General features: G+C 68.1%; 51 protein-coding genes (2 of these 51 only partly in view). 23 read left to right on the forward strand and 28 right to left on the reverse strand.

Going from position 1 to position 56,042, the window contains the following annotated elements; genetic code table 11:
* Positions 1-654, forward strand: partial view of a patatin-like phospholipase family protein gene (locus FBY21_RS11010; protein WP_074968724.1) — the 3' portion only. Its footprint begins 372 nt before the window's first position; 654 of the gene's 1,026 nt are visible here — the last part of the coding sequence; the start codon falls outside the window, past its left edge; the stop codon is at positions 652-654.
* Between the two features lie 207 nt (positions 655-861).
* Here the strand turns inward: FBY21_RS11010 and FBY21_RS11015 are convergent, their stop codons facing one another.
* The 10 genes from FBY21_RS11015 to FBY21_RS11060 all read right to left on the reverse strand — a co-directional run bounded on the left by FBY21_RS11015 (position 862) and on the right by FBY21_RS11060 (position 11,735).
* Positions 862-1,329: a hypothetical protein gene (locus tag FBY21_RS11015; RefSeq protein ID WP_142010975.1), complete on the reverse strand. Its 468-nt coding sequence runs from the start codon at positions 1,327-1,329 to the stop codon at positions 862-864.
* Between the two features lie 25 nt (positions 1,330-1,354).
* Positions 1,355-1,693, reverse strand: a complete 339-nt coding sequence (locus FBY21_RS30280) for a DUF4279 domain-containing protein (protein ID WP_366519977.1) — start codon at positions 1,691-1,693, stop codon at positions 1,355-1,357.
* Between the two features lie 118 nt (positions 1,694-1,811).
* Positions 1,812-2,495 (reverse strand): phytanoyl-CoA dioxygenase family protein, encoded by a 684-nt coding sequence (locus FBY21_RS11025; protein WP_142010988.1) that lies wholly within the window; start codon positions 2,493-2,495, stop codon positions 1,812-1,814.
* 94 nt (positions 2,496-2,589) lie between these two features.
* Positions 2,590-3,498, reverse strand: a complete 909-nt coding sequence (gene glsB / locus FBY21_RS11030; protein ID WP_142010990.1) for a glutaminase B — start codon at positions 3,496-3,498, stop codon at positions 2,590-2,592.
* A gap of 117 nt (positions 3,499-3,615) precedes the next feature.
* Positions 3,616-4,305, reverse strand: a complete 690-nt coding sequence (locus tag FBY21_RS11035; protein WP_142010994.1) for a response regulator — start codon at positions 4,303-4,305, stop codon at positions 3,616-3,618.
* Between the two features lie 268 nt (positions 4,306-4,573).
* Positions 4,574-7,237, reverse strand: coding sequence for a sensor histidine kinase (locus tag FBY21_RS11040; protein WP_142010997.1), 2,664 nt, complete (start codon positions 7,235-7,237; stop codon positions 4,574-4,576).
* Complete coding sequence (gene kdpC / locus FBY21_RS11045) at positions 7,234-7,785, reverse strand: potassium-transporting ATPase subunit KdpC (protein WP_044409304.1); 552 nt, start codon at positions 7,783-7,785, stop codon at positions 7,234-7,236. Before kdpC ends, FBY21_RS11040 begins: the two co-directional genes overlap by 4 nt.
* Positions 7,786-7,869: 84 nt before the next feature.
* The gene (kdpB, locus tag FBY21_RS11050; RefSeq protein ID WP_142011000.1) at positions 7,870-9,924 is read right to left on the reverse strand and encodes a potassium-transporting ATPase subunit KdpB; all 2,055 of its coding nucleotides are present in this window, start codon (positions 9,922-9,924) and stop codon (positions 7,870-7,872) included.
* A 12-nt stretch (positions 9,925-9,936) separates the two neighbouring features.
* Positions 9,937-11,637, reverse strand: a complete 1,701-nt coding sequence (gene kdpA, locus FBY21_RS11055; RefSeq protein WP_142011002.1) for a potassium-transporting ATPase subunit KdpA — start codon at positions 11,635-11,637, stop codon at positions 9,937-9,939.
* 8 nt (positions 11,638-11,645) lie between these two features.
* Positions 11,646-11,735: a K(+)-transporting ATPase subunit F gene (locus tag FBY21_RS11060; protein WP_069566518.1), complete on the reverse strand. Its 90-nt coding sequence runs from the start codon at positions 11,733-11,735 to the stop codon at positions 11,646-11,648.
* A gap of 519 nt (positions 11,736-12,254) precedes the next feature.
* Between FBY21_RS11060 and FBY21_RS11065 the strand changes: the two genes are divergently transcribed.
* Positions 12,255-15,461 carry a PKD domain-containing protein gene (locus tag FBY21_RS11065; protein WP_160158597.1) on the forward strand — a complete coding sequence of 1,069 codons (3,207 nt, stop codon included), beginning with the start codon at positions 12,255-12,257 and terminating at the stop codon, positions 15,459-15,461.
* A 65-nt stretch (positions 15,462-15,526) separates the two neighbouring features.
* Here the strand turns inward: FBY21_RS11065 and cysK are convergent, their stop codons facing one another.
* Positions 15,527-16,501: a cysteine synthase A gene (cysK, locus tag FBY21_RS11070; RefSeq protein WP_044409315.1), complete on the reverse strand. Its 975-nt coding sequence runs from the start codon at positions 16,499-16,501 to the stop codon at positions 15,527-15,529.
* A 133-nt stretch (positions 16,502-16,634) separates the two neighbouring features.
* Between cysK and FBY21_RS11075 the strand changes: the two genes are divergently transcribed.
* The 5 genes from FBY21_RS11075 to FBY21_RS11095 all read left to right on the forward strand — a co-directional run bounded on the left by FBY21_RS11075 (position 16,635) and on the right by FBY21_RS11095 (position 20,788).
* Positions 16,635-17,762, forward strand: a complete 1,128-nt coding sequence (locus FBY21_RS11075) for a DUF748 domain-containing protein (protein WP_142011005.1) — start codon at positions 16,635-16,637, stop codon at positions 17,760-17,762.
* A gap of 142 nt (positions 17,763-17,904) precedes the next feature.
* On the forward strand, positions 17,905-18,750 hold the full coding sequence (locus FBY21_RS11080; protein WP_044409321.1) for an AAA family ATPase: 846 nt from the start codon (positions 17,905-17,907) through the stop codon (positions 18,748-18,750).
* Between the two features lie 7 nt (positions 18,751-18,757).
* Positions 18,758-19,192, forward strand: a complete 435-nt coding sequence (locus FBY21_RS11085) for a hypothetical protein (protein ID WP_142011008.1) — start codon at positions 18,758-18,760, stop codon at positions 19,190-19,192.
* Positions 19,185-19,580, forward strand: coding sequence for a GFA family protein (locus FBY21_RS11090; RefSeq protein ID WP_074968701.1), 396 nt, complete (start codon positions 19,185-19,187; stop codon positions 19,578-19,580). The genes FBY21_RS11085 and FBY21_RS11090 overlap by 8 nt, the downstream gene beginning before the upstream one ends.
* A 29-nt stretch (positions 19,581-19,609) precedes the next feature.
* Entirely contained in the window at positions 19,610-20,788 is a 1,179-nt protein-coding gene (locus tag FBY21_RS11095) for a vWA domain-containing protein (RefSeq protein ID WP_044409328.1), read from the forward strand.
* Positions 20,789-20,946: 158 nt separating this feature from the next.
* Here FBY21_RS11095 and FBY21_RS11100 read toward each other — a convergent pair whose 3' ends face one another.
* Positions 20,947-21,819: a hypothetical protein gene (locus FBY21_RS11100; protein ID WP_142011011.1), complete on the reverse strand. Its 873-nt coding sequence runs from the start codon at positions 21,817-21,819 to the stop codon at positions 20,947-20,949.
* A 29-nt stretch (positions 21,820-21,848) separates the two neighbouring features.
* Positions 21,849-22,133, reverse strand: coding sequence for a hypothetical protein (locus FBY21_RS11105; protein ID WP_142011013.1), 285 nt, complete (start codon positions 22,131-22,133; stop codon positions 21,849-21,851).
* Between the two features lie 770 nt (positions 22,134-22,903).
* Here FBY21_RS11105 and FBY21_RS11110 point away from each other — a divergent pair.
* On the forward strand, positions 22,904-23,413 hold the full coding sequence (locus FBY21_RS11110) for a Bro-N domain-containing protein (protein WP_107331189.1): 510 nt from the start codon (positions 22,904-22,906) through the stop codon (positions 23,411-23,413).
* A gap of 117 nt (positions 23,414-23,530) precedes the next feature.
* Complete coding sequence (locus FBY21_RS11115) at positions 23,531-24,136, forward strand: hypothetical protein (RefSeq protein ID WP_142011015.1); 606 nt, start codon at positions 23,531-23,533, stop codon at positions 24,134-24,136.
* Positions 24,137-24,247: 111 nt separating this feature from the next.
* Here FBY21_RS11115 and FBY21_RS11120 read toward each other — a convergent pair whose 3' ends face one another.
* Together FBY21_RS11120 and FBY21_RS11125 are read right to left on the reverse strand one after the other, a co-directional pair.
* Entirely contained in the window at positions 24,248-24,799 is a 552-nt protein-coding gene (locus FBY21_RS11120) for a hypothetical protein (RefSeq protein WP_142011018.1), read from the reverse strand.
* A 247-nt stretch (positions 24,800-25,046) separates the two neighbouring features.
* Entirely contained in the window at positions 25,047-25,661 is a 615-nt protein-coding gene (locus FBY21_RS11125) for a LysE family translocator (protein ID WP_142011020.1), read from the reverse strand.
* Between the two features lie 66 nt (positions 25,662-25,727).
* Here FBY21_RS11125 and FBY21_RS11130 point away from each other — a divergent pair, with 66 nt between their 5' ends.
* The 3 genes from FBY21_RS11130 (at position 25,728) to FBY21_RS11140 (ending at position 27,874) form a co-directional block, all read left to right on the forward strand.
* Positions 25,728-26,639 carry a LysR family transcriptional regulator gene (locus tag FBY21_RS11130; RefSeq protein ID WP_142011023.1) on the forward strand — a complete coding sequence of 304 codons (912 nt, stop codon included), beginning with the start codon at positions 25,728-25,730 and terminating at the stop codon, positions 26,637-26,639.
* A 205-nt stretch (positions 26,640-26,844) separates the two neighbouring features.
* The gene (locus tag FBY21_RS11135) at positions 26,845-27,012 is read left to right on the forward strand and encodes a DUF2897 family protein (RefSeq protein ID WP_069561667.1); all 168 of its coding nucleotides are present in this window, start codon (positions 26,845-26,847) and stop codon (positions 27,010-27,012) included.
* A gap of 103 nt (positions 27,013-27,115) precedes the next feature.
* A complete protein-coding gene (locus FBY21_RS11140; RefSeq protein WP_044404886.1) occupies positions 27,116-27,874 on the forward strand; it encodes a CPBP family intramembrane glutamic endopeptidase in 759 nt (252 codons plus the stop codon).
* Here the strand turns inward: FBY21_RS11140 and FBY21_RS11145 are convergent.
* Genes FBY21_RS11145 through FBY21_RS11155 form a run of 3 tightly spaced genes read right to left on the reverse strand, consistent with a single transcriptional unit; the run spans position 27,825 to position 30,176 of the window.
* The gene (locus tag FBY21_RS11145) at positions 27,825-28,676 is read right to left on the reverse strand and encodes a substrate-binding periplasmic protein (protein ID WP_142011026.1); all 852 of its coding nucleotides are present in this window, start codon (positions 28,674-28,676) and stop codon (positions 27,825-27,827) included. The genes FBY21_RS11140 and FBY21_RS11145 overlap by 50 nt on opposite strands.
* Before the next feature lie 22 nt (positions 28,677-28,698).
* Entirely contained in the window at positions 28,699-29,496 is a 798-nt protein-coding gene (locus FBY21_RS11150) for a substrate-binding periplasmic protein (protein ID WP_142011028.1), read from the reverse strand.
* A gap of 56 nt (positions 29,497-29,552) precedes the next feature.
* Entirely contained in the window at positions 29,553-30,176 is a 624-nt protein-coding gene (locus FBY21_RS11155; RefSeq protein ID WP_044405217.1) for a TetR/AcrR family transcriptional regulator, read from the reverse strand.
* A gap of 207 nt (positions 30,177-30,383) precedes the next feature.
* On the opposite strand from FBY21_RS11155, the gene FBY21_RS11160 reads away from it, so the two are divergent.
* The 10 genes from FBY21_RS11160 (at position 30,384) to FBY21_RS11205 (ending at position 45,672) form a co-directional block, all read left to right on the forward strand.
* The gene (locus FBY21_RS11160) at positions 30,384-32,171 is read left to right on the forward strand and encodes an acyclic terpene utilization AtuA family protein (protein WP_142011031.1); all 1,788 of its coding nucleotides are present in this window, start codon (positions 30,384-30,386) and stop codon (positions 32,169-32,171) included.
* 22 nt (positions 32,172-32,193) lie between these two features.
* On the forward strand, positions 32,194-33,063 hold the full coding sequence (locus FBY21_RS11165) for an SDR family oxidoreductase (RefSeq protein WP_142011034.1): 870 nt from the start codon (positions 32,194-32,196) through the stop codon (positions 33,061-33,063).
* A 3-nt stretch (positions 33,064-33,066) separates the two neighbouring features.
* The gene (gene atuC / locus FBY21_RS11170; protein WP_142011036.1) at positions 33,067-34,683 is read left to right on the forward strand and encodes a geranyl-CoA carboxylase subunit beta; all 1,617 of its coding nucleotides are present in this window, start codon (positions 33,067-33,069) and stop codon (positions 34,681-34,683) included.
* 58 nt (positions 34,684-34,741) lie between these two features.
* Positions 34,742-35,902, forward strand: a complete 1,161-nt coding sequence (gene atuD / locus FBY21_RS11175) for a citronellyl-CoA dehydrogenase (protein WP_044404901.1) — start codon at positions 34,742-34,744, stop codon at positions 35,900-35,902.
* Between the two features lie 13 nt (positions 35,903-35,915).
* Complete coding sequence (gene atuE / locus FBY21_RS11180; RefSeq protein ID WP_142011038.1) at positions 35,916-36,710, forward strand: isohexenylglutaconyl-CoA hydratase; 795 nt, start codon at positions 35,916-35,918, stop codon at positions 36,708-36,710.
* A gap of 299 nt (positions 36,711-37,009) precedes the next feature.
* The gene (locus FBY21_RS11185; protein ID WP_142011040.1) at positions 37,010-38,995 is read left to right on the forward strand and encodes an acetyl/propionyl/methylcrotonyl-CoA carboxylase subunit alpha; all 1,986 of its coding nucleotides are present in this window, start codon (positions 37,010-37,012) and stop codon (positions 38,993-38,995) included.
* 73 nt (positions 38,996-39,068) lie between these two features.
* The gene (locus tag FBY21_RS11190) at positions 39,069-39,893 is read left to right on the forward strand and encodes an SDR family oxidoreductase (RefSeq protein WP_142011043.1); all 825 of its coding nucleotides are present in this window, start codon (positions 39,069-39,071) and stop codon (positions 39,891-39,893) included.
* Positions 39,894-40,007: 114 nt separating this feature from the next.
* Positions 40,008-41,675: an autotransporter domain-containing protein gene (locus tag FBY21_RS11195; protein WP_142011045.1), complete on the forward strand. Its 1,668-nt coding sequence runs from the start codon at positions 40,008-40,010 to the stop codon at positions 41,673-41,675.
* A gap of 999 nt (positions 41,676-42,674) precedes the next feature.
* Positions 42,675-43,658 (forward strand): autotransporter outer membrane beta-barrel domain-containing protein, encoded by a 984-nt coding sequence (locus FBY21_RS29420; protein WP_253543882.1) that lies wholly within the window; start codon positions 42,675-42,677, stop codon positions 43,656-43,658.
* Positions 43,659-43,842: 184 nt separating this feature from the next.
* Complete coding sequence (locus tag FBY21_RS11205) at positions 43,843-45,672, forward strand: long-chain-acyl-CoA synthetase (protein WP_142011050.1); 1,830 nt, start codon at positions 43,843-43,845, stop codon at positions 45,670-45,672.
* 62 nt (positions 45,673-45,734) lie between these two features.
* On the opposite strand, the gene FBY21_RS11210 is transcribed toward FBY21_RS11205, so the two are convergent.
* From FBY21_RS11210 to FBY21_RS11235, 6 genes are all read right to left on the reverse strand, one after another.
* The gene (locus FBY21_RS11210; RefSeq protein WP_142011053.1) at positions 45,735-46,262 is read right to left on the reverse strand and encodes a hypothetical protein; all 528 of its coding nucleotides are present in this window, start codon (positions 46,260-46,262) and stop codon (positions 45,735-45,737) included.
* A gap of 67 nt (positions 46,263-46,329) precedes the next feature.
* Positions 46,330-46,680 carry a hypothetical protein gene (locus FBY21_RS11215; RefSeq protein ID WP_142011055.1) on the reverse strand — a complete coding sequence of 117 codons (351 nt, stop codon included), beginning with the start codon at positions 46,678-46,680 and terminating at the stop codon, positions 46,330-46,332.
* Positions 46,677-49,121: a hypothetical protein gene (locus FBY21_RS11220; protein WP_142011058.1), complete on the reverse strand. Its 2,445-nt coding sequence runs from the start codon at positions 49,119-49,121 to the stop codon at positions 46,677-46,679. The genes FBY21_RS11215 and FBY21_RS11220 overlap by 4 nt, the downstream gene beginning before the upstream one ends.
* 78 nt (positions 49,122-49,199) lie before the next feature.
* The gene (locus FBY21_RS11225) at positions 49,200-49,940 is read right to left on the reverse strand and encodes a hypothetical protein (protein WP_142011060.1); all 741 of its coding nucleotides are present in this window, start codon (positions 49,938-49,940) and stop codon (positions 49,200-49,202) included.
* Positions 49,937-50,527 (reverse strand): RNA polymerase sigma factor, encoded by a 591-nt coding sequence (locus FBY21_RS11230; RefSeq protein WP_069564895.1) that lies wholly within the window; start codon positions 50,525-50,527, stop codon positions 49,937-49,939. Before FBY21_RS11230 ends, FBY21_RS11225 begins: the two co-directional genes overlap by 4 nt.
* Before the next feature lies 1 nt (position 50,528).
* Positions 50,529-52,220: a vWA domain-containing protein gene (locus FBY21_RS11235; RefSeq protein ID WP_142011063.1), complete on the reverse strand. Its 1,692-nt coding sequence runs from the start codon at positions 52,218-52,220 to the stop codon at positions 50,529-50,531.
* A gap of 301 nt (positions 52,221-52,521) precedes the next feature.
* Between FBY21_RS11235 and FBY21_RS11240 the strand changes: the two genes are divergently transcribed.
* A complete protein-coding gene (locus FBY21_RS11240) occupies positions 52,522-53,583 on the forward strand; it encodes an SMP-30/gluconolactonase/LRE family protein (protein ID WP_142011065.1) in 1,062 nt (353 codons plus the stop codon).
* Between the two features lie 81 nt (positions 53,584-53,664).
* Here the strand turns inward: FBY21_RS11240 and murB are convergent, their stop codons facing one another.
* The 4 genes in view from murB to FBY21_RS11260 are tightly spaced (each overlapping or abutting the next) and all read right to left on the reverse strand, a layout consistent with a single transcriptional unit that may run on beyond the window.
* The gene (murB, locus tag FBY21_RS11245) at positions 53,665-54,684 is read right to left on the reverse strand and encodes a UDP-N-acetylmuramate dehydrogenase (RefSeq protein WP_142011067.1); all 1,020 of its coding nucleotides are present in this window, start codon (positions 54,682-54,684) and stop codon (positions 53,665-53,667) included.
* The gene (locus FBY21_RS11250; RefSeq protein ID WP_142011070.1) at positions 54,681-55,142 is read right to left on the reverse strand and encodes a low molecular weight protein-tyrosine-phosphatase; all 462 of its coding nucleotides are present in this window, start codon (positions 55,140-55,142) and stop codon (positions 54,681-54,683) included. The genes murB and FBY21_RS11250 overlap by 4 nt, the downstream gene beginning before the upstream one ends.
* On the reverse strand, positions 55,142-55,906 hold the full coding sequence (gene kdsB / locus FBY21_RS11255) for a 3-deoxy-manno-octulosonate cytidylyltransferase (protein ID WP_142011072.1): 765 nt from the start codon (positions 55,904-55,906) through the stop codon (positions 55,142-55,144). The genes FBY21_RS11250 and kdsB overlap by 1 nt, the downstream gene beginning before the upstream one ends.
* Positions 55,906-56,042 carry the 3' portion of a Trm112 family protein gene (locus tag FBY21_RS11260; RefSeq protein ID WP_069561688.1) on the reverse strand. 49 nt of this gene lie beyond the right edge of the window, so the window shows 137 of its 186 coding nt (coding positions 50-186); its start codon lies beyond the right edge, outside the window; its stop codon occupies positions 55,906-55,908. The genes kdsB and FBY21_RS11260 overlap by 1 nt, the downstream gene beginning before the upstream one ends.

The following is a 56,042-nucleotide window of genomic DNA, read 5'->3' on the forward strand; positions in this document are numbered from 1 at the left end:
GGCTGCCTGCACCAGGCCATGCGCGCCTCGGCGGCCATCCCCAGCCTCTTCACCCCGGTGATGCAGGGCTCGCGGATGCTGGTGGACGGCGGCCTGCTCAACCCGCTGCCGATTGTCCCGGTGGTCTCCAGCCATTGCGACCTGATCATCGCGGTCAACCTCAACGCCACCAACCAGAAGCAGTACCAGCTCCCGGTAATCGAGCGCTCCCCCGCCCTCAAAGGGCGCCTGGACCAGCTCATCAGCTCCCTGGGCGATCGCCTGCCTTTCCGCCGTCGCAGCGACGAGGAGGAACCCGACGCCATCGCCACCCTCCCCGCCCTGCCCGACCCGTGGACCGACGACAGCGCCCGCCCCCAGGCCCAGCAACCCGCGGCCGCCCCGGAACGCGAAGGCGCCCCTCGCTCGGCCAGCGGCTCCCAGGTGGTCGCCAGCGTCGGCCCCGCCTCCCTGCTGGAGCTGGTCAACCAGAGCTTCGAGGTCATGCAGACCTCCCTCGCCCAATACAAGATCGCCGGCTACCCGCCGGACATCCTCATCAACGTGCCCAAGCGCGTCTGCCGCTTCTTCGAGTTCTACAAAGCGCCGGAGCTGATCCAGCTGGGCCGGCAGATCGCGCGGGATACGCTGGAGCGGTATGAGGAGTTGCACTGAGGGAGCCAGTTCCGGGATAGAAGGTATCCGTATTGGTCTGTTGGGCCACCGGAGGGATCGGAAGCAAGGAAATCTGGAACTCAGCAGGCGCGAATCGATCGTCAGGAGCGCGCGCGCACTTCCTGGCAAGCACTGCGCTGCCCATGGATATAACCAGCGATGGCAGCAATGACAGTGAGCAGAAAAACGCTAGCGGCCATATCCATCTCAGACAATGGGCTTATAAGCGTCCGAATTGTCGGGATCATTGGCAACTCGGGCCATCAGCCCCTCGTGAAGCTCGACGAAGTATTCGTCGTCAGCATAGTTCCCAAGGTCTTCCCCAAGCATTTCAACCCAATACCTTGCGCGCTCACGGTCACTAAAGGTGTCGAGGTACAGCTCCGCCAACGAAGCACTGATGAACACCTTGTTCTTGAAATCGGACATCTCACCGGCAGAGGCATACGCCTCTTTCAGCAAGGACAGGCTAAACGCGACATCAACCGAGAAATCTGCTCGCGTGCTCAGGATCGAAGGAAGCCGGCCATAGCGACGCTCAAGCTCATCCAAAGCACGCATCAACCGCCGCCTGCTCCAAGCTTCCTGGGGGCTGTCAGCCTGATTGACCACCTCAGCAGCAAGCTCCAAGACTTCCGCCCAGTCGTGCGCATCAATTCCATCGCTTGTCGCCATGCGAACCTCCTCTGTCCAGCCGACGCTACTGCTGAAGATGATCAATATCGATCTCAGCACCCACGAAACCGGCGAACTCGGCCATCAAGGGCGGTATGGTCAAAGGCGGAATCCGCTCCCCGTCGAATATGACGAGGGTTATCCTCGCCCGCCCAGTATCCGCAATCGCCCTGATCTCATACCTCACCCGATTCAAGGCCGCCGCCAGGCTGTCCCAATGGTCTGCAACTTCACTCGATGAGGACCTGGACCTGACGGACCAAATACTCTGTCGAGGAAGACCAAGCCGTGGGTTTCGTTCACCAGCAAGAAACGCCGTATCGGGAACCATGCCGAGGATGCTGGAAATTTCCTTTGGAGGCACCGAAGTGCCCAGAAGTTGAAAATCGATCTGCAACAAAATCCCTGCCCCTCCACCGCTCTCTCGACCCAGGCCTCATCCTGACCGCTGGACCTCAACAGAAACGACGAGGCGTAGCAAGCTAGGACTGATAGCCCAACACCCCCTCGCCCACCTCGAAGTACTCCACAGGCTCCATCCGCACATAGCGCAGCGCGGCGGTGGCCTGGTGCTGGGCGTAGAGGGGCGCGGCGAAGTAGGCGACCAGCAGGGTGCGGCGTCGGCTGCCGAGGCGGTTGAGGCTGCCGGCGTGGATCAGGTCGGCGTCGAAGACGAGGATGTCGCCCGCCGAGCCGCTCAGTTGAATCGCATGGGACTCGTCGTCGAAGTCGACGGGAGGCGCTGCCAGGTCGAGGCGGTGGCTGCCGGGGATGAGGCGGGTGGCGCCGTTGTCGGGGCCGTAGTCGTCGAGGAAGACCAGGGCGTTGACGGTGTCGCCGGGGCGCTCGGCGGAGAAGTCCCGGTGCAGCCGCTGCCTGCCGCCGTTGGACAGGGGCTCGCGCCCTTCCACCTGGGCGAGGAAGAAACGCTCGCCGATCAACGCGCCCACCACGGCGAGCAGCGCCGGCAGGCGGCACACCGCGCGGACGCCGGGGTCGAGGTCCAGCAGTGCGTGCTGCCAATCCTGGCCGCGCGGCACCGGCCATTCGGCGGAGGGTTTCACCCCGGCGTCGAAGGCGCTGCGCAGGCCCTCCAGCCAATCGGCCGGCACCGCCCCGCGCAGCAGCGCGAAGCCATCCCGGTGAAGCTGTTCGCGTTCGTTCATGGCGTGCTCGATGTCCCTATCGGTGGCCGTGGGTGGGGGTGATCCGGTGCGGCGGATGATCAACCGATCGGCGCCCCACCGGCATTGATCATCGTCAGAAGATCGACCAGCCGATCCGCGCGGAGAGTTCCTCCAGCGCCGCCATGCCGGCCACCGAGTTGCCGGATGCATTCAGCTCCGGCGACCAGACGCACACGGTGAACTGCCCAGGCACCACGGCGACGATGCCGCCGCCGACGCCGCTCTTGCCCGGCAGGCCGACGCGGTAGGCGAAGTTGCCGGCCTCGTCGTAGAGCCCGCTGGTGGCCATCAGCGCGTTCACCTGGCGGGTCTGCCGGGCACTCAGCACGGTTTCGCCGCTGTGCACGTTGACGCCCTCGTTGGCCAGGAAGCTGAAGGCCCGCGCCAGGTCGGCGCAGCTCATGCACAGCGCGCAGTGGTGGAAGTAGCTGCGCAGCACTTCCTCCACGTCGTTGTGGAAGTTGCCGAAGGACTTCATCAGGTAGGCCGCTGCGGCATTGCGCGAGCGGTATTCGTACTCCGAGCGCGCCACCACCGCGTCCGATACCACCTCCGGGTTGCCCGAGAGGCGCCGCACGAAGTCGCGCATGGACAGGCTCGGCGCGGCGAAGCGCGACTGGTTGATGTCGCAGATCACCAGCGCCCCGGCGTTGATGAAGGGGTTGCGCGGCACGCCACGCTCGAACTCCAGCTGCACCAGCGAGTTGAACGGCTGGCCCGACGGCTCGTGGCCCAGGCGCTCCCAGATGGCCTCGCCGGAGTGCTGGAAGGCCTGCACCAGGCTGAACACCTTGGAAATGCTCTGGATGGAGAACGGCAGGTGGCCGTCACCGGCGGTGTACAGCTGGCCGTCGTTGCCGTACACGGCGATGCCCAGCTGGTTGGCGGAAACCCGCGCCAGGGCCGGGATGTAGTCGGCGACCTTGCCGGTGCCGATGAGGGGGCGTACGTGATCGAGGATGTCGTCGAGCAGGGCTTGCATCGTGAGAGGGTCCGAACGGGTAACCAAGCGGGTCAGGAATAAGCGCTAGACGACGGATTCACCGCGCACAACACAGGCACCGTCGCAAATACCGCGACAGGATCGCAGGCGCCGCCCCTAACCCTCCAGCAGACGGTAGCCGACGCCGGCCTCGGTGACGATGAAACGCGGTGCGGCCGGGTCGTCGCCGAGCTTTTGCCGCAGGTGGCCCACCACCACCCGCAGGTAGTGGGTGTCCTCGACATGGGTGGGGCCCCAGATGTCCTTGAGCAGTTGCTGCTGGGTCACCACCCGCCCGAGGTGCCGCGCCAGCTGGGCGAGCACGGCGTACTCCTTGCGGGTCAGGGCCACCTCCTGGCCGTCCAGGGTGACGCGGCGGTAGGCGAAATCCAGGTGCAGCGGGCCGCTGCTCACGCTGGCCTCCTGGGGCTCGCCGCCGCCCTGGCGCAGCAGCACCCGCACCCGGGCGAGGAACTCCTGGATGCCGAAGGGCTTGGTCACGTAGTCGTTGGCGCCGTTGTCCAGCGCCAGCACCTTCTCGCCCTCGCTGGCCCGCACCGAGAGCACCAGCACTGGCACGTGGGACCACTGGCGCAGCTCGGCCAGCACGGCCTGGCCGTCCATGTCCGGCAGGCCGAGGTCCAGCACCACCAGGTCGGGCCGGCCGAGGGCCACCTGGGACAGGCCCTCGGTGCCGTTGGCGGCTTCGAGCACCTTGTGCCCCTGGGACGCCAGGCTGATGCGCAGGAACTTGCGGATCTGTGCTTCGTCGTCGATGACCAGCACGGTCGATTGGTTGGTGCTCATACAATCCTTCATCGAAAACCGTTGGCTACCGGTAGCAGCCCAGAGCAGCAACGCCGCGCCGGGTTACTCGCGGCGGTCCTGCGGCCCGCATGGCGAATGAATTCGCCCCTACAGGTCGCCTCCAAAAACGTAGGCGAGGCAGCCAGCACAAGGCAAAAACAGGCGAAAAAGCGCAGTTTACGCGGGGTAAATGAGCATTTTGATCGGACTCGCGCGCGAGCCTGTTTTTAACGCCGCGATGGCAACGCAGGTAGTTTTTAGAGGTGCCCTACAGCGGGTCATCGCCCGCCTCCTCCTCCAGCACCGGCTGCGGGTGCAACGGCAGGTGCAGGGTCAGCGTAGTCCCCCGACCCTCCAGCCCCTCACCGACGCTGACGCGGCCGCCGTGGGCGCCGACCATGCCCTGGCAGATGGCCAGGCCCAGACCGGTGCCCTGCCCGCCCCGGTCGCCCCGGGCGGCGGTGTAGAACATGTCGAAGATTCGCTCGCGCTCGGCCACCGGGATGCCGGGGCCTTCGTCGCTGACCGCCAGGCGCAGTTCGTCGTCGCCCGCCTCCACCGCCACCCGCAGGCAGCCGCCGGTGGGCGAGAAGCGCGCGGCGTTCTCCAGCACGTTGACCAGCGCCTGCTCGATGAGTGCCGCGTGCACGTAGAGCAGCGGCAGCGCCTCGGGCACCTGCGTCTCCACCTTCAGCGGCGCCAGCACCGGGCGCAGGCGTTGCAGGGCGCTGGCGACGATGTCCACCGGCGCCACCCAGTCGCGGGCGAGCTTGAGACCGCCGTGGCCCAGGCGGGTCATGTCCAGCAGGTTCTGGATGTAGCGGTCCAGGCGCTCGGCCTCGTCGCGGGTGCCCTCCAGCAGCTCGCGGCGGTCCGCCAGGGGGATCGCCTCGCCCAGGGCCAGCAGGCTGTCGATGGAGCCGCGCATGGCCGTCAGCGGCGTGCGCAGGTCGTGGGAGACGGACGCCAGCAGCGCGCTGCGCAGCTGCTCGGTCTCGCCGTGCAGGCGTGCGGCCTCCAGGTCCTCCGCCAACTGGGCGCGGGCCAGGGCCTGGGCCAGCGGCTGGCCGAGGGCGGCCAGCAGGCGGCGGCGCTCGGCGGACAGCGGCTGGCCATCACGCGGGGCCACGCCGAGCAGGGCCAGCGGGCCGTCCTCGCCGCTCAGCGGCAGCCACCACCAGCGCCCGCCCGGCAGCGTGCCGGTGCCCAGGCCGGCGCTCTGTTCGTGCTGCCAGGACCAGTCGGCGGCGGCCCGCTCCTGGTCCGCCAGCAGGCGCTGCACGCCGGCTTCGATCTTCCACAACCCGTCACGGCCACGGCCCAGCAGGCACACCTCCAGGTCGTTCCAGGCCTCGAACTGCTGGGTGGCCGCCTTCATCACCGCCTGGCGGTCGGTGGCGGCGGTGAGCTTGCGCGAGAGGTCCAGCAGCGCCGTGGTTTCCGCCTGGGTGCTGCGCAGGGCTTGCACCTGGCGGCGCTGGCGCGAGGCGAGGTTGCCGGTGAGCCCGGCCATGAGCAGGAAGAACAGCAGGGTCAGCACGTCTTCCTGGCGGGCGATGGTCAGGGAGAACACCGGCGGGATGAACAGGAAGTCATAGGCCAGGAACGACAACCCGGCGCACACCAGCGCCGGGGCCAGGCTGCTGCGCACCGCCACCAGCAGCACGGCAGCGAGGAACACCAGGGAGATGTTCGGCAGCGCCAGCACCAGGTGCGCCCCCCAGGCGATGCCGCTGGCGGCCAGCACCGCGCCCAGCGCCAGGCCGTAGTCGCCCGTCGGCACGGGATCGCGCCCATTGGGTGCGGGGCGGGCGTCCGGGTCGGTGTCGAGCACGCTGATCTCCAGCCCCTGGCCATGGCGCAACAGGCGTTCCGCCACGCCCCGGCCCAGCCAGCGACGGCGCAGGCGTTGGCGGCTGCGCCCCACCAGCAGCAGGCTGGCGCGGCGCTCGCGGGCGTGGGCTAGCAGGGTCGAGGCCACGGCCTCGGCACGCAGGGTCACCACCTCCCCGCCCAGGCGCTCGGCCAGTTGCTGGGCGGCTTGCAGGCGGGCGCGGCTGTCTTCGTTGCGGGTGCGGCCGGTGTCCACGTGCACCAGGCTCCAGGGCAGGTGGCGGCGCTCGGCCACCCGGCAGGCATGGCGCACCAGGCGCTCGGCCTGGTCGTCGCCGTCCACGCCCACCAGCAGGCGGCCGCGCACCGGCGGTGCCTCCTGGCCCTGCAGGCGGTAGCGCCGCGCCAGGTCGGCATCCACCCGCGCGGCGGCGGTCTGCATGGCCAGCTCGCGCAGGGCGGTGAGGTTGGTCTGGGAGAAGAAGGCGTCGATGGCCGCGCGGGCCTGTTCCGGCACGTAGACCTTGCCTTCGCGCAGGCGCTCCAGCAGCTCGCGGGGCGGCAGGTCGATGAGGAGGATCTCGTCCGCCTCCTGCAGCACCCAGTCCGGCACCGTCTCGCGCACCTGCACGCCGGTGATGTCGAACACCTGGTCGTTGAGGGCCTCCAGGTGCTGCACGTTGACCGTGGTGTACACGTCGATGCCGGCGGCCAGCAGCTCCTGCACGTCCTGCCAGCGCTTGGCGTGGCGGCTGCCGGGGGCGTTGCTGTGAGCCAGCTCGTCCACCAGGGCCAGGCGTGGCGGGTGGGCCAGCAGGCCGTCCAGGTCCATCTCGGTCAGCGGCACGCCCCGGTACTCCAGGCGCCGCTGGGGTTGTTGCGGCAGGCCGGCGAGCATCGCCTCGGTCTCGCTGCGGCCGTGGGTCTCCACCACGCCCACGCGCAGGTCGACGCCCTGGCGCCGTTGCGCCTGGGCGGCCTGGAGCATGGCGTAGGTCTTGCCCACGCCGGGCGCGGCACCGAGGAAGACTTTCAGGCGGCCACGCCCTTCGTGGGGCAGTTCGGCCAACAGCGCATCCGCGCGGCCGGCATCACTCATTCGGGCATCTCGTTCAGTCTCAGGTTGAGGGCCAGGACGTTGACCACCGGCTCACCGATGGCCGGCCGTTCGGTGTAGCGCTCCACCAGGCGCTCCAGTTGCTCGGGCGGCAGGTGGCGGGCGGCGGCGATGCGCGGAATCTGGTAGCGCGCGGCAGCCGGCGGCAGGTGCGGATCGAGGCCGCTGCCGGAGGTGGTCACCAGGGCCATCGGCACCGGGCCCTGGGCGTCGGCCAGCAGGCGGTTGGCGTCCTTGTTGATGCGCTCGGCCAGGGCCGGGTTGCTCGGCGCCAGGTTGCTGGCCGCGCTGGATACGGTGGCGTAGTCACCGGCCGAGGGGCGCGGCTGGAACCACTGCGGGCCGTCCACGGGCTGGGCCAGCAGGCGGCTGCCACGCACCTCGCCCTGGGCATCGCGCACCAGGCTGCCGTTGGCCTGCTCGGGGAAGGCCACCTGAGCAATGCCGGTCACGGTGAGGGGGTAGGCGACGCCGGTAATCAGGGTCATCAGGGCCAGGAGGCTCAGGGCGGGTCGAAGTTGCGAAAGCATATTCAGTTCCTCGATGGAAAGCGAAGACGGATGGGGGCGGGTCTGCCCAGCCCCCGATCTTCCCCGGGTGTCCGGGGAATGGCGTCACACCAGGCCGATGACGGTGAGCAGCACGTCGATCACCTTGATGCCGACGAAGGGCGCCACCAGCCCGCCCAGGCCGTAGATCAGCAGGTTGCGGCGCAGCAGGCTGGCGGCGTCTGCGGCCTGGATGCGCACCCCGCGCAGGGCCAGGGGGATCAGCGCGATGATGATCAGCGCGTTGAATACGATGGCCGAGAGGATGGCGCTCTGCGGGCTGTGCAGCTGCATCAGGTTGAGCACGCCCAGCTGCGGGTAGATGCCGGCGAACAGCGCGGGGAGGATGGCGAAGTACTTGGCCACGTCGTTGGCCACCGAGAAGGTGGTCAGCGCGCCCCGGGTCACCAGCAACTCCTTGCCCACCTGCACCACATCCAGCAGCTTGGTCGGGTCGGAGTCCAGGTCCACCAGGTTGGCGGCCTCGCGGGCGGCCTGGGTGCCGTCGTTCATCGCCAGGCCCACGTCGGCCTGGGCCAGCGCCGGGGCGTCGTTGGCGCCGTCGCCGCACATGGCCACCAGCTTGCCTTCGCCCTGCTCGAAGCGGATGCGCGCCAGCTTCTTCTCCGGCGTTGCCTCGGCGATCACGTCGTCCACCCCGGCTTCGGCGGCAATGGCGGCGGCGGTCAGCGGGTTGTCACCGGTCACCATCACGGTGCGGATGCCCATGCGGCGCAGCTCGGCGAAGCGGTCGCGGATGCCGGGCTTGACCACGTCCTTGAGGTGGATGGCACCCAGCAGGCGGCCATCGGCGGCCACCAGCAGCGGCGTACCGCCGCCCTGGGCGATGCGCTCGACCTCGCGGGCGAGCACCTCGGGCATGCCGTCGCGCTCTATGCCGACCCAGGCCAGCACCGCGTCCACGGCGCCCTTGCGGTAGCGGTGGCCGTTCCAGTCGGCACCGGAGAGGCGCGTCTCGGCGCTGAAGGCGATGGCGGTGACGGCCTCGCGGGCCGGCTCCTCCAGGGTGTTGAGCGCGCGCAGGTACTCGACGATGGACTTGCCTTCAGGCGTGTCGTCGGCCAGGGAGGCCAGCAGCGCCGCGTCGGCCAGCTCCTTGCCGCTGATGCCGGGGGCCTTGACCATCGCGCTGCAGCGGCGGTTGCCGAAGGTGATGGTGCCGGTCTTGTCCAGCAGCAGCACGTGCACGTCCCCTGCCGCTTCCACGGCACGGCCGGACTTGGCGATGACGTTGAGGCGCACCAGGCGGTCCATGCCGGCGATGCCGATGGCCGAGAGCAGGCCGCCGATGGTGGTGGGGATGAGCGTCACCAGCAGCGCCACCAGGTACACCAGCGGCAGGTCACCACCGGCGAAGCGGGCGAAGGGCTGCAGGGTGGCCACCACCAGCAGGAAGATCAGCGTCAGGCCGATGAGCAGGATGTCCAGCGCCACTTCGTTCGGCGTCTTCTGCCGGCGCGCACCTTCCACCAGGGCGATCATGCGGTCCAGGGTCGACTCGCCGGGGTTGGCGGTGATCTTCACCAGCAGCCAGTCCGACACCACGCGGGTGTTGCCGGTGACGGCCGAGCGGTCGCCGCCGGACTCGCGGATCACCGGTGCGGATTCGCCGGTGATGGCGGCCTCGTTGACCGCCGCGATGCCCTGGATCACCTCGCCGTCACCGGGGATCAGCTCACCGGCCTCGACGCGGACGATGTCGCCCCGGCGCAGGCTGCTGGCCGGCACCGTCTCGAAGGCACCGGAGGCCGTGCGGCGACGGGCGCCAAGGCCCTGGCTGCCGGCCTTGAGGCTGTCGGCGCGAGCCTTGCCACGGCCTTCGGCCAGGGCCTCGGCGAAGTTGGCGAAGAGCACGGTGAACCACAGCCACAGCGCGAGCTGCAGCGCCAGGCCGAGGGACACCGCCGGGTTGGGGATGAAGCAGAGCACGGTGGTCAGCACCGCCGTCAGCTCCACCACCAGCATCACCGGCGAGCGCTTGAGCTGGCGCGGGTCGAGCTTGACGAAGGCCTGCACCAGCGCCGGCTTCCACAGCGCGGCGACGGTGGTGGCGGAGGGTTGCTTGGCGCCGACCTTGGGCGCCTTCAGAGGGGCGTTCATCATGGTTCTCCGTTAGAAGCCCTGGAGCTGCGCGAGGTGTTCGGCGATGGGCCCGAGGGCCAATGCCGGGAGGAAGGTCAGGCCGCCCACCAGCAGGATGGTCAGGGTCAGCAAAGTGACGAACAGCGGGCCGTGGGTGGGGAAGCTGTCGGCACCGACCGGCGCGCGCTTCTTCGCCGCCAGGCTGCCGGCGATGGCCAGCACCGGGAGGATGTAGCCGAAGCGCCCGAGCAGCATGGCCAGGCCGATCATCACGTTATGGAACACCGTGTTGGCCCCCAGCCCGGCGAACGCCGACCCGTTGTTGGCGGTGCCCGAGGTGTAGGCGTAGAGCGCCTGGCTGAAGCCATGGGCACCCGGGTTGGTGATGGAGGCCGCCGGGCCCGGCAGGCTCACCGCCAGGGCGCAGAACACCAGCACGCCCACCGGCATCACCAGCAGCGTGGCCACCAGCAGGCGCACCTCGCGTGCCTCCAGCTTCTTGCCCAGGTATTCGGGGGTGCGGCCGATCATCAGGCCGGCAAGGAACACTGCGATCAGCACGAACAGCAGCATGCCGTAGAGGCCCGCGCCGACCCCGCCGAAGATCACCTCGCCGAGCATCATGTTGAACATCGGCACCATGCCGCCCAGGGCGCTGAAGCTGTCGTGCATGGCGTTCACCGAGCCGTTGGACGCGGCCGTGGTGGTCACCGCCCAGAGTGCCGACGCGGCGGTGCCGAAGCGCGCCTCCTTGCCCTCCAGCGAACCCACCTGCTCGATGGGCAGCGCGGCCAGGGCCGGGTTGGGGCGGAACTCCGCCCACAGGGTGACGCTGAGGCCGACGGCGAACAGCACCAGCATGCAGGCCAGCAGCGCGCGGCTCTGGCGCAGGTCCTTCACGTAGTGGCCGAAGCTGAACACCAGCGCGGCGGGGATCAGGATGATCGACGCCACCTCGAACAGGTTGCTCCAGGCGCTGGGGTTCTCGAACGGGTGGCTGGAGTTCACGCCGAAGAAGCCGCCGCCGTTGGTGCCGAGCTGCTTGATGGCGATCTGGCTGGCCGCCGGGCCGAGGGGGATGACCTGGTCGGCGCCGCCCAGGGTCTTGGCACTGACGTAGTCGGCGAAGGTCTGCGGCACGCCTTGCCACACCAGGAACAGCGCCAGCAGCAGGCACAGCGGCAGCAGCGCATAGAGGGTGCCCCGGGTCAGGTCGACCCAGAAGTTGCCCAGGTCCCGCGTGCTGCGCCGGGCGATGCCACGGGCCAGGGCCACCAGCACGCACAGGCCCACCGAGGCGCTGACGAAGTTCTGCACGCCCAGGCCGACCATCTGGCTGAAGTAGCTCAGGCTCGCCTCGCCGCTGTAGGACTGCCAGTTGGTGTTGGTGACGAAGCTGACGGCGGTGTTGAACGCCAGGCTCCATTCCAGCCCCGGCAGGTGCTGCGGGTTCAGCGGCAGCAGGTGCTGCAGGGTGAGGATGCTGAACAGCAGCACCAGCCCGGCGGCGTTGAACGCCAGCAGGGCAAGGGTGTAGGTCTTCCAGTCGTGCTCGCGCTGCGGGTCGACGCCGGCGATGCGGTAGCACAGGCGCTCCACCGGGGCGAACAGCGGGGTCAGGAAGGTTCGCTCACCCTCCATGGCACGGTAGATGTAGCGCCCGATGAAGGGCGCCGGCACCAGCACCAGGAGGAAGAAGGCCAGGATCAGGCCGTAGTCCTGTACGTCCATGGCGCCCCCTAGCCACGCTCGGCGCGCAGCAGCGCGACCAGCAGGTAGATGAAAAGCCCCGTGGCCATGGCCAGGGACAACCCGTCGAGAATGCTCATGTGTAGTGCTCCGTGATGCGGACGGCGCCGCTTTGGGCAAATTCTCGACAAGGGGGGCGTAAAGGAACGAGCCACGGAAGGGCCTGGCGGCATAAAGATCGCGTAAAGAAGTGGGCCAAATGCCCGTCTGCCAGGACTCCCAGCGCCTGGCCAGCACGCCGCGCTGACGCGAAGCGAGGAAGGCTCGGGCGGGGACAGTGCCCTTCAGGAGGGCGAGCCATGGGAGTCGGCAGAACGCTCCACCCGAAGTCCTGCGCCCCCGACCGTCCACCGCCTACCCCCTCCCACGCCCGCTGCCGAGTGCCAAAACGCCCCCGGCGTGATCCATCCCGGCAGCGGGAAACACCCTGCCGAACCGCCCGGTTCGGACCTGTCCGAAAATCCCCCCGCTTCTTTTACAGCGGCCCGAGGCCGTGCCTACCATCGGCGCGCCGGCAACCAACCCTCCCACTGAACGAACACCAGCCACAGGCTGGCGAGCCCGCGCGCCTTCGGGCGGTGCAGGCTCAGGAGTGCTTTATGCCGAGCTTCAAGATCAACCCCGTCTGCCGAGGCATCTGCCTCTGGGCAGCCTCACTGGGCACCCTGGCGGCCCTGCCGGTGGCAACGGCCACTGCGGCCGACTCCGCCACCGCCCAGCACGCCAGTGCCACGCGGGAAGTCACCCTCACCGGCCAGTTCATCGACCTGCAGGCCCTCAAGCCCGGTACAGCGCGCAGCGGTGTCGCCGCCCTGGGCACCGAGCAGTTGCGCCAGGAGGCAGGCCTGAGCCTGCTGCGCACCAGCGCCGAACCCATCGAGCATCAAGCCGGGCTCAACGTGTACGTCGGCCAGACCCTGGGGGCGGCTCGCAGCCTCTCGGGCCCTGGTGAGTTCTTCCTCGCTGCGCGGGACAACGGCAGCTTCGTCGCCCTGCTGCCCGAGGCCAACGCCATCATCCGTGGCTCGGCCGACGGCGAGCAGGTGCTGACCCGCTTCGACACCCCGCACGCCTTCCACCCGAGCCAGGTCGACTACGTCGAGCAGGTGCTCGAAGAAGTCCCGGGCATCCTCGAGGAGCGCGGCAAGCGCAGCCTGCTGGTGGACCGTAGCCAGGCCGGGGAGATCGTGATCGACCTGCTGGCCGGCTTCTCCCAGAAAGCCGCCAATTACATCGGCGACCACGAGGCCTATGCCCTGGCCCAGGTGGCCCTGGTCAACCGCGCCCTGAAGCAGTCCCAGGTCGAAGGGGTACGCATACGCCTGGTGGGCACCCAGGTGATCGCGGACGACCACCCCATCACCACCGACACCCTCGGCAAGCTGTCGACGCTGTTCCGCGATGGCATGCGCCAGTACAGCCCCGACCTGGTGGCCGGCTTCATCATGGGCACCCCAGGCGTCGACACCGCCATTGGCTGGGCCTACGTGCCGGGGCGCTACTCGATCAACTACATCAACTCCCCCACCACCTTCCGCCACGAAGTGGCCCACAACGCCGGCGGCAGCCACTGCTCGGACGGCAAGAGCTACCGCTTCGGCTACAACAACGGCCGGGTCGGCACCATCCTTTGCGGCAACCATGTGCCCTTCTACTCCAACCCGGACCTGCGCGACGTGCAGGGGATCCCCCTGGGCGATGCCAGCACTGCCAACATGGCCAGGGTCTGGCGCGAGAACGCGGCACGCATGTCGGCCTACAGCCCGGCGGTCGTGCCCCTGGCCGAGGAGATCAAGCGCGAGGTGCTGAAGGAGCGGGTCAGCCTGGCCAAGAACCAATGGCGCAACTTCGTCATCGACGTGCCCGAGGGCAGCCGGCGCCTGCTGATCAGCACCGCCCATGGCGAGGGCTACGACCGGGGCAACGGCCGCTCGCAACTGCTGCTGCGCCGTGGCGCCCTGCCCAGCGACGCCCAGTTCGACGCCCGTTCGACGCTGAACAACCACCCCTTCCTGGCGCTGGACAACCCGGCCCCGGGCCGCTGGCACCTGGCGATCCGCGCAGAACCCAACAACCCGGTGGACGACATCTACCTGGACGGCGCCCTCTACGCCGCCACCCAGGACACCGCCCAGGCGCGCTACCTGAAGCTGGTGGCCGAGTCCTCCATCGACGGCAAGGAGCGCGCCAGCGCCGCAGAGCTGCACCTGGCGGACGCCCAGGGCCGGTTGCTGTCCCGTGACGGCTGGCGGGTGCACTCCGTCAGCAGCGCCGTCCCCGCCTCAGCGAGCGGCGCCCACGCCATCGACGGCAACACCAGCTCCTACTGGAGCACCGTGCCCGGTGACCGCTACCCCCACCAGATGGTCATCGACCTGGGTGGCGAGCAGCGCTTCTCCAGCCTCAACTACCTGCCCCAGCAGGTGCGCGACATGGAGGGCAACATCAAGGGCTACCGCATCTACGGCAGCGACAACCCCAACGGCAACTGGACCCTGCTCGGCCAGGGCGAGTTCAGCGCCAGCAACGAGGCCCAGGCCGCCCCGCTGAAAGCCGAGGACGCCGGCACGCCGCCGGTGGTGGTGATCCAGGGCCCGGCCTCGGCCGAAGCCGGCCAGAAGGTGCAGCTGGACGCCTCCGGCTCCAGCGATCCCCAGGGCAGCGCCCTCAGCTACAGCTGGTCCGTGACCCCGGCGCTGGACTTCGACATCGACGGCCCGCGCCTGACCCTCAAGGCCCCGGAGCACAGCAGCGACACCCGCTACCGCTTCAGCGTGACGGTCAGCAACGGCAAGCAGACCACCACCCGCGTGCACGAGCTGCTGGTCAAGGCTGCCAGCGGCGCCGGCGCCACCTGCGAAGCCACCTGGCAACCCGGCACCGAGTACCTGCAAGGCCACAAGGCCCAGTGGAAAGGCCGCCTGTACGAAGCCCGCTGGTGGACGCGCAACAACGAGCCCGGCACCGCCGCCTCCACCGGGGCGGACGGCAGCGGCAAGGTCTGGCGTGACCTGGGCCCCTGCGAGGCCAGCGGCACGCCCGAACAGCCGCCGGTGATCCTGCCGCCGGTGCCCGCCATCAGCGGGCCGGGGGATGCCAAGGCCGGTGACCGTGTGCAGCTCAGCGCCTCTGCCTCCAGCGACCCGAACGGGCTGGCCCTCAGCTACCGCTGGAGCGTGAGCCCTGCCCTCGCCTTCCAGAGCGACGGCGCCGGCCTCAGCTTCACCGCGCCGCGCCTGGACAAGGACGCCGACTACACCTTCACCCTCACCCTGGGCAACGGCCACCACGAAGTGACCCGCACCCACAAGGTCCGGGTGAAAGCCGACGCTCCGGTGATCCTGCCACCCGTGGCAGCCATCAGCGGACCGGCAGAAGCCAAAGCTGGTGACCGCGTGCAGCTCAGCGCAGCCGGATCGACAGACCCGAACGGACTCAACCTCCGCTACCGCTGGAGCGTGAACCCTGCCCTCGCCTTCCAGAGCGACGGCGCCGGCCTCAGCTTCACCGCGCCGCGCCTGGACAAGGACGCCGACTACACCTTCACCCTCACCCTGGGCAACGGCCACCACGAAGTGACCCGCACCCACAAGGTCCGGGTGAAGGCCGAGGCCGGCCAGCAACCCGGTACCTGTGCCAGCCCCTGGAGCGCCTCGGGCACCTACTGGGAAGGCAACAAGGTGACCCACAAGGGCCGCACCTACACCGCCCGCTGGTGGACCAAGGGCAACGAGCCCGGCAACCCGGCCTTCACCGGCGCCGACGGCAGCGGCAAGGTCTGGCGTGACGAGGGCGCCTGCCGGTAAACCCCAACCCCGCCAAACGAAAGAGGCCGCCCAGTGGGCGGCCTCTTTCATTGCGGGCAGCGGGGTTACTGCTGCAGCTCCTGCTCGGTGAACAGGCCGTCGAAGAGCATGGTGGACAGGTAGCGCTCGCCCGAGTCAGGGAGGATCACCACCAGGGTCTTGCCCTGCATCTCCGGCTTCTCGGCCAGGCGCACGGCGGCAGCCATCGCCGCCCCGCAGGAAATGCCGCAGAGGATGCCTTCCTCGCGCATCAGGCGCTGGGCCATGGCCTTGGCCTCCTCATCGCTGACCTGCTCGACGCGGTCGACGATGGACAGGTCCAGGTTCTTCGGCACGAAGCCGGCACCGATGCCCTGGATCTTGTGCGGGCTGGGCTTCACCTCGTCACCGGCCAGGGTCTGGCTGATCACCGGCGAAGTCACCGGCTCCACCGCCACCGAGAGGATCGGCTTGCCGCGCTGCTGCTTGATGTAGCGGGAAATGCCGGTGATGGTGCCGCCGGTGCCGACGCCGGCCACCAGCACGTCGATGGCGCCGTCGGTGTCGTTCCAGATCTCCGGGCCGGTGGTCTTCTCATGGATGGCCGGGTTGGCCGGGTTCTCGAACTGTTGCAGCAGCAGGTACTGCTCGGGGTTGCCGGCGGCGATCTCGGCCGCCTTCTCGATGGCGCCCTTCATGCCCTTGGCCGGTTCGGTGAGCACCAGCTCGGCGCCCAGGGCCTTGAGCACCTTGCGCCGCTCCAGGCTCATGGAGGCCGGCATGGTGAGGATCAGCTTGTAGCCCCGCGCCGCCGCGACGAAGGCCAGGCCGATGCCGGTGTTGCCCGAGGTGGGCTCCACCAGGGTCATGCCCGGGCGCAGGCGGCCGCTCTCTTCCGCGTCCCAGATCATGCTGGCGCCGATGCGGCACTTCACCGAATAGGCCGGGTTGCGCCCCTCGATCTTGGCGAGGATGGTCACGCCCTTGGGGCCCAGGCGGTTGATCATCACCAGCGGCGTGTTGCCGATGGCCTTGGAGTTGTCTGCGTAGATGCGGCTCATGAACCGGTCCTCGAAGGTGGCGGGTCGATGGGAGAAAGGGGCCCAGCCTATGCCCAGGTGCCCCGGCAGTCCAGCCGAACCGAATGGCGCCGGCACAGTCCATCGGACATGTGCCAAACGCCGGAAGCACCCCATGAAGCGACGCTATGGCTGGCCGCTCAAGGCCCTGCTCACCCTCCTGCTGCTCCTGCTGGTGGCCCAGCTGACGCTGCCCTGGCTGATCCGTGACTACCTCAACGGCAAGCTCGCCGACATGGGCGAGTACCGCGGCCACATCGACGACATCGACCTGGCCTGGTGGCGCGGCGCGTACCGCATCAACGGCCTGTCCATCGTCAAGGCCGACGGCAGCGTGCCGGTACCGCTGCTGGACGCGCCGGGCATCGACCTGGCGGTGAGCTGGCAGGCGCTCTGGCAGGACCGCGCCGTGGTCGCGCGGGTGGTGTTCGAGGGCCCCGAACTGAACTTCGTCGACGGCGGCGCCGACAAGCGCCAGTCCCAGACCGGTGCCGGCACCGACTGGCGCGACCAGCTCAACAAACTGCTGCCCATCACCCTCAACGAACTGCGCGTGCTGGACGGCCGCATCGCCTTCCACAACTTCACCTCCACCCCCAGGGTGGACCTGGACGCCAGCCAGGTGAACGCCAGCCTCTACAATCTCACCAACGTCGCCGACAGCCAGGGCGAGCGCGTGGCCCGCTTCGAGGGCCGCGCTCAGTTGCTCGGCCATGCACCCCTGGAGGTGGAGGCCACCTTCGACCCGTTCAAGAACTTCGAGGACTTCCAGCTGCGCCTGCGCGCCCGCGACATCGACCTGCCCCGGCTCAACGACCTGGCCCGCGCCTACGGCCGCTTCGACTTCCGCCGGGGCCAGGGCGACCTGGTGATCGAAGCGCGCGCCGACAACGCCCGGCTCAGCGGCTACATCAAGCCACTGCTGCACGATGTGGACGTGTTCGACTGGCGCCAGGACGTGGAGAACGAAGACAAGGGCGTGCTCCGCGCCCTCTGGGAGGCCCTCGTCGGCGGCGGCGAGACCTTGCTGAAGAACCAGCGCCGCGACCAGTTCGCCACCCGCGTGGAACTCAGCGGCAACGTGCACCAGCAGGACGTCAGCGCCTTCCAGGCGTTCATCGCCATCCTGCGCAACGCCTTCGTCGAAGCCTTCACCCCGCGCTTCGAACGTGCCCCGCCCGAGCGCGATGACGCCGCACGACCCACCGGAGGACAGGGCCCCGCCGCCGCCAGGACGGACTAGGCTGCAAGGGCCGTGACCGCCCATTCAGTGACTGAATGCCCCGTCTGCGTTCACAGTGCGCCGGGGCTCACGCTATAGTCGGCGCCTCCACCTGATACCGCGCGCCCGGCACTGCCGGTCGTTACCGTTCGAGGATTACCTGATGAAGTTCGAAGGCACCCAGTCCTACGTCGCCACCGACGACCTCAAGCTCGCCGTCAACGCCGCGATCACCCTGCAACGCCCGCTGCTGGTCAAGGGCGAACCGGGCACCGGCAAGACCATGCTCGCCGAGCAGCTGGCAGAAGCCTTCGGCGCCAAGCTGATCACCTGGCACATCAAGTCCACCACCAAGGCCCACCAGGGCCTTTACGAGTACGACGCCGTGAGCCGCCTGCGCGACTCCCAGCTCAACTCCGACAAGGTCCACGACGTCCGCAACTACATCAAGAAAGGCAAGCTCTGGGAGGCCTTCGAGGCCGACGAGCGCGTGATCCTGCTGATCGACGAGATCGACAAGGCCGACATCGAGTTCCCCAACGACCTGCTGCAGGAACTCGACAAGATGGAGTTCTACGTCTACGAGACGAACGAGACCATCAAGGCCAAGCAGCGCCCGATCATCATCATTACCTCCAACAACGAGAAGGAACTGCCGGACGCCTTCCTGCGCCGCTGCTTCTTCCACTACATCGCCTTCCCCGACCGCGAGACGCTGAAGAAGATCGTCGACGTCCACTACCCCAACATCAGCGGCGAGCTGGTGGCCGAGGCGCTGGACGTGTTCTTCGACGTGCGCAAGGTCCCGGGCCTGAAGAAGAAGCCCTCCACCAGCGAACTGGTGGACTGGCTGAAGCTGCTGATGGCCGACAACATCGGCGAGGCCGTATTGCGCGAGCGCGACCCGTCCAAGGCCATCCCGCCGCTGGCCGGCGCCCTGGTGAAGAACGAGCAGGACGTGATGCTGCTCGAACGCCTGGCCTTCATGGCGCGCCGCGCCAGCCGCTGAGGCTGCGATGGACCTGGAGCGGATCAGGCGCAAGCGCCAGAAGAACGTTCAGGAGCAGGCCCTGCTCCGGCGTGAGGGGCTGCAACTGACCGCCGAGTACTACCGCAACCAGCCAGACAAAGTGCCCCGCGTGCTGTTGCAGCACCCGCAGGCACAGGGGATCGACTGGAGCCGCACCATCGTGGTCGACCTGCATATCGAGCAATACGGTGGCCATGGGGTCAGCGGCCTGCTGCTGACACAGGACTGCCGGTTCATCGAATTCGACCTCGATACCAACGAGGACTGCTCCGAGCTGGATGCCGAAGGCCGCAACCATTGGCATGACGTGACCGAGCAGACCTCGACCTCCCGTCAACACCGCGGGACGGGTGTCAGCGACGGTGCCTGGGCCCTGGAAATCCAACGTCAGCTCAACGGAGAGGCCAGCGACGATGCATAACGGCAGCTGCCTGTGCGGCGCGGTGAAGTACCAGATCGACGCGCCCATCGAATCCGCCACCCATTGCCATTGCGGCCAGTGCCGCAAGGGCCATGGCGCAGCCTTCGCCAGCTACGGCAACGTGCGGCGCGAGCACTTCCGTTTCACCGCAGGGCAGGACCAGGTGGCCGCGTTCCACTCCTCCCCCCACGTGACCCGGACCTTCTGCCGCCAGTGCGGCAGCAACCTGCAATGGTTCGCCGACCACCCGCACCCCAAGTGGGTCTCGGTGGCCCTGGGCACCCTGGACTCGCCCCTGGGTGACGTCCCGCAGAAGCACATCTACACAGAATCCAAGGCCGACTGGTACGCCATCGCCGACGGCCTGCCCCAGGAATCCCGTTCCTGAGGCCCCACCGCTAGCAAGAGGGTGCAGCCATGCTGCTCAACCTGTTCAACGAAATGCGCGCCGCCAAGGTGCCGGTCTCGGTCCGCGAACTGCTGGACCTGATCAACGCGCTCAAGCACAACGTCGTCTTCGCCGACATGGACGAGTTCTACTACCTCGCCCGCACCGTGCTGGTGAAGGACGAACGCCACTTCGACAAGTTCGACCGCGCCTTCTCCGCCTACTTCAAGGGCCTGGAGAACCTCAACGAGCACATCGAGGCGCTGATCCCCGAAGAGTGGCTGCGCAAGGAGTTCGAGCGCCTGCTCACCGACGAAGAGCGCGCGCAGATCCAGTCCCTCGGCGGGCTGGACAAGCTCATCGAAGAGTTCAAGAAACGCCTGGAAGAACAGAAGGAACGCCACGCCGGCGGCAACAAGTGGATCGGCACCGGCGGCACCAGCCCCTTCGGCTCCGGCGGCTTCAACCCCGAGGGCATCCGCGTCGGCGACGCCGGCAAGCGCCAGGGCAAGGCCGCCAAGGTCTGGGACCAGCGCGAGTACAAGAACCTCGACGACCAGGTGGAACTGGGCACCCGCAACATCAAGGTCGCCCTGCGCCGCCTGCGCAAGTTCGCCCGTGAAGGCGCAGCGGAAGAGCTGGACCTGGACGGCACCATCGACCACACCGCCCGCGATGCCGGCCTGCTCAACATCCAGATGCGCCCCGAACGGCGCAACACCGTGAAGCTCCTGCTGCTGCTGGACATCGGCGGCTCCATGGACGCCCACGTGAAGGTCTGCGAAGAGCTGTTCTCCGCCTGCAAGACCGAGTTCAAGCACCTGGAGTACTTCTACTTCCACAACTTCGTCTACGAATCAGTGTGGAAGAACAACCTGCGCCGCACCTCCGAACGCACCTCCACCCAGGACCTGCTGCACAAGTACGGCGCCGACTACAAGGTGGTGTTCGTCGGCGACGCCGCCATGGCCCCCTACGAGATCACCCAGGCCGGCGGCAGCGTCGAGCACTGGAACGAAGAGCCGGGCTACGTGTGGATGAAGCGCTTCATGGAGAAGTACAAGAAGCTCATCTGGATCAACCCCTACCCCAAGGACACCTGGAACTACACCGCCTCCACCGGGCTGGTGCGGGAGCTGATCAACGACCAGATGTTCCCCCTCACCCTGCAGGGGCTGGAGGAAGGGATGCGGTTTCTCTCCAAGTGAAAAAGAAAGGGCCCGGAAGGGCCCTTTTCTTTGGCTGCTCTCGTGCTTTCAGAGGCCTGACAGACCGCTACTGATGTCACCTGTTTCGCCTTGTATGGCGAAACCAGAAATAGCAAAAGAGCGTGTTCCAAAGGTCGTACTCACTGCAGACGGAGCTTCTATTGATCCGCCGCCGGCGGTATGGACTGTGCGTTATGTTTCCGCAGGAACGCCAATATTCGTGGCTGACTGTCGAAATACCGGTCGCTGTCGAACAGTAGTGAACCTTGCTCAGATATCGATGCGTTCACATCAGCACCGTGCTCGATCAGCAACTCCAGCAGTTCCAGATAGCCGGCAGCACGCGCCATGAAGTCTTCGTCCTGCCAAAGCAAAGCCGCACCCGTGGGCGTCAAGTCCAGCAAAGAACGCAAGATTGAGGCTCGCTGCTTACCACCATAGATAACAATCAGTCGCGCGAACTCGCATAAGTCAACCAAGCATGGGGATAGATCAATCCCCCGTGCCAATGCGGCCTTGATCGACTTCTCCAGTCCGTATTCCAGAAGTTTCAGAATCAGCGGCTGGCCATCGACCTCTATATCCAGACTGGCGCCTGCCTTGATACGCGTAGCCAAACGTACATCTTCACCATCAAGAACCAGGCTTTGAATTTCCTCGCGTTCAGACATTTGAACTGCGGGAAATTGCCTTCTGGAAATGGGTTCCCCGGCACGGTAGAAAAGCTCGCTCACATCGTCTGTTTGTCCGTGATAAATGCGAACCCGTACATACTTCGCTCCCCTGGCGTGCAATGCAGCGGCATGCCAAGACTCGAACATGCTTCCCGAGGAACCCTGAATGAGCAGATGCAGCGAGTTTCCTCTCCACTGGACATCGTTAACCCATGCGGGAGACCAATCGTCAGCCAGATGCTGTAGATCACTCGGCCACTCTTCGGTTTCGCACGCATGACGAAATACGTGGTGAAGAGGAACCAAAGACTCCTGTTCATCAGCCAGACACGTGATAGTGAAGTCGTTGCTAGACATGCAGCCTCCTTGCTTAAAAAGAGTCGTTATCAGTGATCAGCCTTTCCATTTTTCCGCATCAGCTCCACAAGTTCTTCGAGGCTCTTGGCAATGCGCTCATTGGCCTCGGCAGTTCGCTGAGCCAGGTTACGCGTTCGCTGCATGGCGATCCGCAGAACCAGCGGCATACAAACCAACATGAGCATCAGGGGGCCGAATGTGAAAAACAAACTGACCCATGGCGAGCCCCCCGAGGCTCTCTCGGCGGCATCTGCCGACAACGAAAGTCCTACCAGAAAAACGATCATGGAAACTTGCTTGAAATGGGATGACATAGCGACTCCTTGCTTGTACTGGATCAGCCAATCAAAGGCTGACGTATCGGATAACGGAGCGTCGTACCGTTTCAGGCATAACGCGGCGGGCGATTCTATACAGCACCACTGCGGATCGTCAGAACGCATTACTGGGCCTGAGTAATCGCCACCAGACCGAATACGACAGGTCCCACCACTCGCCAGGCCACTCAATACACGCACCACTGCCGACTACGAGGCAGACTCCGTGTCGGCAGACCGCGCGAGGAGGCCTAGCGGCCTGCCGGCTACCTGTACCGGTCTGTCAATCTCGCGCGGTCTGCCCTCCTGCTCCCATCAACGTCCGGCGATACAGCCATCTCGTCACGGCGGATCGCATGGGGAGACCTTCGGGTCTGCCGGCCCCTACTAGCCGGCTCGCCAACCCCATGCGATCCGCCACCAGCCCGTCGCACGACATCCCCAGCCCAGGGCGTTGGCCATGCCCCTTGCCCTCCCTCCCCCACCTCCCTATCCTCCCGGCGTCGCGGTCAATCCCGCGGCCGGGTTTGACAGCCCGCTACATCAGGCGCGAATGCGCTGCCAGTGCATGCGAGAAACAGCGAATGTTTCTTGCAGGTGCTTGCACGCATGCAGCTTTTACAGGCTGCGCTGCTTTATGGCAGATCGCGCGGGGAGGCCTTCTGGCCTGCCGGGTCCTGATGCCGGTCTGTCAACCCCGCGTGGTCTGCCACCCTTCGAATGACAGCGACGGGTGGTGGCTCCTCAACCTCATCAGGAGTTCCCCCATGCACGACGCATACACCCCCATCGTTTTCCAACGCCACAACCACCAGCTCCGTGCCGCCATGGTCGACAACCAGCCCTGGTTCGTGGCCATGGACTTCGCACGGATGATCGGCGCGCTGAAGCCCGGCCGCCTGCCCCGCCTGGTGGACCCGCACCAGCGCCGCGCCGTCCGCTTGCGGCACGCCAGCGGTGGCAGCGAGGAAGTCATCGCCCTCAGCGAGGCCGGCGCCTACCGCCTGCTGTACCGCTACCAGCACCCGGAGCACCGCTGCCTGAGCCGCTGGCTCAGCGAGGAGGTGGTGCCGACGCTGCATGACCACTACCGTGACGCCAACGCGGCGCCCCGCCGGGCGTACATGAGCTGGGCCAACCAGCGGATCGGCGTGGTGAAGTGGCAAGGGGACATCTGGATCGCCCGGCGCGACCTGCCGGTGTTCCTCTGCAGCCGCGAGGAGCCGGCACTGGGCAACGAACCGAGCTGGAAGCACATGCCCTTCGGCGATTGGTAGCCGAACCGGGAGCGGGTGCGCCACGCTCCCGGTTGTCGAAACTGTGCGCGTGTGCGGTATGCACCGGTGGCCGTTCGGCTAGGGTGCTGCCTTTGCCCCCACCGAGCGGATTCGAGCATGGACACCCTGCAAAACGGCATCGACGCGTACAACCAGACCTTCCAGGAACTGCACGGCGAAGACGATGAGCTGGCCTGCGACGGCCCCGCGCCGGCGGCGGATATCGAGCGCTTCCAGGCCCTGGCCGGGATGCCGATGCCGGCGGAGCTGGTGGCCTTCTACCGCCACTTCGGCAGCCTGAAGAACAACACCCAGGACGACAACCACTGCTTCTGGCTGCCCGCCCCGGGCGAGCTGGTGGACTGGCTGGAAGACCAGGGCAGTGGCGCCGGGCTGGTGTCGCTGATGCGGGCCTTCTGGGGTGGCGACCGTCCGGAGCTGGACGCGGGCACGCACTTCGATGCGGCCCAGCTGCAAGCGCTGGACCAGCGTTTCATCGGCTTTGGCTGGTTCATGGGCGACGACATGCTGGAAGGCGCGCACTTCCTGTTCTTCGACCGGGCCGGCGGGTTCGGCCGCCTGCACTACCACCAGGACCGTTTCGCCGAAGCCCGGCGTGGCCTGCTCGGGCTGCTGGAGTCGGGCCTGCCCGGCCACTCGCTGGAGGCCCTGCTCGGCCAGGCGCTGGACGAGGTGCGCGAGGGGCTGGAAGCCTTCGGCTGACCCAGGGAACAGCGCAAGCTGTGCCAGGATGCGCGCGGCCCAGGCGCTCCGCACGACAAGAAGTGGCCTGCCCTGCGCGCTGAACCAGCGAGGGCTTACCTGGGCCTGTCGTCAGGCTGCACGCCTAGTGAGGCACTCAGGGGGAAAGCTGCGCGGTTGATGATCAAGCAGCAGCACCAGGTCACGCACGTGCAGAACCTTGCCGTAGAAGGGGTTGTTCTCAACGCCCGCCAGAGACCGGCCACTTAGTCGGGCCATATCCTCCAGCAGCTCGAACTCCAGATCCTCGTCGTCCAGGTTCAGATCCTCCTCGAAGCGATCATCGGCACGGATCGGCAAGCGTCCACCGAGATAACCGTGCAGAGACTCGTACACGGCGCGGATCACCCAGGTGTCCACCTGCCACCGAGGGAAGGCGCGAGCGAACTGGCATATGGACTGCCCCTGGCGCTGCGCAGCCAGCCTCGCTAAACGTCGCTGCTCTCGCCAGCTCAAGTACTTCACCAGCACAGCCGTGCCGACCACAACCCACAGCAGCGCAGGCTGCTGCACGATGCTCCAGACCAGGCCAACAAGCAGGCACAGCAGCAACAGAACCAAGCCGAGCGGTAACCGTGCCGGTGCGTGTGGCATGTCGTGCATGTGTCTTGAAGGTTTGCGCATGGCGTTGCCCCGTTGTGGACAGGCTCGCAACCTATCCCAGCCCTCACCGGGCAGGCAAGACAGCACAGGAGCACTTTTGCGGCGAGGCGTCTCTGGCAAGCGCTGTACAAGGTCAAGCAGCCGCAACCGTATCGTCCAAACCTGATGAAAGCGCCTCAGGAAGAAACCACTCGCTCAGGCGCACACCACTGAAAAGAGTTCGCCAGGTGGCAAAGCCCCGTGGCTGGCTGTGGACTGGCGGCGACCTTTACCCCCTACGAAAAAGCGCCAGCCAGCAACCGAAGCCCACCAGCAACGCGCCGAAGCTGCGGTCCACCCAGTGCCGCGCCGCCAGCAAGCGCTGGCGCACGGCGCCGGAGGAGAAGCACAGCGCCACCAGGCCGAACCAGGCGACGTGGGCGCTGGCGATGAAGGCGCCATAGCCCACCTGCACCGCCAGGGGCGTGTCCGGGCGCACCACCTGCAGGAACAGGCTGACGATGAAGACCGTGGTCTTGGGATTGAGCACGTTGGTGAAGAAGCCCATGTGCAGGGCCGCTGCGTCGCTCAGCGGTGCTTCGGGCGCCTCGACCTGGGTGCCGGCGGGCTGGCTGCGCAGCATCTTCACCCCCAGCAGGATCAGGTAGGCAGCCCCGGCCAGGCGGATGGCATCGAACAGCCAGAGCGACTGCTGGATGAGCACGCCGACACCCACCAGGGTGTAGCTGACATGCACCAGCACACCCAGCCCGATGCCCAGCGCCGTCAGGCCGCCGGCACGGCGGGAGCGCAGCAGGCTGTTGCGTGAGACGAGGGCGAAGTCCGGCCCGGGGCTGATCACCGCGAGCAGGGTGATGGTGATGACGGCTAACAGTTCAGCCATGGCGTATCCTCTGGCAGTTCGATAGAGGTGCCGATCATAGGAAGCCAGCCAGGGGCCTGACCAACGATGCTTTCTGACCATTCCGGTGAGCCTGGCTCACCATCCGGCGATACCCGCCTGCCCTCGCTGATGGCGCTGCGCTGCTTCGAGGCCGCAGCCCGCCTGGAGAACTTCACCCGCGCGGCGGAGGCGCTGCACCTGACCCATGGCGCGGTGAGCCGGGCAGTGCGGCTGCTGGAAGACGACCTCGGCGTAGCGCTGTTCGAACGGCGCAACCGCCGTGTCTTCCTCACCGAGGACGGCCGCACCCTGGCCCGCGCGGTGCACGACGGGCTGGCGCTGATGCAACAGGCTGCCCAGGGCTTGCGAGCCAAGGCACGCCGGGAGCGGCAATGGGTGGTGTCGTGCGAGCCGACGCTGCTGATGCGCTGGCTGATCCCGCGCTGGCCGGACTTCCAGGCGCGCCACCCGGACTGGGTGATCCACCTGGTGGCCGGCGGCGGGGCCTTCTCCTTCCAGGCCGGCATCGACCTGGCGATCCGCCGCGAGGATTTCCCGCACCCGCCGCACTGGCACGTGGAGCCATTGTTCGAGGAGCAGGTGGGGCCGGTGTGCCGGCCGGAGCGGGCCACCCAGTGGTTCGAGGCCGACGACCTGTGCCCGGATGCGCCCCGGCTGCACACCCGCACCCGGCCAGCAGCCTGGGCGGACTGGAGCGCGGCGGCCGGTCGCGCTCCGGGCCTGCCGGGCGGGCAGGTGTTCGAGCACTTCTACTTCAGCCTGCAGGCGGCGGTGGCCGGGCTGGGGGTGGCCATCGGCCCGTGGCACCTGGTGCGCGACGACCTGGCGAGCGGCGCGCTGGTGGCGCCGCTGGGGTTCGTGGCCGATGGCTCGCGCTACTGCCTGCTGAGCGAGGCCCCGCCACCGCCCGGCAGCCTGCCGGCCGCGCTGCTGGCGTGGCTGCGGGAGCAGGCCTGATGCAACGAATGACGGAACGGCACGCGCGCCGTAGGCTCTATACGAAAAGTCGTCGAGCGAACGAAAACGTCCGAAGAAGCGCAGTTTACGTGCTGTAAATGAGCATTCTGAGGGCGTTTTCAACGCAGCATCACCGAGCGCAGACACTTTTCGTATGACGCCGTAGCATCCAACCCCACATGCCCCATCCACAAAGGAGATCGACATGCCCTGGTATGCCTGGCTGATCCTGGCGCTGGCCCTTGGCTCCATCGTCGGCGGCCTGATGATGCTGCGTGACACCGCGAAGAAGGTTCCGCTGACCGAGGAGCAACTGGCGCGCATCCGCCAGCGCAACGCGGAAGCCGACGCCAAGGACGCGGAAGACCGCTGAGAGCCGGCACGGAAGCCGGCCACGGGCCGGTTTCCCGCACATCCGCCAACACCGGATGGCGAGATGGCCTTAAAGTGCGCCACCTGATTCCTCAGGAGGTGCCATGCCTATCCATCTACAAATCCTGCTTCCCCTGCTCACCCTGGCCCTGGGCCATGCCACCGGCCACATCAGCCCGCTCGGCCTGGCACTTGGCGTGGCCTATGCCGGCTGGGTGCTGGCGGCAAAACGCCTGCCCAACTGGCTGTGGCTGCCGGTGACGCTGCTGGCCAGCGTGGCCCTGGCCGCGCACCTGGTGCCGGGCTTCGCCTACCTCTCCCTGACCGAGCCGACACCCTGGAGCCCGGACGCGCCGCCCTACGCCCTGCGGGTGAATTGGGACAAGGCGCTGGTGGGCATGAGCCTGCTGGCCTGGTGGCTGGGCCGCCCGGACCCGGTGCCGACGGCGCGCCGCAGCGCGACCCTGGCGGTGATGCTGGCGACGCTGGTGGCCGTGCCGGTGCTGGCGCTGGCCCTGGGGCTGGTGGGCTGGGTGCCGAAGTGGCCGGAACACCTGGCGCTATGGCTGGCGGTGAACCTGCTGGTGACGGTGCTGGCGGAGGAGCTGGTGTTCCGCGCGCTGCTGCAGCGCTCCCTGGCGGCGCGCCTGGGCCCCTGGGCGGGGCTGCTGCTGGCGACGCTGCTGTTCGGTGCGGTGCACCTGCCCTTCAGCACGCTGTTCGCCGTGGTGGCGACGGTGGCTGGCCTGGGCTACGGCCTGGCGTTCCACTTCTCGGGTCGGCTGGGGCCGGCGGTGGCCCTGCACCTGGGGGTCAATCTCTGCCACGTCCTGCTGCTGAGTTATCCACTGAAGCTGGGCTGACGCGGATGCGGTAGCGGCCGAAGATGCGCTCCAGGCTGCCATCGGCCCGCAGCGTCTCCAGCAGGCGCGCGAAGCGCTCGGGGGTGATGGGCGCCCCCGGCCGCAACAGGGCGTAGTGGCGGTAGTACTGGTCGACCCGGTCGGAGACGAGGAACTGCCCCGCCACGTCCGGGTTGCGCTCCAGGTACATGCCCAGGTACGAGCGCGTCACCAGGGCAATGTCGGCGCGGTCACGCAGCACCATCAGCAGGTTGCTGTCGTGGGAGTAGGTCAGCATCGCGTTGAATTCGCGCATGAGGTATTCCGGGTCGGCATCGAACCCGGCGAAACCGTAGTGGTAGCCGCTGTAGAGGGCCAGGCGCTTGCCATCCAGGCTGCGGAAGTAGTCCTGGCCACGGCTGTCGCGCTTGTGGGCGACGAAGACTTCGGCGTCCTCCAGGCCCATGTCGATACGCGCCGCCTCGATGTCCTGCCAGCCCCAGCCGGGGTTCTCGAACACGGCCATGTCGATGCGCCCGCTCTGGAAGTCGCGGAAGCGCCGCGGGATGGCCGTGGGCAGCATGACGAAACGGTAGTCCGCCTGGGCCTGGTTGAGGGCCTCCAGCAGTTCGGGCAGCAGGCCGGTGGCCGCTTCCGATTCCGGCTTGATCACATAGGGCGGGAAGTGGGCGCCGCCCACCTTGACCACCTCGGCGGCGAGCGCCGGCTCCAGCGAAGCGAACAGGGCCAGAGCGGCCAGCAGTCCCTTGCGTCCCCCAATCCGTTGTCGGCCAACCTTCCGCCGAACGTGTGCAAAAGCCATGTTTTCCCCGTATGCGCCGTTCTTAATCTCGGTCGTTCTTCTTGAACGGCAGTTGGTATCGCTCCAGCAGCCGTTGGTAAGACTCATCCGCCTGCAACCGTTGCAACAGCCCTTCGAAGTCCTGGGGCTCGATGGGGGCGTTGGGCCTGAGCATGGCGTTCAGATGGTATTCCTGATCGAACCGACGGGAAACAAGCAGTTTGCCGCGCAGTTCGGGGTCCCGCTGGAGCATCTGCTCGAGGTAGGACCGGGTGACCACGGCTATATCGGCACGATCATGCAAAACCATGAGCAGGTTGCTGTCGTGGGAATAGGTGAGCGTGGCCTGGAAGCGCCTCTGCAGCATGAGCGGATCGGCGTCGTAGCCGGCGAAGCCGTAGTGATAACCGGCATAGAGCACCAGGCGCTTGCCGAGCAGGGTGTCGAAATAGTCCTCGCCCCGTCCGGGCTCGGCGCGGGCCACATAGACCTCGGCATCGTCGATGCCCATGTCGATGAGGGTGTAGCGTGCCCCCTCCCAGCCCCAGTGGGGGTCCTCGAAGAGGATGAGATCAAAGCGGCCGGTCTGCAGGTCGCGGTAACGGCGCGCAGAAGAAGTGGGCACGATGCTGAAGTGGAAGCGTTTCTGCACCTGGTTGAACAGCGCCACCAGCTCCACCGTCAGGCCGCTGCCGGTATCCCGCTCGGGGTGCACCATGTAGGGCGGGAAGTTGTAGGCGCCGATGAGAATCTCGCGGGGCAGCGCGGCCCAGGCGCTCCCTGCCAGGAGGCAGAGCGACAGCAGGAACAACCGTGACGTGATAGACCAGACACCCGACATCTTGGCCCCGGAGAAAGAGGTGGAACGGCTCCCGGGGAAGACTAGTTCATGCCGGCTCAGCCGTCCTTGAGCACCAGCGCCAGAGCCTCTTCGCAGAGCTGATCGAGGCTCATGGGACCCTCGGGGCGGAACCAGGTGGTGGTCCAGGACAGCGCGCCGGTGAGGAAGCGCCGCAGGATGAACGGGTCGCCCTGGACATAGCCCTGGGCACGGGCCTCGCCCAGCACCTCCAGCCAGAACTGCTCATAGGCATCGCGCAGTTCGAGGATGTAGCGCTGCCCCTCCTCCGAGAGCGAACGCCACTCGTACACCAGCACGGCCATGGCCTCGCCTGTGCCGCCCATGATCGACTGCAGCTCGCAGCGGATCAGCGCCAGCACCCGCTCGCGCAGGCTGTCGGCCTCGGCCAGGGCGGCCTTCATCAGCGCGGTGTTGTAGAGGATGGTCTCCTCCATCACCGAGCGGAGGATCTCGTCCTTGCTCTTGAAGTGGTGAAAGATGCTGCCCGACTGGATGCCCACGGCACTGGCCAGGTCGCGCACGGTGGTGCGCTCGTAGCCCTTGCTGCGGAACAGGTGGGCGGCGGTCTGCAGCAATTTGCCGCGGGGGCTCTCCGGGTCGGTGATCTGCCCGCTTTCCACCAGTTCACGCATCACGTCTTGGGCTTTTGGGTTGTCCAGGCTCATCGCTCGCCACTACCTCGTTCGCACGGCGCTTGCCCATCCAACTTAAGAATGGAGCGCAAGTCTCTGTCTTGATTCGCGAAATCTATTCCCCGCCCGGCGCCCAAGCAAGCGCTTGGGCAAAAAACTGCCACCCTCCACTTTTCAACCAAGCGCTTGCTTGGTAATGTCGCCCCACCTTCTCGAGTGATACGGGCCATAACAATGACCAGAGCCGTACGCATCGGTTGCGCCTCCGCATTCTGGGGCGACACCTCCACCGCCGCCGCCCAGTTGGTGAACGGCGCGCAGCTGGACTACCTGGTGTTCGACTACCTGGCGGAGATCACCATGTCGATCCTCGCCGGGGCACGCATGAAGAAGCCGGACGAAGGCTATGCCACCGACTTCGTCGAGGTGCTGGCACCGCTGCTGCCGCAGATCGCCGACAAGCGCATCCGCGTGATCAGCAACGCCGGCGGGGTCAACCCGGTGGCCTGCGCCGCCGCGCTCTCCGCGGCCTGCGAGAAAGCCGGCGTGGCGCTGAAGATCGCCGTACTGCACGGCGACAACCTGCAACCGCGCCTGGGCGAGCTGGCCAAGGCCGGCGTCCGCGAGATGTTCACCGACGCCCCGCTGCCGCCCATGTGCGTCTCCGTCAACGCCTACCTGGGCGCCCCCGGCATCGTCGCGGCGCTGGAGGCCGGTGCCGACATCGTCATCACCGGCCGGGTGGTGGACAGCGCCGTGGTCAGCGCCGCCCTGGTCCACGAATTCAAATGGCGCTGGGACGACCACGACCGCCTGGCCCAGGCCGCCCTCGCCGGCCACATCATCGAATGCGGCGCCCAGTGCACCGGCGGCAACTTCACCGACTGGGAACAGGTGCCCGACTACGAGCACATCGGCTTCCCCATCGTCGAAGTGGAGGCCGACGGCCAGTTCTGCGTGACCAAGCCGGACGGTTCCGGCGGCCTGGTGACGCCCTTCACCGTCGGCGAGCAGATGCTCTACGAGATCGGCGACCCACGCGCCTACCTGCTGCCCGACGTGATCTGCGACTTCACCCAGGTGCGCCTGGAGGCCGCCGGCACCGACCGTGTGCGCGTTTCCGGCGCCCGGGGCCTGGCGCCCACCGAGCGCTACAAGGTCAGCGCCACCTACCCCGACGGCTTCCGCTGCACCGCCAGCTGCCTGATCGCCGGCATCGACGCGGTGAAGAAGGCCGAGCGGGTGAGCCGCGCCATCATCGCCAAGACCGAGGAAATCTTCGCCGCACGGGGCTGGGGCCCCTACCGCGAGGTGAACATCGAACTGCTGGGCAGCGAGGCCACCTACGGGCCCCACGGCCAACGGCAGGACAGCCGCGAAGTGGTGATCAAGCTCGCCGTGCGCCACAGCAAGAAGGAGGCGCTGATCCTCTTCTCCCGCGAGATCGCCCAGGCCGCCACCGGCATGGCCCCCGGCCTGACCGGCATCGTCGGCGGCCGCCCCACGGTGTACCCGGTGATCCGCCTGTTCTCCTTCCTGGTGGACAAGAGCGCTTGCAGCCTGGAGGTGGAACTGGACGGCGAACGCCACCCGGTGGCCCTGCCCGAAGCCGGCAGCGCCGACCCGACGGCCCTGGCCGAAGACCTGCACCCGCCACGCCCGGTCGGCGAGGCCGACGCCAGCGTGCCGCTGATCAGGCTCGCCGTGGCCCGCTCCGGCGACAAGGGCAACCACAGCAACATCGGCGTCATGGCGCGCCGGCCCGAGTTCCTGCCGTGGATCGCCGAGGCGCTGACGCCCGAGGCCGTGGTGGACTGGATGGCCCACGTGCTCGACCCGCAGACCGGCCGCGTGCAGCGCTGGTACCTGCCCGGCACCCACAGCCTCAACTTCCTGCTGGAGAACGCCCTGGGCGGCGGCGGCGTCGCCAGCCTGCGCATCGACCCGCAGGGCAAGGCCTTCGCCCAGCAACTGCTTGAATTCCCCGTACCGGTGCCGCGCGCACTGGCCGAGACCCTGTAGCGCGACGAGGACGACAACAACAATGAGCTACGACTCCGTATTCCGGCCCGGCCTGTTCGCCGGCCAGACCATCCTGGTCACCGGCGGCGGCAGCGGCATCGGCCGCTGCGTGGCCCACGAACTGGCCCACCTGGGCGCCCACGTGGTGCTGGTGGGGCGCAAGGCGGAAAAACTCGAAGCCACCGCCGGCGAGATCATCGAAGACGGCGGCAGCGCCAGCTGGCAGGCCTGCGACATCCGCGACGAAGAAGCGGTCAAGGCCATGGTCAAGGCCGTGGTGGCCGAGCGCGGCCCCATCCACCACCTGGTCAACAACGCCGGCGGCCAGTTCCCCGCGCCGCTCATCGGCATCAACCAGAAGGGCTTCGAGACCGTGGTGCGCACCAACCTGGTGGGCGGCTTCCTGGTGGCCAAGGAGGTCTTCCTGCAGAGCATGAGCAAGACCGGCGGCAGCATCGTCAACATGCTCGCCGACATGTGGGGCGGCATGCCCGGCATGGGCCACTCCGGCGCCGCCCGCGCCGGCATGGAGAACTTCACCAAGACCGCCGCCTACGAATGGGGCCACGCCGGGGTGCGGGTCAACGCCGTGGCGCCGGGCTGGATCGCCTCCAGCGGCATGGACACCTACCCCGAGTCGATGAAAGCGATGATCCGTTCCCTCAAGGACCACGTCCCGCTGCAGCGCATCGGCACCGAGTCCGAGGTGGCGGCCGCCATCGTCTTCCTGCTCTCCCCCGGCGCCAACTTCATCAGCGGCAACACCATCCGCATCGACGGCGCCGCCAGCCAGGGCACCCGCGCCTGGACCCTGGGCAAGGCCCGCGCCAGCGAGTCCTACAACGGATTCCACCGGGCCTATCTGCCCGCCGTGTTCAAGGACGAGGAGTAAGCCATGGCCGTGATCCAATCCGAACTCGACGTCCACGGCGACGACTTCGCCCGCAACCGCGAGGCCATGCTGGCCGCGGTGGCGAGCTTCCGCGAGGTGGAGCAGAAGGTGCTGGACAAGGCACAGGACGCCAAGCCCAAGTTCGAGAAGCGCGGCCAGTTGCTGCCCCGCGAACGCCTCAACCTCCTGCTGGACCCGGGCAGCCCCTTCCTGGAGCTGTGCTCCCTGGCCGGCTACAAGCTGCACGACGACAAGGACGGCACCCAGGCCGGCGGCGGCATCATCGCCGGCATCGGCTACATCGCCGGGGTGCGCTGCCTGATCAGCGCCAGCAACAGCGCCATCAAGGGCGGCACCATCTCCCCCACCGGCCTGAAGAAGACCCTGCGCCTGCAGCAGGTCGCCGTGGAGAACAAGCTGCCCATGGTGGCCCTCACCGAGAGCGGCGGCGCCAACCTCAACTACGCGGCGGAGATCTTCGTCGAAGGCGCGCGCGGCTTCGCCAACCAGGCGCGCATCTCCGCCATGGGCATTCCCCAGGTCACCGTGGTGCACGGCTCCAGCACCGCCGGCGGGGCCTATCAGCCGGGCCTGTCGGACTACGTCATCGTGGTGCGCGGCAAGGCCAAGATGTTCCTCGCCGGCCCGCCCCTGCTCAAGGCCGCCACCGGCGAAGTGGCCACCGACGAAGAACTCGGTGGCGCCGAGATGCACGCCCAGGTGGCCGGTACCGCCGAATACCTGGCCGAGAACGACGCCGACGCCCTGCGCATCGCCCGCGAGGTGCTCGCCATGCTGCCCTGGAACGCCCAGTTGCCGGCCCCGGTGAAACCCACCTGGCGCGAGCCGCTGTACAGCACCGACGAGCTGCTGGGCGTGGTGCCGGCGGACCCGAAGAAGCCCTACGACGTGCGCGAGATCATCGCCCGCATCGCCGACGGCTCCGAATTCCTCGACTTCAAGAACGAGTTCGACAGCCAGACCGTCTGCGGCCACCTGCGCATCGAGGGCCGCCCCTGCGGGCTGATCGGCAACAACGGCCCGATCACCCCGCGCGGCGCCGCCAAGGCCGCGCAGTTCATCCAGCTCTGCGAGCAGAGCAACACCCCGCTGCTGTTCCTGCACAACACCACCGGCTTCATGGTGGGCACCGAGTCGGAGCAACTGGGGGTGATCAAGCACGGCTCGAAGATGATCCAGGCCGTGGCCAACGCCAGCGTGCCCAAGCTCACCCTGGTGGTGGGCGGCTCCTACGGCGCCGGCAACTACGCCATGTGCGGCCGTGGGCTGGACCCGCGCTTCATCTTCGCCTGGCCCAACAGCCGCACCGCCGTGATGGGCGGCGCCCAGGCGGGCAAGGTGCTGCGCATCGTCACCGAGGAGAAACACGCCAAGGAGGGCAAGGAAGCCGACCCGAAGATGCTCGACATGCTGGAACAGATGACCGCGCAGAAGCTCGACAGCCAGTCCACCGCGCTCTACGGCACCGCCAGCCTGTGGGACGACGGCCTGATCGACCCCCGCGACAGCCGCAAGCTGCTGGGCTACCTGCTGGACATCTGCGCCGAGGCCGAGGCCCGGCCCCTGAAGACCAACCGCTTCGGCGTGGCTCGCTTCTGAGAACCCTCACGGTGCGCCTGGCGCACCCCCAACGGCTTACTCACGGAGAACAACAACAATGATCTTCACCCAGGAACACGAAGAACTCCGCCGTACCGTCCGCAACTTCGTCGACAAGGAGATCAACCCCCACGTCGACCAGTGGGAGAAGGACGGCCGCTTCCCCATCCACGACATCTTCAAGAAGGCCGGTGAGCTGGGCCTGCTGGGCATCTCCAAGCCGGAGAAATTCGGCGGCATGGGCCTGGACTACAGCTACTCCATCGTCGCCGCCGAAGAGTTCGGCACCATCCATTGCGGCGGCATCCCCATGTCCATCGGCGTGCAGACCGACATGTGCACCCCGGCCCTGGCGCGCTTCGGCTCCGACGAGCTGCGCGAAGAGTTCCTGCGCCCGGCCATCGCCGGCGAGATGGTCGGCTGCATCGGCGTCTCCGAGGTGGGTGCCGGCTCCGACGTCGCCGGGCTCAAGACCACCGCTCGCAAGGACGGCGACGACTACGTGATCAACGGCAGCAAGATGTGGATCACCAACTCCCCGTCCGCCGACTTCATCTGTCTGCTGGCCAACACCTCCGACGACAAGCCCCACGTCAACAAGTCGCTGATCATGGTGCCGATGAACACCCCCGGCATCACCCTCAGCCCGCACCTGGACAAGCTCGGCATGCGCAGCTCCGAGACCGCCCAGGTGTTCTTCGACAACGTCCGCGTGCCGCAGCGCAACCGCATCGGCCACGAAGGCGCCGGCTTCATGATGCAGATGCTGCAGTTCCAGGAAGAGCGCCTGTTCGGCGCCGCCAACATGATCAAGGGCCTGGAGCACTGCATCGACGCCACCATCGACTACTGCAAGGAACGCAAGACCTTCGGCAACGCACTGATCGACAACCAGGTCATCCACTTCCGCATGGCCGAGCTGATGACCGAGGTGGAATGCCTGCGCGCCCTGGTCTACCAGGCCACCGAAATGTACGTGAAGGGCAAGGACGTCACCCGTCTCGCCTCCATGGCCAAGCTCAAGGCCGGGCGCCTGGGCCGCGAGGTCACCGATGCCTGCCTGCAGTACTGGGGCGGCATGGGCTTCATGTGGGACAACCACATTTCCCGCGCCTACCGCGACACCCGCCTGGTGTCCATCGGCGGCGGTGCCGACGAGATCATGCTCGGCATCATCTGCAAGCTGATGGGCATCCTGCCGGGCAAGAAGAAAGACTGAGACGGGGGTGACCATGGAACTGCCGAACACCGAGACCCTGCTGCTGGAGCCCGCTGACGGCGTGCTGCACATCACCCTCAACCGCCCGGAAAGCCGCAACGCCATGAGCCTGGCCATGGTGGAAGAGCTGCGCGCGGTGCTCGCCGCCGCGCGCCAGGCACCCGAGGTGCGTGCCCTGGTGCTGCGCGGGGCCGGCGGTCACTTCTGCGCCGGCGGCGACATCAAGGACATGGCCAGCGCCCGCGCCACCGGCGGTGAGGCCTACCAGCGCCTGAACCGCGCCTTCGGCCGCCTGCTGGAAGAGGCCCAGGCCCAGCCGCAGGTGGTGATCGCCGTGCTGGAAGGCGCGGTGCTCGGTGGCGGCTTCGGCCTGGCCTGCGTGTCCGACATCGCCCTGGCCGCCGAAAGCGCCCAGTTCGGCCTGCCGGAGACCAGCCTCGGCATCCTCCCGGCACAGATCGCGCCCTTCGTGGCCAAGCGCATCGGCCTCACCCAGGCCCGCCGCCTGGCCCTCACCGCCGCCCGCTTCGACGGCCGCGAGGCCCTGCGCCTGGGCCTGGTGCACAGCGCCGAGGCCGACGCAGCGGCCCTGGACCAGCGCCTGGCCGACACCCTCGACCAGGTGCGCCGCTGCGCCCCCGGCGCCAACGCCCGTACCAAGGCGCTGCTGCTGGCCACCGAGGAACGCGAGCTGGGCCCGCTGCTGGACGACGCCGCCGCCTGGTTCGCCGAAGCCGTCACCGGCACCGAAGGCACCGAGGGGACCCTGGCCTTCGTGCAGAAGCGCAAACCGACCTGGGCCCAGTGAGCCCAGGCGGTGGATCGATAGAGCGCGATCCACCCTACGCCCGATCCCCACGCAACAACGAGGCACCCGTAGGGTGGATGTCGCTCTCCACATCCACCGCAACACCGAACACAACAGGCGGATCACCCCAACCCGATCCCCACGCAACACCGAAGCACCCGTAGGGTGGATGTCGCTCTTCACATCCACCGCAACACCGAACACAACAGGCGGATCACCCCAACCCGATCCACCGGCACCACCGAACGCAAACAGCCCGGATCCCGGACGCCCTCCGGTCCCCCAGCAGGAGCACGAAGATGCCCGCATTCAACAAGATCCTGATCGCCAACCGGGGCGAGATCGCCTGTCGGGTGATGCGCACCGCCCACGACCTGGGCTACCGCACCGTGGCCGTGTACAGCGAGGCCGACCGCGACGCGCGCCACGTGCAGCTGGCCGACGAAGCCGTGTGCATCGGCCCGGCACCGGTGGGCCAGTCCTACCTGAGCGTCGAGGCCATCCTCGACGCCGCGCGGCGCACCGGCGCGGATGCGGTGCACCCGGGCTACGGCTTCCTCTCCGAGAACGCCGCCTTCGCCCAGGCCTGCGAGGCCGCCGGCATCACCTTCATCGGCCCCACCGTGGAGGCCATCCACCTGATGGGCAGCAAGCGCCTGTCCAAGATCGCCATGCTCGAAGCCGGCGTGCCCTGCATCCCCGGCTACGAAGGCGCCGATCAGGACGACGCCACACTCGCCCACGAGGCCGAGCGCATCGGCTACCCGCTGATGATCAAGGCCAGCGCCGGCGGTGGCGGCCGTGGCATGCGCCTGGTGCACGAGGCGAGCGAGCTGGCGGCGCAGATCCGCACCGCGCGCTCGGAAGCGCAGAACGCCTTCGGCAGCGGCGAGCTGATCCTCGAACGCGCGGTGATCCAGCCGCGCCATGTGGAGATCCAGGTATTCGGCGACCGCCACGGCCACATCCTCTACCTGGGCGAGCGCGACTGCTCGGTGCAGCGCCGCCACCAGAAGGTGGTGGAAGAAGCCCCCTGCCCGGTGATGACGCCGTCCCTGCGCCAGGCCATGGGCGAAGCGGCCGTCAAGGCGGCCGCCTCGGTGAACTACCTGGGCGCCGGCACCGTGGAGTTCCTGCTGGACGCCGAAGGCCGCTTCTACTTCCTGGAAATGAACACCCGCCTGCAGGTGGAGCACCCGGTCACCGAGCTGGTCACCGGGCTCGACCTGGTGGCCTGGCAGATCCGCGTCGCCGCCGACGAAGCCCTGCCGCTGGCCCAGGACGACATCCGCCTAGACGGCCACGCCATGGAAGTCCGCCTCTACGCCGAGGACCCGGCCGCCGGCTTCCTGCCGCAGACCGGCGACGTGCTGCGCTGGGAACCCGCCAGCGGCGCCGGCGTGCGCATCGACCACGGCCTGGTGGAAGGCCAGCCGGTGACGCCCTTCTACGACCCCATGCTGGCCAAGGTGATCGCCTGGGGCGCCACCCGTGACGAGGCCCGGCGCAAGCTGATCCGCGCCGTGGAGGACTGCGTGCTGCTGGGGGTCAAGGGCAACCAGCGGTTCCTCGCCAACCTGCTGGCCCACCCCGAATTCGCCGCCGGCCACGCCACCACCGCCTTCATCGGCGAACACTTCGCCGCCGACCCGAGCCTGGCCCCGCAGCCGCTGCCGGCCGTGGAGCTGGCCGCCGCAGCCACCCTGCTCTACCAGGCTTCCGCCGAATCCCGCGCCCACCAGGCCGGCCTCGCCGGCTGGCGCAGCGCCGGCAGCGCGCCCTGGCGCCTGGTGCTGCGTCAGGGCGAGCAGAAGCACGAAGTCCTGCTGGACGTCCGCGTCAGCGGCCCGCAACCGCAGTTGCAGGTCCAGGCCGCCGGGCAGTTCGTCGCCGTAAGCCTGCTGGCCTGCGACGGCCGCTGGGCCACCCTGGAGCTGGACGGCATCCGCCGCCGCCTCGCCTACCACCACGACGGCGAGCGTATTTGGCTCAAGGGCCACCAGGGCAGCATCGAACTGCAGGACGTCACCCACGAACCCGCCGGCGGCCAGGCCGGCGCCGCCTCCGGCACCGTCAAGGCGCCCATGGACGGCGCCATCGTCGACGTGCTGGTGGAGGAAGGCACCCCGGTCACCAAGGGCCAACTGCTGGTGGTGCTGGAGGCCATGAAGATGGAACACCCCCTCAAGGCCGGGATGGACGGCACGGTCCGCCGCGTGCAGGTCAGCGCCGGCGACCAGGTGAAGAGCCGCCAGGTGCTGGTGGAGGTCGAAGCCGCCGACTGAACAACCGCTCGAACCGCGCGACTCGACTAGGTTGAGTAGCCAGGAACCCGACAACACCAACAGGAGCACCCCCATGTCCCTTTCCGGCAAGACCCTGTTCATCACCGGTGCCAGCCGTGGCATCGGCCGCGAGATCGCCCTGCGGGCCGCCGCCGATGGCGCCAACATCGTCATCGCCGCCAAGAGCGCCGAGCCCCATCCCAAGCTGGAAGGCACCATCCACAGCGTCGCCGCGGAAGTGGAAGCGGCCGGCGGCCGGGCCCTGCCCCTGCAACTGGACGTGCGCGACGAAGCGGCCGTACGCGATGCCCTGGCCCAGGCGGCCGAGCACTTCGGCGGCATCGATGCCCTGGTCAACAACGCCGGCGCCATCAAGCTGGTGGGCGTCGAGCGCCTGGAGCCCAAGCGCTTCGACCTGATGTACCAGATCAACACCCGCGCGGTGATGGTCTGCAGCCAGGCCGCCCTGCCCTACCTCAAGCAGAGCGGCAACGGCCACATCCTCAACCTGTCCCCGCCACTGAACCTCGACGCCAAGTGGTTCGCACAGCACGGCCCCTACACCGTCACCAAGTACGGCATGAGCATGCTCACCCTGGGCATGAGCGAGGAGTTCAAGCGCTACGGCATCAGCGTCAACTCGTTGTGGCCGAAGACCATGATCGCCACCGCCGCCATCGAGTTCGAACTGGGCAGCCGCGACGCCTTCAAGCGCGCCCGCACCCCGGCTATCATGGCCGACGCCGCCCACGCCATCCTCTCCAGCGAAGGCCGCCGCATCACCGGACGCCTGCTGGTGGACGAGGAGATCCTCCGCAAACAGGGCCAGACCGAGTTCGAGCACTACCGCTTCGACCCCGAGGGCGGCAGCCTCATCCCGGACCTGTTCGTCGACTGACCTTCCTGACCCGGCGCTCAGAAACGCTCAGTTCTGCGCGCCAACGTGACACTAAAGTGCCAGCTCGCTTTGCAACCGGCGCCACCCCGGCGCCGGATCAATCCGGATGGCCTCATGACACGCATTTCCCCACGCTTGCTGCCCTTCCTGCTGGGCTTCGCCTTCACCCCGCTGGCCCAGGCGGCCGTGACCACCAGCTTCACCCTGGACAACGCCACCATCGGCACCTACAGCCGGGCCGGTTCCAGTGGCAGCAATTTCCAGTACGTGTACCAGTACTTCACCCCGTCCACGACCGGCAGCTACACCTTCGGCATGGACGCATCGGCGTTCAACGACCCGTACATGTACTTCTACCGGGGCAGCTTCGACCCGAACGACCCGGCCGCCAACCTGATAGGCCAAGACGACGACGGCAACAGGGTGTCCACGGCCTGCAATACCTCCGGGGCCTTTCACTGCCCTCAGTTGACGATGGACCTGGAAGCAGGTGTCGACTACTACCTGGTGATCACCACCTATAACGGCGGCGTCCCGATCGTCCTGCCGCTGAGCTTCTTCGTCACTGGTGATATGGCGGTGGACGTCGGTGGCGAATCCAGCGGCACGGCCCTGGTGCCCTTCTCCGGCACACCGTCGGTAGGGGCTGCCGCCCAACTGGACGCTCTGCGCGGCCAGGCAGGTGCGCTGCAGGACACCATCCGCCTGCTGGATGCCATGACCCCCGAGGCCAAGCGCGCGACCCTGGCGCGCATCGCCCCGCAGAGCAACGTCGCCCATGAGCTCGCCTTGCAATCCGTGCAGCACAGCGTCTGGAACAGCCTCTCCGGCCGCCTCCATGGTCTGCGTGCCCAGGATGACAGCGCGCTGGCCCTGGGCCTGATGGACAGCGACGCCAGCCAGTGGCTGGCCAGCAATGCCGACGCTGCCGGCAAGGCCGCCCGTGCCCCGGCGCAGGGTTTCTGGATCCAGGCCTTCGGTGGCCGCCTCGATCAGCGCAGCCACGCCGGCTACAGCGGCTACGACAGCCACACCCAGGGCATGACCCTGGGCCTGGACACCCGCCTCAACGACGCGTGGGTTGCCGGTGCCGCCTTCAGCTACGGCACGGTCAACCTCAACCAGCAAGGCGAGCGCAAGGGTGACGGCAGCGACATCGACACCTACCAGCTCAGCGCCTACGCCAGCCGCGACTTCGGCGCCTGGTACCTGGACGGCATGCTCGGCTACGCCCAGCAACGCTTCGAGACCCGCCGCGACACCGTCCTCGGCGGCACCGCCGAAGGTCGCTTCGACGGCCAGCAATACAGCGCCCTGCTGGAAGCCGGCCTGCCGCTGCGGCTGACCCGCCAGGCAACCCTGACGCCGCTGGCCGGCCTGGAGTGGAGCCAACTGCACCTGGACAGCTACAAGGAGCGCCATGCCGGCGCCCTGGGCCTGGACGTAGATGGCGAGCGCCAGGACCGCCTGGCCAGCCGCGTTGGCGCACGCCTGGGCATGGACCTGCCGCTCTCCGGTGGCACCCACCTGCAGCCGGCCGTGCAGATGACCTGGCGCCACGAGCTGATCGGCAACGCCCTGGACACCAACGCCCGCTTCATCGGTGGCGGCAACGCCTTCTCCACACCGGGCCAGCGCCTGCCCCGCGACAGCTACCAGCTGGACCTGTCCCTGGCCATGCTGCGTGCCGACGGCAGCAGCGTGAGCCTGGGCCTGAGCGGTGACACGGCAACCGCCCGCAGCGGCTTCGCCGGCCAACTGCAAGCCAAGTGGCTGTTCTGATCAGTTCCTGAAACCCGGCGGCGGAGTCATTCCGCCGCCGCTCCAGACCAAGCCGAGTCCTGTCAGAGCATCGCGGTAGGCGGACATCTGCGCTGTCTGCTCGTCATCACCGGGCAGCAATAGCCGCAGCACATGGGCAATGATCAACTCCCCCCGCGACACGAAAGAAAAGTCTTACAGATAAAAGAGAACATAAATATTGACCAGAAAGCCTTTAGCAGGCTTGCACTCCCCATCCAGATCTAGGCTGCAGTTACACCTGCCAGGACTGGAACCGGAGGAGCCATGCAGCTTGCCCAAAATGCTTCTAACTCTCGCAGGCTGGAAACCACTACGGGCCTGTTATCGGTGCTAGTGGGGCTGACACTTCCCCTACACGCTTACCCCGCCACAACCACCTTTACTTTGGACACGGCAACCATCGGCACATACAAACGCCCCGATACGGGCCCAAATGTGTCGTTCCAATACGTATTCCAGTTCTTCACACCCAACACGGACGGGATCTACACCGTCGGAATGGACGCCTCAGCCTTCGAAGACCCCTACATGTACTTCTACCGGGGCACCTTCGATCCATCCGACCCGACTGCCAACCTGATCGGTCAGGATGACGATGGCAATGAGGTCTCCACGGCCTGCAGCACCTCGGGCAACCCGTACTGCCCTCAGTTGAACGCTCAGTTGGAAGCAGGTACCAACTACTACGTCGTCATCACGACCTACGACGATAGTGTTCCGATCATTCTGCCCTTGAGCTTTTTTGTCATCGGCGGATCCGCAGTCAACGTAGCGGGGCAACCCGCACGCCAACTCAGAAGCATTGCAAGCAGCCCTGCGCAGTCCATAGCGAATCAACTGGATACCCTGCGGGGTGAGCCAGGCGCTCTGCAGCGGTCCATCCGGCTACTGGATGGGATGACACCCGAAGCCCAGCGCGAAACCCTGACCCACCTGGCGCCTCAGAGTAACTCCGCTCACGAGCTTGTCTTGCAATTCATGCGCAACAGCATCTGGCACAGCCTCTCCGGCCGCCTCCATGGTCTGCGTGCCCAGGATGACAGCGCGCTGGCCCTGGGGCTGGTGGACAGCGACGCCAGCCAGTGGCTGGCCAGCAATGCCGACGCCGCCGGCAAGGCCGCCCGTGCCCCGGCGCAGGGCTTCTGGATCCAGGCCTTCGGTGGCCGCCTCGACCAGCGCAGCCACGCCGGCTACAGCGGCTACGACAGCCACACCCAGGGCATGACCCTGGGCCTGGATACCCGCCTCAACGAGGATTGGGTTGCCGGTGCCGCCTTCAGCTACGGCACGGTCAACCTCAACCAGCAGGGCGAGCGCAAGGGGGACGGCAGCGACATCGACACCTACCAGCTCAGCGCCTACGCCAGTCGCGACTTCGGCGCCTGGTACCTGGACGGCATGCTCGGCTATGCCCAGCAGCGCTTCGAGACCCGGCGCGACACCGTCCTCGGCGGCACCGCCGAAGGTCGCTTCGACGGCCAGCAATACAGCGCCCTGCTGGAAGCCGGCCTGCCGCTGCGACTGACCCGCCAGGCGACCCTGACGCCGCTGGCCGGCCTGGAGTGGAGCCAACTGCACCTGGACAGCTACAAGGAGCGCCATGCCGGCGCCCTGGGCCTGGACGTAGATGGCGAGCGCCAGGACCGCCTGGCCAGCCGCGTTGGCGCACGCCTGGGCATGGACCTGCCGTTCTCCGGTGGCACCCACCTGCAGCCGGCCGTGCAGATGACCTGGCGCCACGAGCTGATCGGCAACGCCCTGGACACCAACGCCCGCTTCATCGGTGGCGGCAACGCCTTCTCCACACCGGGCCAGCGCCTGCCCCGCGACAGCTACCAGCTGGACCTGTCCCTGGCCTTGCTGCGTGGCGACGGCAGCAGCGTGAGCCTCAGCCTGGGCAGCTACAACGCGACCGCTCGCAACGGCTTTTCCGGGCAGGTGCAGGCCAAGTGGCTGTTCTGACCCCTGCTGGATAATCAGTCCGCCCAAAGTCCCGCACCACAAACCCTCCGTTATTTGCCGAACTGCCCGCCCTCCTCCGCGCGCGGGCCAAGTGCATTCGCCGGAAACGCGCCTAGATTCGCCGGTGGCGCCTATTCCCACCCCGCGAAGGTGGTCAGAACAACAAGACTGAAGTGCGAGAACCATGACCCAGGCCGACCTGATCTCCCCGTTCCGCTTCCTCGCCCGCCTGCCGGCGAACCTCAACCGCGTGCCCCGCATGTTGCTGGGCCTCTACTTCACCGGGATCCGCAACCGCGACAAGACGCTCTCCCTGGGCTGGGCCCTGGAGCGGGCGGCGGCGCGCTATCCGCAGCGGCCGGCGGTGATGGACGAGACGCGCAGCCTGACCTACGCCGAGTTCAATGCCTGGGCCAACCGCATCGCCCACGCGCTCAAGTCCGAAGGCGTGGGCCCCGGCAAGGTGGTGTCGATCATGCTGGAGAACCGCATCGAGATCCTCGCGGTGCTGGCGGCGGTGGCCAAGCTGGGCGGCATCGGCGCGCTGGTCAACACCACCCAGCGCGGCAAGGTGCTCGCCCACAGCCTCAACCTGGTGAAGGCCGGCCACCATGTGGTCGGCGAAGAGCTGCGCAGCGCCTTCGAGGAGGTGGAACCGGAACTGGAGACCGCCGGCGCCCGACGCTACTGGGTGGCCGACGACCTGGACACCCGCCGCGACGCCGGACAGGCCCCGCGCGGCTGGACCAACCTGATGCGCCTGGCCGGCGAGCACAGTGCGGAGAACCCGGCGGACACCGGGCGGGTGCGCCTGAAGGACGCCTGCTTCTACATCTACACCTCCGGCACCACCGGCCTGCCGAAGGCCTCGATCCTCAGCCACGGCAAGTGGATCAAGGCCTACGGCGGGTTCGGCCACTCCGGGCTGGGGCTCACCGACCGCGACGTCTTCTACCTGACACTGCCCTGCTACCACAACAACGCCGTCACCGTGAGCTGGGCCTCGGTGCTGGCCGGTGGCGCGGCCATCGCCCTGCGCCGCAAGTTCTCCGCCAGCAACTTCTGGAAGGACGTGGCGCGCTACCAGGCCACCTGCTTCGGCTACATCGGCGAGCTGTGCCGCTACCTGCTGAACCAGCCGCCCTGCCCCGAGGAGAAGGACAACACCCTCACCAGCATGATCGGCAACGGCCTGCGCCCGGCCATCTGGGACGAGTTCAAGACCCGCTTCGGCATCCAGCGCGTCACCGAGTTCTATGCCTCCAGCGAAGGCAACATCGGCTTCACCAACGTCTTCAACTTCGACAACACCGTGGGCTTCTCCCCGGCCACCTACGCCATCGTCCGCTACGACCTGGAGAACGACTGCCCGGTGCGCGACCACAAGGGCTTCCTGACCAAGGTGGACAAGGGCGAGCCGGGCCTGCTGATCAGCGAGATCAGCGAAAAGTGGCCCTTCGACGGCTACACCGACCCAGCCAAGAGCGAGGCGGTGATCCTGCGCAACGTATTCAAGAAGGGCGATGCCTGGTTCAACACCGGCGACCTGATGCGCGACATCGGCTGCAAGCACGCCCAGTTCGTCGACCGCCTGGGCGACACCTTCCGCTGGAAGGGCGAGAACGTCTCCACCACCGAGGTGGAAAGCGTGCTGGGGGTGTTCGACGGGGTGGAGGATGCGGTGGTCTACGGCGTGGAGATTCCCGGCACCAACGGCCGCTGCGGCATGGCGGCACTGCGCCTGAGCCCCGACGCGGACCTGGACGCCGCCGCCGTGGCCGAGCACCTGGACCGCGAGCTGCCGCCCTACGCCGCCCCGCTGTTCCTGCGGCTGCTGGACGAGATCGAGACCACCGGCACCTTCAAGTACAAGAAGACCGACCTGAAGAAGGCCGGCTTCGACCCCACCCAGGTCAACGAGCCGCTCTACGTGCGGCTACCGGGGGAACCCGCCTTCCGCCCCCTGGACACCGACCTGCATGCAGCGATCCAGAGCGGCGAGTACCGCTTCTGAGGCTGCTCCACGGGGTGGGCCTATCTCACCCCGTGGCCTCCTCGCCATGAGCGCCAGCCGGGCTACTGCTTGAACTCGATCTGCAGCTCGGCGCCCTCTACGGAGCGCAAGTAGTCCTCTTCCCGCTGGTTGGTGATGAGCTTGCCGTTGAGCTGGTAGGGGCTCTGCTCCGACGGCTTCTCCACGAACATCGGCGGCAGCAGCGGCTGCTCGACGTGCTGCTCCTGCTTCACCCGCGGCTCCAGTTCATCCACCAGGTGCTTGGGCAGGCTCAGGTCGAGCTTCGGCTCGCGCAGCTTGACCTGCTCCACCTTGGACGGCTTGGGCTTGGCGGGCGTGGGCTTCGGTTTTGGCTTGGGGGTGGCGGGCTTGGGTTTGGGCTTCGGCTTGGTGGCCTCGGCCTTGGTGGCGGTCGGCTTGGGTTTCGGCTTGGCTTGCGTGGAGGCCTCTGCGCAGGCGTTGCCGGGGCTCACGGCGGGCATGGCCACGAGGCCAGGCCAGGCATCCACCCGTGGGGCCACCGGAGCCGGGCTGGCCAGGGTCGATGCGCAGAAGCCAAGGAGCAGGGCAGGCAGCAGGATTCGGGTCATGGAGCGGCCACCGCTGGGTGAAAGGTGCACCATGCTGGCGCGCCAGGCGGGCACTGGCAACCCTGCTTCATCCGCGGGCGGTTTCACGGCCGGTGAATACGGCCACCAGCAGCAAGCCGAAGCCCAGGGTATGGATCAGCCCGCCGATGGCGCTGATGCCGCTGAAGACCACGCTCACCCGCGCGGCCTCCATGTCCTCGGCCCACAGGTAGACGGTGAGGTAGAGCACCTGCTGCAGCAGGGTCCAGGCCAGCATCACGCCCATGCTGGCCAGGCAGAAGCGGGCGGCCCGGGGGCGCTCGCGCCAGTAGCGGACGGACAGGGCGATGCCGGCCAGCCAGGCGATGATCAGCGGCACCAGGCCGATGTAACCGAGGACCTGCATGGTCAGGGCGTGGGAGAGGATGCTCTCGCTCATTGGGGTCTCCAGGGGTCGAGATGGGCGGTATCGAGGCGCCGCCACTGGGCAGCACGGGGGCGCTCGGAAGGTGGCAGCCAGAGGCCGTCCACGGCCTCCAGCGCCTCGGGGGCGACGCCCAGTAGGGTGTCGAGGGGCAGGTGTCGAGGCTCGCCGGCCTCTTCTGCGACGTCGTCGTGGTACGGGTGGTTCCGCCAATGCAACGCCCCACCGCTGAACCCTTCGAAACGCGGCATCGGGCCGATGGGGTCGGGCCAGGGGTGGAGCCGGTGCGCGAAGGTGTCCAGCACCAGCAGGTGCCACTCGCCGTCGTCATGCCGGGTCAGGGCCAGGTAGCGGCCATCCGCCGACCAGGCCATGGCCGGCGCGAGATCGGCCAGGGCGCAACCGCAGGCGGTAAGCAGGTACCCACCCTGGCGCGGCAGGCGCTCATGCAGGTAGGCGCCGCCATAGGCGGTGCGGCTGCCGAACAGCCAGGCCGCATTGCCGCCGGCAGGCGCCGGCAGCACGAAGTCGCCGTAGGCGTTGGAAGCGGGCGGCTGGCTCAGCGGGCGCCAGTCGGGCAGCGGCTCGAGTGCCGCGCCCACACGCAGGCGGCGCAGGGCATAGCAGAGCTGGCGGCCCTCACGGCGCGTGAGGAAATCCGCAGCGCTCGCCACCGGGGGTGGTGGCTGGTCGATGGTCTGCAACGGGGTGGCCGTGCGCGTGTCGGCCAGGCGTCCGGTCACCACGGCCAGTTCGACGATGCCGTCCTGGAAATCCATCAGCCGTGCCAGGGGCAGGCCGAGGTCGATGCCCAGCAGGCGCCGGGCCGACACGTCCGCCACCACCAGGCGATGGGGCACGGCCGGGGCTTCGGCGAACGCCACCAGTGCGAGGTAGCGACCGCAGGCGGAAACACGGTGATCCAGGCACCACTCACCCTCCAGCACCCACTCACCGATGCGGCAGCGGTAGGCAGCCCGCAGCCCGTCGGCGCTCTCCCGCTGCCACTCCAGCAACGGGCGGCGGCCATCGGCCAGCGGTGCCAGGCGCAAGTCGGCCTGCATCACCGGCGTGGCGCGGCCGAGGGGGTACAGCAGCTCCAGCCGCGTGGCAGCACGCAAACCCGGCACGGCGCGACCCCAGGCGTCGAAGCCGGCCAGGCGTTCGAGTTCCTCGTTGAAGATGTGGTGCACGGCGTTCCCATACTCCATCTGATCCAGTTCGGGGAGGTCGAAGCGGGCCTGCATGACCAGGTGGGTCGGCTCCAGTACGAGCGGCGCTTCGGGCATCAGGCGCGGCTCATCCTCCCGGGGCTGCCAGTCGTCCAGGGTGCGCCAGCCCGGCCCGGCTTCCCAGACCCGGACAGGGCATGGCCACGGGCGCTCCTGGGCGGTGTCGCGCAGGCGGCAGGCGAAGGCCAGGCCGTCGGCTCGCCACACGGGGCGCGCGTCGTCGGGCAGCAGCAGCCCGGTGGGGGCGTCGTCCAGCCACAGCTGGTAGCTGGGGTAGCGCAGCGGCAGCAGCGGATCGTCACGCTCGCGCAGTCGCTCCGGCAGCCAGGGTTCGCCGCGCAGGCGATGGGGGCCGGTGGGGGGCGAGAGGTCCAGCACGGCCTGCTGCTGCCTCTCGGCCCAACCGGGAGCGAGCCAGAGGTCGCCGATGGCGACGAAGCCCTCGCAGGTCGCCTCGCGCAGCACGGCTTCGAGGCTGAGGCGGTAGCCCTGGTCCGACACCAGCGGGCTGTGGCGACCGCGCAGTTCGCCGCCACTGAAGGCATCCAGCTCCCAGAAGGCGTCGTTGGCGCAGTGGTAGAGCCGGCGCTGCTGGCGATCGAACACCGCCAGCGACCAGGCGCCGCGCGAGGGGATGGGCGCGGCGAAGTAGCGGCCGTCGTCGGAGAAGCGGGCCGAGCTGCCCAGCCCCTCCAGCAGCACGCCGTCGGGCATCAGGTAATCGGTGTACACCGGCCCGCCCATGGCGATCTCGCCCCAGCCCAGGGTGCGCACCGGCTCGCCCTCCGGCGTGAGCAGCTCACCGCCGCCCCAGGCGCTGGTGCCCCGGGCGCCCGCGTCCACCGGGCCGATGGGTTCAGCCGTGACCGGGGCGCTGGCCAGGCCCAGACGACGCTCCAGGGTCGCCGCGCTGGCCAGGCCGATGAACACCCAGAGCACGCCGGCGCCGATGCCCCAGTAGCCGGGCAGCGTGGCTCCCAGGCTGAAGGCAGCGCCGATCACGGCGCTGGTGAGCAGGCTGCTGACGCCCTTGCCGATGCGCGGCCAGCGGGCGACGACGATCAGCACCAGGGCCAGCCCCACCACGCTTGCGGCCGCACCGGCCAAGGGCAGGCTGGCCACCAGCAGGATCGGCAGCACCAGCACCGCCAGTTGCCAGACGAGCCCCAGCAACAGGCGCGGCAGGCTCTCGGTCGGGGCGTCGGATTCGGGAACGGGGGGCATGTCAGGCTCCTGCGCGGGCGTCACAGGGTGACGGATCGACCGTCACCCTGGCGTGACACAGGCGGCAAGTCGCGACCATCAGGGCGCCGGGGAAGGCTCCAGGGCCTTCAGCAGGGCGTCCAGGTCCTGCCGGGGGTAGGCCTTGCGCAGAGCCTCCAGGCGCTCGTCGGCGGCCTTGGCCTGGCCTTGGCGTCGCAGCTCCAGCACCTCGCGCAGGCCCTGCTGCAGGGCCGGTTCGAGGGGCGCAGCTACGGGCTTGGCCAGCTTGGCGGCGGGCGGGAAGGCCTCGTCGGCGGCCAGGCGGGCCTGCTCGGCGATCCGCGCATCGGCAGTGGCGCTGTCGGCCAGCGCGGCCACCGGGGCGGACTCGAACTGGGGGGCGGCCTTCTTCATCTCCGCTGCCGGTGCGGGCGCGGAAAAGGCCTGCATCGGCGGCGCAGCGGGCTCGGCGCTGTAGCCCGCATCCGGGGCGGGCGCGCTGCGGGCCAGGGGCGCCGGGGCGGCTGGGGCCATGGCCGGTGCGGGGGCGACGGCGTACTCCGGCGGCTGCCGGTCGAGGTTCTGGAAGGTCAGGCTGACGCCCACGCCCAGGCAGGCCAGGCCGGCGAAGGCCACCGACCAGCGCTGGCGGCCACCGGGGCCGAACAGCCAGGCATGCAGGCGCTGGCCCAGGCTCGGCACCGGCGGGCGGACGGCCTCGCGGGCGGCGGCGAGGATGCGTGCATCCAGCTCGGCGGAGGGCTCGCCCTCGCCGTGGGCACGGAAGTGGGCGAGCAATTGCCGCTCCAGCTCGTCCTCTCTGCGTGGGTCCTGGTTCATGCGGTTCTCTCCTCGGCGGCGGGGTCGGCCAGCAGCCGGCGCAGCTTCTGCAGGGCATAGCGCAGGCGACTCTTCACCGTCTCGGCGGGTGTGCGGGTCATCTCGGCGATCTCGTGCAGCTCGAGGTCGCCATGGGCGCGCAGCAGGAAGACTTCTCGCTGCTCGCCGGGCAGTTCGTCCAGGGCGGCCTGCAGGCGCTGGCGGTCGCGGCTGAGGCTCAGCTGGGCCTCGGGGTCGTCGGCCTCCTCGCTCGGCAGCAGGTCGGCATGGGCCTGCTCGTCGAAGGCCTCCACCTTGCCCTGCAGCCGTCCGTGCTTGCGCCAATGGTCGATCAGGCGGTTGCGGGCGATCTGGTAGAGCCAGGTGCGGAAAGCCACGGCCTCGCGCTGCTCGCTGGCGCTGCGCACCAGGCTGAGCCAGGTCTCCTGGAAGATCTCTTCGGCCAGCGAGCTGTCGCCGCACAGGCCGCAGAGAAAACGGTAGAGGCCGAGGCGATGGCGTGCGTAGAGCACGCCGAAGGCCTCGGCATCGCCGCGTCGGTAACGCCGCAGCAGGGCGGCGTCGTCATCCGTGATGGTGTCGCTCAAGTCACTCGGTCCGTACCGGGTTGGAGGCCGGATTTTGCAGGCTTTGCGCGAGTTCCACCAGTTGCACGAACTCGTTGCGCAGGCCGTAGGGGTCATCGCCGCGCGCGCCACGTGCCAGGGCCAGGGTGTCGGCGTAGCCGAACTGGCCGGTGTAGCGGGCGCCCTTGAGCTGCTGGGCGAAGGCGGCGACCGAGGCGGCGAAGCGCAGGTCGTCGCTGGCCTGGGCGATGGGACGGGCGTCGACGGCGGCGATGGGTTGCTCCAGCAGGCGGCTGGTGTCGGCACCCGGCGCCTTGTAGCGAATGCGCAGCCAGGCCAGCTCACCGGCCTTGCCGGCCGCTGGTGCGGCCGGCTGGTAACGCAGCGGCTCCAGCCAGCCCTTGCCGCCGGCCGGGACGATCTCGTACAGCGCGGTGACGGTGTGGCCCGCGCCGATCTCGCCGGCATCGACCTTGTCGTTGCTGAAGTCTTCGCGCTTGAGGGAACGGTTCTCGTAGCCCAGCAGGCGGTATTCGCTGACCTGGGCGGGGTTGAATTCCACCTGCAGCTTCACGTCCTTGGCCACCACCTGGAGGGTGGAGCTGAGCTGGTCCACCAGCACCTTGCGGGCTTCGCGCAGGCTGTCGATGTAGGCGTAGTTGCCGTCGCCGGCATCGGCCAGCTGTTCCATCAGGTGTTCGTTGTAGTTGTCCACACCAAAGCCGAGGGTGGTGAGGGAGATGCCGGTGCGGCGCTTCTCCTCGGCCAGGGCCTTGAGGCTGTCGAAGTCGCTGATGCCGACGTTGAAGTCACCGTCGGTGGCCAGGAGGATGCGGTTGATGCCGTCCTTGATCAGGCCCTTGCGCGCCTGGGCATAGGCCAGCTGGATGCCGGACTCGCCGGCGGTGGAGCCCCCGGCGGCCAGCTGGTCGATGGCGGCGCGGATCTTCTCCTTCTCGTTGCCCGGGGTGGACTCCAGCACCACGCGGGCTTCGCCGGCGTAGGTGACGAGGGACACGCGGTCCTCGGGGCGCAGCTGGTCCACCAGCAGCTTCAGGGTGCCCTGCACCATGGGCAGGCCTTCGCGACGGTCCATGGAGCCGGAGACGTCCACCAGGAACACCAGGTTGGCCGGGGGAATGCGTGCGACCTGGGTGTCGGAGGCCTTGATGGCGATGCGCAGCAAGCGCGCCTCGGGGTTCCACGGCGAGCGGGCCAGTTCGGTGTCGATGCCGAACGGCACGTTGCCCTTGGGCAGCGGGTAGTTGTAGGGGAAGTAGTTGACCATCTCTTCGAGGCGCACCGCGTCCTTGGGCGGCAGGCTCCCGCCGTTGAGGAAGCGGCGCACGTTGGCGTAAGCGCCGGTGTCGACGTCGATGCTGAAGGTGGAGACCGGCTCGGCGGCCACGGCGTGGACGCTGCTCTCTTCCACCTTGGCGTACTGCTCGCGGTAGCTGTCCTGGTAGCCGGGGAGGCTGTCGGTCAGCGGCGCGGGGGCCACCGGTACCGGTGCCATCATCTTGCGCTCCATCACCGCGTAGCTGGCGTTGGGCTCTATGGCGGCAGGCTTGGCGGCCAGGCTGTCTTTCTGCGACTCGTTGGCGGCGCCGCGGGTCTCCCCGCCATGCTGGGAGCAGGCGGCCAGGGCGAGCAGCACGGTGGTGGCGAAACCGGCGGCGAGGGGGCGACGGGTCAGGGCTTGGAGCGGGTGCATGGCGGGTTCTCCTGGGGGGACCGGAATGTCCTTGTGCACCAGTAGACGGAGGGGGTTCGGCGAACGGGTTAAGGGGTGTGAAGTTTTTTTGCGGTTCGAGAATGCGCCCCCCCTGGCGGCGGAAAAACGGCCGCCGCTTGAGGGGCGTCCGTAAAAAACCTCCCCACCCTAACCGCGACGCAGTAGCATCCCGCCTCGGACCTTCGGCCTCGCGCCGATCCCCCGGGGCGGCCGGCACGCCACGAAAGAGCCGCCTCCGACAACAACCAGGCCCCGTGGGCCACCGCCAGGGAATTCGGACATGAAGAAGTTGCTGGGCCTGCTGGCCCTGTTGATCCTCGCGCTCACCCTCTACCTTGCCTTCACCCCCTCCCCCATCGACCCGCTGGCCTGGGATGCGCCGCCGGCGCCGAGCATGACCGGGGTGCTGGAACCCAACGACACGCTGATGAAGGCCGAGCTGCTGGCCAAGGGGCAGGTGCACGGGCCGGAAGACACCGCCGTGGATGCCCAGGGCCGCGTCTACGCCGGCCTGCATGACGGCCGCGTGGTGCGCATCGACACCGACGGGCGCCTGGAAACCTTCGCCGAGACCGGCGGCCGCCCGCTGGGCATGGACTTCGACGCCCAGGGCAACCTGATCGTCGGCGACGCCTACAAGGGGCTGCTGAGCATCGACCCGAAAGGCACCATCAAGGTGCTGGCCACCGAGGCCGAAGGCGGCCCGTTCCGCTTCACCGACGACCTGGACATCGCCAGCGACGGCCGTATCTATTTCACCGACGCCTCGGACAAGTTCCAGCAGCCGGACTACCTGCTGGACCTGCTGGAGGCCCGCCCCCATGGCCGCCTGATGCGCTACGACCCGGCCACCGGCAAGGTGGAGGTGCTGCTCAAGGACCTGTACTTCGCCAACGGCGTGGCGCTGTCGGCCAAGGAAGACTTCGTGCTGGTGAACGAAACCTACCGCTACCGCATCACCCGCTACTGGCTGAGCGGCGAGAAGGCCGGGACCCATGACGTGTTCATCGACAACCTGCCGGGCCTGCCGGACAACCTGCAGGGCGACCGCAAGGGCACCTTCTGGGTGGCCCTGCCCTCCCCACGCAAGGCCGATGCGGACTTCCTCCACACCCAGCCCTGGCTGAAGGCACAGATCGCCAAGCTGCCCCGCGCGCTGTGGCCGAAGGCGGTGCCCTACGGGCTGGTGATCGCGCTGGACGAGAACGGGCAGATCATCCGCAGCCTGCACGACACCAGCGGCACGCACCTGCGCATGATCACGTCGGTGAAGCCGGTGGGCGACACGCTGTACTTCGGCAGCCTGGACAACGACCGCATCGGCAAGCTGAAGCTGCATTGAGGCAAAAGGGCTCTCCCGCCTGGGAGAGCCCTTCGGACGGGCGTTTTCAACGCCGTCGGTATTCCCGCAGCCTGCCAGGGGTCAGAGCAGGTTGGGTTCCATCTCCAGTTCGACCCCGAACCGGGCGGCGATGTCCGCCTGGATGCGCCCGGCCAGGGCGTGGATCTCCCCACCGGTGGCCTGGCCGTGGTTCACCAGCACCAGCGCCTGCAGGCGATGGACGCCCGCATCCCCTTCGCGAAAGCCCTTCCAACCGGCCTTGTCGATCAGCCAGCCGGCGGCGAGCTTCGCCAGGCCTTCACCCTGGGGATAGGCCACCAGGTCGGGGTACTGCTGGCGCAGCGCTTCGGCCTGGGCGGCCGGCACCACGGGGTTCTTGAAGAAGCTGCCGGCGTTGCCGAGCTGGGCCGGGTCCGGCAGCTTCTCGCTGCGGATGGCGCAGATGGCGCGGCTGACGTCACGCGGGGTCGGCGCGCTGATGCCTTCGGCCTCCAGGCGCTGGCGCACCGGGCCGTAGTCCAGATGCAAGGCAGCAGCGCGGCCCAGGGCGAAGCGCACGCGCAGGATCACCCAGCGGCCGGCCTCGCGCTTGAAGCGGCTCTCGCGGTAGCCGAAAGCGCAGTCGTCGAGGCCGAACTCGCGCAGCTCGCCGCTCTGGCGATCCAGGGCGGTGAGGCCGACGAAGACGTCCTTGATCTCCACCCCGTAGGCACCGATGTTCTGCATCGGCGCGGCGCCGACCGTGCCCGGGATCAGGCTGAGGTTCTCCAGCCCGGCCAGGCCCTGGTCGAGGGTCCAGAGCACGAAGGGGTGCCAGGGTTCGCCGGCTTCGGCTTCGACGATGACGCGTCCGTCGGCCTCGGCCAGCACGCGGATGCCGCGGCTGGCCATGCGCAGCACCAGGGCGTCGAGGTCACGGGTCAGCAGCAGGTTGCTGCCGCCGCCGATCACCTGCAGCGGCAGGCCGCGCTCGGCGGCCAGAGCCAGCGCTTCGCGCACCTCGTCGTCGTTGCGGGCCTCGGCGAACAGGCGCGCCTGCACCGATACGCCGAAGGTGTTGTAGGGCTTGAGGGGCTGGTTGTCGTGCAGCTGCAGGCTCACAGGCGCTCCCGGATCTCGGCGATCAGGCCGTCGCAGGCCTGCTCCACCAGGTCGAGCACGGTCTCGAAGCCGTCTTCCCCGCCGTAGTAGGGATCGGGCACTTCCTCGATGGCCAGGCCGTAGCGGCGCAGGAACAGGTCCGGGGCGTTGCCCCGGCCGGCGTGCAGGGCCTTGAGGTCGCGCAGGTTGGAGTGGTCCATGGCCAGGACCAGATCGAAGCGCTGGAAGTCCTCGGCACTGACCTGCCGCGCACGCAGGGCGGAAAGGTCGTAGCCGCGCTTGGCGGCGGCCTGGCAGGTGCGCGGGTCCGGCGCCTTGCCGATGTGCCAGCCGGCGGTGCCGGCGGAATCCACTTCCACCCGCTCAGCCAGGCCGGCCTGTTCCAGCTTGCCGCGCAGGACGCCTTCGGCGGTGGGCGAGCGGCAGATGTTGCCGAGGCAGACGAAGAGAACGCGCATCAGGCCCCCAGCAGGCGGCGGACCCGCTCCAGGTCTTCGGCGGTGTCGACCCCGGCAGCCGGGGCTTCCAGGGCATCGGCGACGTGGATGCGCACGCCGTGCCAGAGGGCACGCAGCTGCTCCAGGCACTCGGTGTCTTCCAGCCAGCACGGGCCCCAGGCGACGAAGTCGTGCAGGAAGCCGGCGCGGTAGGCGTAGATGCCGATGTGGCGGCGGTAGGGCACGCCGGCCGGCAGGCTGTCGCGGTCCCGGGCGAAGGCGTCCCGCGCCCAGGGCAACGGTGCGCGGCTGAAGGTCAGGGCCAGGCCGTTGAGGTCGGTCACCACCTTCACCACGTTGGGGTTGAACAGGGCCTGCACCTCGCCGATGGGCTCGGCCAGGGTGGCGATGCCGGCTTCCGGGTGGGCGGCCAGGTTGGCGGCCACCTGGTCGATGATCGCCGGGGGGATCAGCGGCTCGTCGCCCTGGACGTTGACCACGATGGCGTCGCCGGCCAGGCCCAGCTGGATGGCCACTTCGGCCAGGCGGTCGGTGCCGGAGTTGTGGTCGACGCGGGTCAGCACCACCTCGGCGCCGAAGCCCTGGCAGGCCTCGACGATGCGCGCATCATCGGTGGCCACCACCACGCGCTCGGCGGCGCTGCGGCGGGCCTGCTCCCAGACGTGCTGGATCATCGGCTTGCCGCCGATGTCCTGCAGGGGCTTGCCGGGCAGGCGGGTGGAGGCGTAGCGGGCGGGGATGACGACGGTGAAGGCCTGGCCCATCACTTGTCCAGCCGTTCGTCGACGTTGAGGGTGCGGGCTTCGCCTTCGAGCATCACCGGGATGCCTTCACGCACGGGGAAGGCCAGGGCGTCGTTCTTGCAGATCAGCTCGCTCTTGTCGTCGGCGAGCTTGAGCG

Source organism: Pseudomonas sp. SLBN-26 (genome assembly GCF_006715895.1).
Taxonomy (GTDB): domain Bacteria; phylum Pseudomonadota; class Gammaproteobacteria; order Pseudomonadales; family Pseudomonadaceae; genus Metapseudomonas; species Metapseudomonas otitidis.

What these genes read in the sequence shown, in the direction of transcription:
- FBY21_RS11015 (WP_142010975.1), bottom strand. Translation starts at nt 1,329, where the DNA reads ATGGCGACAAGCGATGGAATTGATGCGCACGACTGGGCGGAAGTCTTG.
- FBY21_RS11025 (WP_142010988.1), bottom strand. Translation starts at nt 2,495, where the DNA reads ATGAACGAACGCGAACAGCTTCACCGGGATGGCTTCGCGCTGCTGCGC.
- glsB (WP_142010990.1), bottom strand. Translation starts at nt 3,498, where the DNA reads ATGCAAGCCCTGCTCGACGACATCCTCGATCACGTACGCCCCCTCATC.
- FBY21_RS11035 (WP_142010994.1), bottom strand. Translation starts at nt 4,305, where the DNA reads ATGAGCACCAACCAATCGACCGTGCTGGTCATCGACGACGAAGCACAG.
- FBY21_RS11040 (WP_142010997.1), bottom strand. Translation starts at nt 7,237, where the DNA reads ATGAGTGATGCCGGCCGCGCGGATGCGCTGTTGGCCGAACTGCCCCAC.
- kdpC (WP_044409304.1), bottom strand. Translation starts at nt 7,785, where the DNA reads ATGCTTTCGCAACTTCGACCCGCCCTGAGCCTCCTGGCCCTGATGACC.
- kdpB (WP_142011000.1), bottom strand. Translation starts at nt 9,924, where the DNA reads ATGAACGCCCCTCTGAAGGCGCCCAAGGTCGGCGCCAAGCAACCCTCC.
- kdpA (WP_142011002.1), bottom strand. Translation starts at nt 11,637, where the DNA reads ATGGACGTACAGGACTACGGCCTGATCCTGGCCTTCTTCCTCCTGGTG.
- FBY21_RS11060 (WP_069566518.1), bottom strand. Translation starts at nt 11,735, where the DNA reads ATGAGCATTCTCGACGGGTTGTCCCTGGCCATGGCCACGGGGCTTTTC.
- FBY21_RS11065 (WP_160158597.1), top strand. Translation starts at nt 12,255, where the DNA reads ATGCCGAGCTTCAAGATCAACCCCGTCTGCCGAGGCATCTGCCTCTGG.
- cysK (WP_044409315.1), bottom strand. Translation starts at nt 16,501, where the DNA reads ATGAGCCGCATCTACGCAGACAACTCCAAGGCCATCGGCAACACGCCG.
- FBY21_RS11075 (WP_142011005.1), top strand. Translation starts at nt 16,635, where the DNA reads ATGAAGCGACGCTATGGCTGGCCGCTCAAGGCCCTGCTCACCCTCCTG.
- FBY21_RS11080 (WP_044409321.1), top strand. Translation starts at nt 17,905, where the DNA reads ATGAAGTTCGAAGGCACCCAGTCCTACGTCGCCACCGACGACCTCAAG.
- FBY21_RS11085 (WP_142011008.1), top strand. Translation starts at nt 18,758, where the DNA reads ATGGACCTGGAGCGGATCAGGCGCAAGCGCCAGAAGAACGTTCAGGAG.
- FBY21_RS11090 (WP_074968701.1), top strand. Translation starts at nt 19,185, where the DNA reads ATGCATAACGGCAGCTGCCTGTGCGGCGCGGTGAAGTACCAGATCGAC.
- FBY21_RS11095 (WP_044409328.1), top strand. Translation starts at nt 19,610, where the DNA reads ATGCTGCTCAACCTGTTCAACGAAATGCGCGCCGCCAAGGTGCCGGTC.
- FBY21_RS11100 (WP_142011011.1), bottom strand. Translation starts at nt 21,819, where the DNA reads ATGTCTAGCAACGACTTCACTATCACGTGTCTGGCTGATGAACAGGAG.
- FBY21_RS11105 (WP_142011013.1), bottom strand. Translation starts at nt 22,133, where the DNA reads ATGTCATCCCATTTCAAGCAAGTTTCCATGATCGTTTTTCTGGTAGGA.
- FBY21_RS11110 (WP_107331189.1), top strand. Translation starts at nt 22,904, where the DNA reads ATGCACGACGCATACACCCCCATCGTTTTCCAACGCCACAACCACCAG.
- FBY21_RS11115 (WP_142011015.1), top strand. Translation starts at nt 23,531, where the DNA reads ATGGACACCCTGCAAAACGGCATCGACGCGTACAACCAGACCTTCCAG.
- FBY21_RS11120 (WP_142011018.1), bottom strand. Translation starts at nt 24,799, where the DNA reads ATGCGCAAACCTTCAAGACACATGCACGACATGCCACACGCACCGGCA.
- FBY21_RS11125 (WP_142011020.1), bottom strand. Translation starts at nt 25,661, where the DNA reads ATGGCTGAACTGTTAGCCGTCATCACCATCACCCTGCTCGCGGTGATC.
- FBY21_RS11130 (WP_142011023.1), top strand. Translation starts at nt 25,728, where the DNA reads ATGCTTTCTGACCATTCCGGTGAGCCTGGCTCACCATCCGGCGATACC.
- FBY21_RS11135 (WP_069561667.1), top strand. Translation starts at nt 26,845, where the DNA reads ATGCCCTGGTATGCCTGGCTGATCCTGGCGCTGGCCCTTGGCTCCATC.
- FBY21_RS11140 (WP_044404886.1), top strand. Translation starts at nt 27,116, where the DNA reads ATGCCTATCCATCTACAAATCCTGCTTCCCCTGCTCACCCTGGCCCTG.
- FBY21_RS11145 (WP_142011026.1), bottom strand. Translation starts at nt 28,676, where the DNA reads ATGGCTTTTGCACACGTTCGGCGGAAGGTTGGCCGACAACGGATTGGG.
- FBY21_RS11150 (WP_142011028.1), bottom strand. Translation starts at nt 29,496, where the DNA reads ATGTCGGGTGTCTGGTCTATCACGTCACGGTTGTTCCTGCTGTCGCTC.
- FBY21_RS11160 (WP_142011031.1), top strand. Translation starts at nt 30,384, where the DNA reads ATGACCAGAGCCGTACGCATCGGTTGCGCCTCCGCATTCTGGGGCGAC.
- FBY21_RS11165 (WP_142011034.1), top strand. Translation starts at nt 32,194, where the DNA reads ATGAGCTACGACTCCGTATTCCGGCCCGGCCTGTTCGCCGGCCAGACC.
- atuC (WP_142011036.1), top strand. Translation starts at nt 33,067, where the DNA reads ATGGCCGTGATCCAATCCGAACTCGACGTCCACGGCGACGACTTCGCC.
- atuD (WP_044404901.1), top strand. Translation starts at nt 34,742, where the DNA reads ATGATCTTCACCCAGGAACACGAAGAACTCCGCCGTACCGTCCGCAAC.
- atuE (WP_142011038.1), top strand. Translation starts at nt 35,916, where the DNA reads ATGGAACTGCCGAACACCGAGACCCTGCTGCTGGAGCCCGCTGACGGC.
- FBY21_RS11185 (WP_142011040.1), top strand. Translation starts at nt 37,010, where the DNA reads ATGCCCGCATTCAACAAGATCCTGATCGCCAACCGGGGCGAGATCGCC.
- FBY21_RS11190 (WP_142011043.1), top strand. Translation starts at nt 39,069, where the DNA reads ATGTCCCTTTCCGGCAAGACCCTGTTCATCACCGGTGCCAGCCGTGGC.
- FBY21_RS11195 (WP_142011045.1), top strand. Translation starts at nt 40,008, where the DNA reads ATGACACGCATTTCCCCACGCTTGCTGCCCTTCCTGCTGGGCTTCGCC.
- FBY21_RS29420 (WP_253543882.1), top strand. Translation starts at nt 42,675, where the DNA reads ATGCGCAACAGCATCTGGCACAGCCTCTCCGGCCGCCTCCATGGTCTG.
- FBY21_RS11205 (WP_142011050.1), top strand. Translation starts at nt 43,843, where the DNA reads ATGACCCAGGCCGACCTGATCTCCCCGTTCCGCTTCCTCGCCCGCCTG.
- FBY21_RS11210 (WP_142011053.1), bottom strand. Translation starts at nt 46,262, where the DNA reads ATGACCCGAATCCTGCTGCCTGCCCTGCTCCTTGGCTTCTGCGCATCG.
- FBY21_RS11215 (WP_142011055.1), bottom strand. Translation starts at nt 46,680, where the DNA reads ATGAGCGAGAGCATCCTCTCCCACGCCCTGACCATGCAGGTCCTCGGT.
- FBY21_RS11220 (WP_142011058.1), bottom strand. Translation starts at nt 49,121, where the DNA reads ATGCCCCCCGTTCCCGAATCCGACGCCCCGACCGAGAGCCTGCCGCGC.
- FBY21_RS11225 (WP_142011060.1), bottom strand. Translation starts at nt 49,940, where the DNA reads ATGAACCAGGACCCACGCAGAGAGGACGAGCTGGAGCGGCAATTGCTC.
- FBY21_RS11235 (WP_142011063.1), bottom strand. Translation starts at nt 52,220, where the DNA reads ATGCACCCGCTCCAAGCCCTGACCCGTCGCCCCCTCGCCGCCGGTTTC.
- FBY21_RS11240 (WP_142011065.1), top strand. Translation starts at nt 52,522, where the DNA reads ATGAAGAAGTTGCTGGGCCTGCTGGCCCTGTTGATCCTCGCGCTCACC.
- FBY21_RS11250 (WP_142011070.1), bottom strand. Translation starts at nt 55,142, where the DNA reads ATGCGCGTTCTCTTCGTCTGCCTCGGCAACATCTGCCGCTCGCCCACC.
- kdsB (WP_142011072.1), bottom strand. Translation starts at nt 55,906, where the DNA reads ATGGGCCAGGCCTTCACCGTCGTCATCCCCGCCCGCTACGCCTCCACC.